The organism is Streptomyces sp. NPDC047079, assembly GCF_040643755.1.
In the GTDB taxonomy this organism is placed as follows: domain Bacteria; phylum Actinomycetota; class Actinomycetes; order Streptomycetales; family Streptomycetaceae; genus Streptomyces.
The window spans coordinates 190,407-240,431 of the sequence record NZ_JBEYUZ010000002.1 but is presented as its reverse complement, the minus strand read 5'-3'; the positions used below and the strand labels follow the sequence as shown (position 1 = coordinate 240,431).

45 protein-coding genes and 1 pseudogene (1 of these 46 cut by a window edge) are annotated in these 50,025 nt (G+C 71.2%); 26 read left to right on the top strand and 20 right to left on the bottom strand.

The genetic code is table 11. The features are described 5' to 3' along the window. Positions 1-497 precede the first annotated feature (497 nt). Both ABZ823_RS03605 and ABZ823_RS03600 read left to right on the top strand, forming a co-directional pair. A complete protein-coding gene (locus tag ABZ823_RS03605; RefSeq protein ID WP_361653249.1) occupies positions 498-1,175 on the top strand; it encodes an RNA polymerase sigma factor in 678 nt (225 codons plus the stop codon). Next, positions 1,175-2,200 carry a hypothetical protein gene (locus ABZ823_RS03600; RefSeq protein WP_361653247.1) on the top strand — a complete coding sequence of 342 codons (1,026 nt, stop codon included), beginning with the start codon at positions 1,175-1,177 and terminating at the stop codon, positions 2,198-2,200. Before ABZ823_RS03605 ends, ABZ823_RS03600 begins: the two co-directional genes overlap by 1 nt. A gap of 203 nt (positions 2,201-2,403) precedes the next feature. On the opposite strand, the gene ABZ823_RS03595 is transcribed toward ABZ823_RS03600, so the two are convergent. Next, positions 2,404-3,234, bottom strand: coding sequence for a L,D-transpeptidase family protein (locus ABZ823_RS03595; RefSeq protein WP_361653245.1), 831 nt, complete (start codon positions 3,232-3,234; stop codon positions 2,404-2,406). Between the two features lie 258 nt (positions 3,235-3,492). On the opposite strand from ABZ823_RS03595, the gene ABZ823_RS03590 reads away from it, so the two are divergent. From ABZ823_RS03590 to leuE, 3 genes are all read left to right on the top strand, one after another. Then, positions 3,493-5,073, top strand: a complete 1,581-nt coding sequence (locus ABZ823_RS03590; protein WP_361653243.1) for a methylmalonyl-CoA mutase family protein — start codon at positions 3,493-3,495, stop codon at positions 5,071-5,073. Between the two features lie 91 nt (positions 5,074-5,164). Continuing rightward, positions 5,165-5,740: a Uma2 family endonuclease gene (locus ABZ823_RS03585; RefSeq protein WP_361653241.1), complete on the top strand. Its 576-nt coding sequence runs from the start codon at positions 5,165-5,167 to the stop codon at positions 5,738-5,740. A 60-nt stretch (positions 5,741-5,800) separates the two neighbouring features. Next, positions 5,801-6,457 carry a leucine efflux protein LeuE gene (gene leuE, locus ABZ823_RS03580; RefSeq protein WP_361653239.1) on the top strand — a complete coding sequence of 219 codons (657 nt, stop codon included), beginning with the start codon at positions 5,801-5,803 and terminating at the stop codon, positions 6,455-6,457. Between the two features lie 40 nt (positions 6,458-6,497). Here leuE and ABZ823_RS03575 read toward each other — a convergent pair whose 3' ends face one another. The 3 genes from ABZ823_RS03575 to ABZ823_RS03565 form a co-directional block, all read right to left on the bottom strand. Further along, on the bottom strand, positions 6,498-7,670 hold the full coding sequence (locus tag ABZ823_RS03575) for an acyltransferase (RefSeq protein WP_361653237.1): 1,173 nt from the start codon (positions 7,668-7,670) through the stop codon (positions 6,498-6,500). Between the two features lie 186 nt (positions 7,671-7,856). Further along, positions 7,857-9,197, bottom strand: a complete 1,341-nt coding sequence (locus ABZ823_RS03570; protein WP_361653235.1) for a polysialyltransferase family glycosyltransferase — start codon at positions 9,195-9,197, stop codon at positions 7,857-7,859. Further along, the gene (locus ABZ823_RS03565; RefSeq protein WP_361653233.1) at positions 9,194-10,171 is read right to left on the bottom strand and encodes a glycosyltransferase family 2 protein; all 978 of its coding nucleotides are present in this window, start codon (positions 10,169-10,171) and stop codon (positions 9,194-9,196) included. The genes ABZ823_RS03570 and ABZ823_RS03565 overlap by 4 nt, the downstream gene beginning before the upstream one ends. A 198-nt stretch (positions 10,172-10,369) precedes the next feature. On the opposite strand from ABZ823_RS03565, the gene ABZ823_RS03560 reads away from it, so the two are divergent. From ABZ823_RS03560 to ABZ823_RS03545, 4 genes are read left to right on the top strand one after another with little or no spacing between them, the layout of a single operon-like run. Then, positions 10,370-11,713 (top strand): DUF6716 putative glycosyltransferase, encoded by a 1,344-nt coding sequence (locus ABZ823_RS03560; RefSeq protein WP_361653231.1) that lies wholly within the window; start codon positions 10,370-10,372, stop codon positions 11,711-11,713. 41 nt (positions 11,714-11,754) lie between these two features. Continuing rightward, positions 11,755-13,095: an N-acylneuraminate cytidylyltransferase gene (locus tag ABZ823_RS03555; RefSeq protein WP_361653229.1), complete on the top strand. Its 1,341-nt coding sequence runs from the start codon at positions 11,755-11,757 to the stop codon at positions 13,093-13,095. Between the two features lie 13 nt (positions 13,096-13,108). Further along, the gene (locus tag ABZ823_RS03550; protein WP_361653227.1) at positions 13,109-14,047 is read left to right on the top strand and encodes an N-acetylneuraminate synthase family protein; all 939 of its coding nucleotides are present in this window, start codon (positions 13,109-13,111) and stop codon (positions 14,045-14,047) included. Positions 14,048-14,073: 26 nt separating this feature from the next. Next, positions 14,074-15,327 carry a hypothetical protein gene (locus ABZ823_RS03545; RefSeq protein ID WP_361653225.1) on the top strand — a complete coding sequence of 418 codons (1,254 nt, stop codon included), beginning with the start codon at positions 14,074-14,076 and terminating at the stop codon, positions 15,325-15,327. 551 nt (positions 15,328-15,878) lie between these two features. Here ABZ823_RS03545 and ABZ823_RS03540 read toward each other — a convergent pair. Beyond that, positions 15,879-16,562 (bottom strand): methyltransferase domain-containing protein, encoded by a 684-nt coding sequence (locus ABZ823_RS03540; protein WP_361653223.1) that lies wholly within the window; start codon positions 16,560-16,562, stop codon positions 15,879-15,881. A gap of 461 nt (positions 16,563-17,023) precedes the next feature. Here ABZ823_RS03540 and ABZ823_RS03535 point away from each other — a divergent pair, with 461 nt between their 5' ends. From ABZ823_RS03535 to ABZ823_RS03490, 10 genes and pseudogenes are all read left to right on the top strand, one after another. Next, entirely contained in the window at positions 17,024-18,244 is a 1,221-nt protein-coding gene (locus tag ABZ823_RS03535; protein ID WP_361653665.1) for an amidohydrolase, read from the top strand. Positions 18,245-18,635: 391 nt separating this feature from the next. Then, positions 18,636-19,667 (top strand): BMP family ABC transporter substrate-binding protein, encoded by a 1,032-nt coding sequence (locus ABZ823_RS03530; protein WP_361653221.1) that lies wholly within the window; start codon positions 18,636-18,638, stop codon positions 19,665-19,667. Positions 19,668-20,287: 620 nt separating this feature from the next. Beyond that, the gene (locus tag ABZ823_RS03525) at positions 20,288-21,334 is read left to right on the top strand and encodes a BMP family ABC transporter substrate-binding protein (protein ID WP_361653219.1); all 1,047 of its coding nucleotides are present in this window, start codon (positions 20,288-20,290) and stop codon (positions 21,332-21,334) included. A gap of 116 nt (positions 21,335-21,450) precedes the next feature. Then, the gene (locus tag ABZ823_RS03520; protein WP_361653217.1) at positions 21,451-23,229 is read left to right on the top strand and encodes an ABC transporter ATP-binding protein; all 1,779 of its coding nucleotides are present in this window, start codon (positions 21,451-21,453) and stop codon (positions 23,227-23,229) included. Next, positions 23,226-24,356, top strand: coding sequence for an ABC transporter permease (locus tag ABZ823_RS03515; protein ID WP_361653215.1), 1,131 nt, complete (start codon positions 23,226-23,228; stop codon positions 24,354-24,356). The genes ABZ823_RS03520 and ABZ823_RS03515 overlap by 4 nt, the downstream gene beginning before the upstream one ends. Further along, positions 24,356-25,618 (top strand): ABC transporter permease, encoded by a 1,263-nt coding sequence (locus tag ABZ823_RS03510; protein ID WP_361653213.1) that lies wholly within the window; start codon positions 24,356-24,358, stop codon positions 25,616-25,618. The genes ABZ823_RS03515 and ABZ823_RS03510 overlap by 1 nt, the downstream gene beginning before the upstream one ends. After that, on the top strand, positions 25,615-26,016 hold the full coding sequence (locus ABZ823_RS03505) for a cytidine deaminase (protein WP_361653211.1): 402 nt from the start codon (positions 25,615-25,617) through the stop codon (positions 26,014-26,016). The genes ABZ823_RS03510 and ABZ823_RS03505 overlap by 4 nt, the downstream gene beginning before the upstream one ends. 94 nt (positions 26,017-26,110) lie before the next feature. Beyond that, positions 26,111-27,394: a thymidine phosphorylase gene (locus ABZ823_RS03500; RefSeq protein ID WP_361653209.1), complete on the top strand. Its 1,284-nt coding sequence runs from the start codon at positions 26,111-26,113 to the stop codon at positions 27,392-27,394. Positions 27,395-27,491: 97 nt separating this feature from the next. Continuing rightward, positions 27,492-28,075, top strand: a pseudogene (locus ABZ823_RS03495) (Uma2 family endonuclease). 68 nt (positions 28,076-28,143) lie between these two features. After that, the gene (locus ABZ823_RS03490; protein WP_361653207.1) at positions 28,144-28,530 is read left to right on the top strand and encodes an STAS domain-containing protein; all 387 of its coding nucleotides are present in this window, start codon (positions 28,144-28,146) and stop codon (positions 28,528-28,530) included. Here ABZ823_RS03490 and ABZ823_RS03485 read toward each other — a convergent pair. Together ABZ823_RS03485 and ABZ823_RS03480 are read right to left on the bottom strand one after the other, a co-directional pair. Beyond that, positions 28,423-29,430, bottom strand: a complete 1,008-nt coding sequence (locus ABZ823_RS03485) for a sigma-70 family RNA polymerase sigma factor (RefSeq protein WP_361653205.1) — start codon at positions 29,428-29,430, stop codon at positions 28,423-28,425. The two genes, ABZ823_RS03490 and ABZ823_RS03485, sit on opposite strands and share 108 nt — an antisense overlap. A gap of 149 nt (positions 29,431-29,579) precedes the next feature. Then, positions 29,580-30,851 (bottom strand): MFS transporter, encoded by a 1,272-nt coding sequence (locus ABZ823_RS03480; RefSeq protein WP_361653203.1) that lies wholly within the window; start codon positions 30,849-30,851, stop codon positions 29,580-29,582. Positions 30,852-30,913: 62 nt separating this feature from the next. Between ABZ823_RS03480 and ABZ823_RS03475 the strand changes: the two genes are divergently transcribed. After that, positions 30,914-31,876 carry a LysR substrate-binding domain-containing protein gene (locus ABZ823_RS03475; RefSeq protein WP_361653201.1) on the top strand — a complete coding sequence of 321 codons (963 nt, stop codon included), beginning with the start codon at positions 30,914-30,916 and terminating at the stop codon, positions 31,874-31,876. Positions 31,877-31,892: 16 nt separating this feature from the next. Here ABZ823_RS03475 and ABZ823_RS03470 read toward each other — a convergent pair whose 3' ends face one another. Then, positions 31,893-32,654: an alpha/beta hydrolase gene (locus tag ABZ823_RS03470; protein WP_361653199.1), complete on the bottom strand. Its 762-nt coding sequence runs from the start codon at positions 32,652-32,654 to the stop codon at positions 31,893-31,895. A gap of 113 nt (positions 32,655-32,767) precedes the next feature. On the opposite strand from ABZ823_RS03470, the gene ABZ823_RS03465 reads away from it, so the two are divergent. Next, a complete protein-coding gene (locus ABZ823_RS03465; protein ID WP_361653197.1) occupies positions 32,768-33,922 on the top strand; it encodes an adenosine deaminase in 1,155 nt (384 codons plus the stop codon). Between the two features lie 131 nt (positions 33,923-34,053). Then, positions 34,054-34,392, top strand: a complete 339-nt coding sequence (locus ABZ823_RS03460) for an ATP-binding protein (RefSeq protein ID WP_361653195.1) — start codon at positions 34,054-34,056, stop codon at positions 34,390-34,392. A gap of 99 nt (positions 34,393-34,491) precedes the next feature. Here ABZ823_RS03460 and ABZ823_RS03455 read toward each other — a convergent pair whose 3' ends face one another. The 5 genes from ABZ823_RS03455 to afsQ1 form a co-directional block, all read right to left on the bottom strand. Then, entirely contained in the window at positions 34,492-34,698 is a 207-nt protein-coding gene (locus tag ABZ823_RS03455) for a PspC domain-containing protein (protein ID WP_361653193.1), read from the bottom strand. Between the two features lie 145 nt (positions 34,699-34,843). Next, a complete protein-coding gene (locus ABZ823_RS03450; RefSeq protein ID WP_361653191.1) occupies positions 34,844-35,395 on the bottom strand; it encodes a VanZ family protein in 552 nt (183 codons plus the stop codon). Between the two features lie 100 nt (positions 35,396-35,495). Next, positions 35,496-36,110 (bottom strand): hypothetical protein, encoded by a 615-nt coding sequence (locus ABZ823_RS03445; RefSeq protein WP_361653189.1) that lies wholly within the window; start codon positions 36,108-36,110, stop codon positions 35,496-35,498. Then, a complete protein-coding gene (locus ABZ823_RS03440) occupies positions 36,107-37,669 on the bottom strand; it encodes a HAMP domain-containing sensor histidine kinase (RefSeq protein ID WP_361653187.1) in 1,563 nt (520 codons plus the stop codon). Before ABZ823_RS03440 ends, ABZ823_RS03445 begins: the two co-directional genes overlap by 4 nt. Further along, positions 37,666-38,343 (bottom strand): two-component system response regulator AfsQ1, encoded by a 678-nt coding sequence (gene afsQ1, locus ABZ823_RS03435; RefSeq protein ID WP_361653185.1) that lies wholly within the window; start codon positions 38,341-38,343, stop codon positions 37,666-37,668. Before afsQ1 ends, ABZ823_RS03440 begins: the two co-directional genes overlap by 4 nt. A gap of 261 nt (positions 38,344-38,604) precedes the next feature. Here afsQ1 and ABZ823_RS03430 point away from each other — a divergent pair, with 261 nt between their 5' ends. Further along, positions 38,605-39,381 carry a SigE family RNA polymerase sigma factor gene (locus ABZ823_RS03430; protein ID WP_361653183.1) on the top strand — a complete coding sequence of 259 codons (777 nt, stop codon included), beginning with the start codon at positions 38,605-38,607 and terminating at the stop codon, positions 39,379-39,381. Positions 39,382-39,647: 266 nt separating this feature from the next. On the opposite strand, the gene ABZ823_RS03425 is transcribed toward ABZ823_RS03430, so the two are convergent. Continuing rightward, positions 39,648-40,283, bottom strand: coding sequence for a uridine kinase (locus tag ABZ823_RS03425; protein ID WP_361653181.1), 636 nt, complete (start codon positions 40,281-40,283; stop codon positions 39,648-39,650). A 129-nt stretch (positions 40,284-40,412) separates the two neighbouring features. On the opposite strand from ABZ823_RS03425, the gene ABZ823_RS03420 reads away from it, so the two are divergent. Beyond that, entirely contained in the window at positions 40,413-40,814 is a 402-nt protein-coding gene (locus tag ABZ823_RS03420) for a hypothetical protein (RefSeq protein ID WP_361653179.1), read from the top strand. Positions 40,815-40,892: 78 nt separating this feature from the next. Here the strand turns inward: ABZ823_RS03420 and ABZ823_RS03415 are convergent, their stop codons facing one another. The 3 genes from ABZ823_RS03415 to deoC are packed head-to-tail and all read right to left on the bottom strand — an operon-like array spanning position 40,893 to position 44,218. Beyond that, the gene (locus ABZ823_RS03415; RefSeq protein ID WP_361653177.1) at positions 40,893-41,816 is read right to left on the bottom strand and encodes an aldehyde dehydrogenase family protein; all 924 of its coding nucleotides are present in this window, start codon (positions 41,814-41,816) and stop codon (positions 40,893-40,895) included. After that, positions 41,809-43,245: an aldehyde dehydrogenase family protein gene (locus ABZ823_RS03410; RefSeq protein ID WP_361653663.1), complete on the bottom strand. Its 1,437-nt coding sequence runs from the start codon at positions 43,243-43,245 to the stop codon at positions 41,809-41,811. Before ABZ823_RS03410 ends, ABZ823_RS03415 begins: the two co-directional genes overlap by 8 nt. A 16-nt stretch (positions 43,246-43,261) precedes the next feature. Further along, positions 43,262-44,218, bottom strand: coding sequence for a deoxyribose-phosphate aldolase (gene deoC, locus ABZ823_RS03405; RefSeq protein ID WP_361653661.1), 957 nt, complete (start codon positions 44,216-44,218; stop codon positions 43,262-43,264). Between the two features lie 113 nt (positions 44,219-44,331). Here deoC and ABZ823_RS03400 point away from each other — a divergent pair, with 113 nt between their 5' ends. Further along, on the top strand, positions 44,332-45,015 hold the full coding sequence (locus ABZ823_RS03400) for a PH domain-containing protein (protein ID WP_361653175.1): 684 nt from the start codon (positions 44,332-44,334) through the stop codon (positions 45,013-45,015). Between the two features lie 697 nt (positions 45,016-45,712). Here ABZ823_RS03400 and ABZ823_RS03395 read toward each other — a convergent pair. The 3 genes from ABZ823_RS03395 to ABZ823_RS03385 all read right to left on the bottom strand — a co-directional run bounded on the left by ABZ823_RS03395 (position 45,713) and on the right by ABZ823_RS03385 (position 49,157). Continuing rightward, on the bottom strand, positions 45,713-47,344 hold the full coding sequence (locus ABZ823_RS03395; protein ID WP_361653173.1) for a phospho-sugar mutase: 1,632 nt from the start codon (positions 47,342-47,344) through the stop codon (positions 45,713-45,715). A 267-nt stretch (positions 47,345-47,611) separates the two neighbouring features. Next, positions 47,612-48,436, bottom strand: coding sequence for a purine-nucleoside phosphorylase (locus ABZ823_RS03390; protein ID WP_361653171.1), 825 nt, complete (start codon positions 48,434-48,436; stop codon positions 47,612-47,614). Between the two features lie 283 nt (positions 48,437-48,719). Continuing rightward, positions 48,720-49,157, bottom strand: coding sequence for a gamma-glutamylcyclotransferase (locus ABZ823_RS03385; protein ID WP_361653169.1), 438 nt, complete (start codon positions 49,155-49,157; stop codon positions 48,720-48,722). 95 nt (positions 49,158-49,252) lie between these two features. On the opposite strand from ABZ823_RS03385, the gene ABZ823_RS03380 reads away from it, so the two are divergent. After that, on the top strand, positions 49,253-50,025 hold the 5' portion of the coding sequence (locus tag ABZ823_RS03380) for an NAD(P)H-quinone dehydrogenase (protein WP_361653167.1). Its footprint extends 676 nt past the window's final position; only the first 773 of its 1,449 coding nucleotides appear in the window; its start codon is at positions 49,253-49,255; the stop codon falls past the right edge of the window.

The following is a 50,025-nucleotide window of genomic DNA, read 5'->3' as shown; positions in this document are numbered from 1 at the left end:
AGAAGGCCGGCAAGGCGGCGAAGAAAGCGGCGAAACCCGCGAAGCCCCCGAAAGCCGCAAAGTCCCCCAAGTCGTCCAGGTCTTCCGGGCCCGACTAGCCCCGGAAGTCCCCCGGGAACCCCGCGCGCGGTATGAAGAAGTAGGGGTACGGTGCGCCGATGGCAACGACCGGGGCCGCCACCCCCCACAGGAGAGGCCCCGGCCGTCGCGCGGCACGGGCCGCGCGGCGGCCCGTACTCTCTACAGCGTCGTGGGTGCGTTTTCTGTCACACCTCGCCGCGTCACGGCTTGGTTGCGCCGCGTGCGGACATGGACGTGGAGCGGTTTCACGCCGTAACGTGCCGTTCGCGCCGACCACGGATGATCAGCAGAACAGGTGAGACCGACCGCCGCACATCACGGGCGGCCGCAGACCGCAACGAACGATGAGCGATCACGACAGCGAGAGCCCGGTCCGCGGGAGCGTGCGGGCTGAGGCGCACAGAGGGGCAGTTCGGGTGCTGGGGGACGACGCGGAGCTGACGGCCGCGGTGCTTGCGGCCCAGTCGGGGGACGAGACCGCGTTCCGGACGGTGTATCGCGCCGTGCACCCACGGCTGCTCGGATACGTGCGGACGCTGGTGGGCGACCCGGACGCCGAGGACGTCACCTCCGAGGCGTGGCTCCAGATCGCCCGCGACCTGGAGCGGTTCAGCGGCGATGCCGACCGGTTCCGCGGCTGGGCGGCCAGGATCGCCCGCAACCGCGCGCTCGACCACATACGGATGCGGGGGCGCCGCCCCGCTATCGGCGGGGACGAGACGGAACTGACCGGCAAGGCCGCCGAGTCGGACACGGCGGGGGAGGCCATGGAGGCCCTGGCCACCGGCCGCACTCTCTCCCTCATCGCCCAACTCCCTCAGGACCAGGCGGAGGCCGTGGTGCTGCGGGTGGTCGTGGGCCTCGACGCCAAGTCCGCCGCCGAGACGCTCGGCAAGCGCCCGGGGGCCGTCCGCACGGCGGCCCACCGGGGCCTCAAACGGCTCGCGGAGCTGATTGCCGACACCGGTCCGGAGGTGGATCCGGAATCGGCCGGAGGGCTCGGTGCCATGCCTCCCCAGCGGGCACCGCGCAGGCGCGCGGTGACTTCCGCCGGTGTGACGCATACGCGTTCGCGGACGCAGAGGAACATGTGATGGCCGACGAGCAGTACAGGTGGCTGGACAGTGACGCGGCGGAGCGTCTGCTGCGTGGAGAGCCGCTGGACGCCGTCGACGACGACGCCCGCGAAGGCGCCGCAACGCTTGCCGAAACCCTTGCCGCACTCGCCCCCACACTGCCGCCGACCAGCGAGGAACTGCCGGGCGAGGCCGCCGCGCTGGCCGCCTTCCGGGCCGCGCGCAGCGATGCGGAGCAGGCTCGGACGGAGCTCGGCCGGCCCGACCCCGCGCATGCCGCCCACTGGGGCGCCGACGCCGGGCTGGTCCGCCTCGGACGTTCCGCTGCAAACGGGCGGCGGGCCCGCTGGGCGCGCCCCCTGCGCTTCGGCCTGGCTGCCGTGGCCGCCGCCGGAATGATCGGCGGAGTCGCCGTCGCGGCCGGAACCGGAGTCCTGCCGACGCCCTTCGACAAGGAACCGGTACCCGCCGTGTCCGTGTCGGCCGCCACATCGCCGCGGCAGCCGCTGCTCACCCCGGCGCCCGGCACGACCGAGACCGGGGGGCCCGGTTCACCGACGCCGGAAGCCACCGCCGGACCGTCCCTACCGGGCGGTTCCCCGCACGACGAGGCGGGCGGCGTCTCCACCGCGACCCGCCCCGCCCGCCCCACCGGCGACCGCCCCGCCGGGCACACCCAGGACTGGTGGACCGGCGTGCGCTCCTCCTGCCGCGACGTGGCCGACGGCAGGGAACTGCGCGCGGACCGGCTGCGCGACCTGCGGGACGCGGCCGGCGGCAGCGGCCGGGTGAAGACTTTCTGCAAGATCGTGCTGGCCGGCGGCGAGGACCGCACGGTCAACGGCGACGAGCAGGGGTCCGGCAAGGACGGGAACGGCCCCGGCGGCGACGGCGAGGGCGGTGGCCCGGGCGGCGGTGACCAGGGCGGCGCCGGTGACGGGGAAGGCCACCACATACGGCCGGGCGGCAATGGTCTGGTTGCCGACCCGTTCGGCACTCCGCATCCCCAGGTGTCGGACCCGCTCTCGCCACACCCCGGCTGACCTGCGATTTCGTGTTTCTTTGAATTTTCTTCGATGTCGGTGTGACACTTTCGGCCGCTGAGGCGCAGTACTGAGTGAGCCGACTGGTCATCGGCCGTCGCACAGAGCCGGGGTTCCCCCCGTACCCACGGCTCGGTGCACCGGCGCGGGCGGGACACGTTCCCCCGGTCCCGCCCGCGCCCCACACTCTTCCGCCGGACCCCTCACCAGTGCACGACGACCTTGTCGCCGGTCCGCACCTGGGAGAACAGCGCCGCGATCGCCGCCTCGTCCCGTACGTTCACGCATCCGTGGGAGCCCCCGGCGTATCCCCGCGCCGCGAAGTCGTACGAGTAGTGCACCGCCTGGCCACCGCTGAAGAACATCGCGTACGGCATCGGCGCGTCGTAGAGCGTGGACACGTGGTGGCGCGACTTCCAGTAGATCCGGAACACACCCTCTCGGGTGGGGGTGTACTGCGTGCCGAACCGGACCGCCATCGTCGAGACCGTCCGTCCGTCGATCATCCAGCGCAGCGTCCGGCTCCTCTTGCTGATGCACAGCACCCGGCCCGTCATGCAGCGCGGGTCCGGCGCGGCGGCCGGCTGTCCGCCCATCAGATACAGCTCCCAGGTCTTGGGCTCATGTGTCATTCTCAGCAGCCGCTGCCAGGTGACCGGGTCGACCTCGCCCGCCCGCGGCAGCCCCCGCTTGCCCTGGAAGCCCCTCACGGCGTTCTCGGTGAGATCGTCGTACGTGCCCGTGGGGCCGTAGAAGAGCCAGTCGACCTGGCGTAGGCGGGCCTGGAGTTCGCGGACCTGAAGGCCCGAGTCCCCGCGCGCCCACGGGGCGGCGGACGAGGGCTTCGGGGCGGGAGCGGCGCCGTGGTCGCCGGGCCCGGAGGATGTGTGCGGGATCTCGATGTGCACCGGCGAACGGCGCTTGCCGTCGCCTCCGTTCGCTCCTACGGGGCCTGCCGTGCAGCCGGCGACCGCGGTGAGCAGGGCCGCCCCGGCCACTGCGGCGAACAACCGTCCGAAGCGCTCAGTACGCATGCCCGCTCCCCGTACACATGGCCACCCCTGTCGACGCACCGCTCTCCGGTGTCCCGCCGTGTCCCCGAGATGCTCCCCCTACGTGACCCCCGCCGAACCAAGGGGCATGGTTGTGAGCAAGGTCCCAGCCGACGGCTCTCCACCGGGCGCACGGCCGCCGCTACAGTCCGTGGCGAGGGCCGTCTGTACTGGCGAGTAACCGAAGCCAGGCCACCAAGCCGAGTATCGAAGCAACGAAGCAACGCGGAGGCACACACCATGGCGCGCGAGTCGGAGTCCGGACTGCCCATCGAGCCGGTGTACGGGCCGGATGCCCTTGAGGGCTGGGATCCGGCGGAGAGGCTGGGTGAGCCGGGGGCGTATCCGTTCACACGTGGCGTGTATCCGAGCATGTACACGGGCCGGCCGTGGACGATGCGTCAGTACGCGGGTTTCGGCACGGCGACGGAGTCGAACGCGCGGTACAAGCAGTTGATCGCGAACGGCACGATGGGGCTGTCGGTGGCGTTCGACCTGCCCACCCAGATGGGTCATGACTCCGATGCGCCGATCGCGCATGGTGAGGTCGGCAAGGTGGGTGTGGCGATCGACTCGGTGGATGACATGCGGGTGCTGTTCGGCGGGATTCCGCTGGACAGGGTCTCGACGTCGATGACGATCAATGCTCCGGCGGCGTTGCTGCTGCTGCTGTACCAACTGGTGGCGGAGGAGCAGGGGGTCGGTGCGGACCGGCTGACGGGCACGATCCAGAACGACGTGCTGAAGGAGTACATCGCACGTGGGACGTACATTTTCCCGCCCAAGCCGTCGCTGCGGCTGATCGCGGACATCTTCAAGTACTGCAAGGCCGAGATCCCGAAGTGGAACACGATTTCGATCTCGGGCTATCACATGGCGGAGGCGGGTGCGTCGCCGGCGCAGGAGATCGCGTTCACGCTGGCGGACGGGATCGAGTATGTGCGGACCGCGGTCGCGGCCGGGATGGACGTGGACGACTTCGCGCCGCGCCTGTCGTTCTTCTTCGTGGCGCGGACGACGATCCTGGAGGAGGTCGCCAAGTTCCGTGCGGCGCGGCGGATCTGGGCGCGGGTGATGCGGGAGGAGTTCGGGGCGAGGAATCCGAAGTCGATGATGCTGCGGTTCCACACCCAGACGGCCGGGGTGCAGCTGACGGCGCAGCAGCCGGAGGTGAATCTGGTCCGGGTCGCCGTGCAGGGGCTGGCGGCGGTGCTGGGCGGGACGCAGTCGCTGCACACGAACTCCTTCGACGAGGCGATCGCGCTGCCCACGGACAAGTCCGCGCGGCTGGCTCTGCGTACGCAGCAGGTTCTGGCGTATGAGACGGATGTGACGGCGACGGTGGATCCGTTCGCGGGTTCGTATGTGATCGAGAAGATGACGGACGAGGTGGAGGCGGCGGCGCTGGAGCTGATGGCGAAGGTCGAGGACCTGGGCGGCGCCGTCAACGCGATCGAGCACGGCTTCCAGAAGGCGGAGATCGAGCGCAACGCCTACCGCATCGCGCAGGAGACGGACGCGGGCGAGCGGGTCGTGGTGGGCGTCAACCGCTTCCAGCTGGATGAGGAGGAGCCCTACGAGCCGCTGCGCGTCGACCCCGCGATCGAGGCCCAGCAGGCCGAACGCCTGGCCAAGCTGCGCGCCGAGCGCGACCAGCAGGCCGTGGACACCGCGCTCGCGGACCTGAAGAAGGCCGCCCAGGGCGAGGACAACGTCCTCTACCCGATGAAGGACGCCCTCAAGGCCCGCGCCACCGTCGGCGAGGTCTGCAACGCCCTGCGCGAGGTCTGGGGGACCTACGTCCCCTCCGACGCCTTCTGATCTGGGCGATTCGTTCGAATGGGTGAACGGGGGCGGAGTCGGCCCGCCCCCGGTTACGCTCGTGAAGAGTGAGCCCCGAATGGAGGACGCCGTGGCTGTACTGCAACACGAGCTGACGTTGGGCGAGGCCGCCGACCTGCTCTCCCGTGCACTGCCTGGGCACCGCGTGGAGATTCTGCAGGGGAGGCTCACTGTGACACCGCCGCCGGACGGCTCGCATGCGCTGTCGTTGACGAAGCTCGGCAGGGCATTCGATCGGGCAGGGGTGGTCGAGGCGGGCCGGGAGTACGTTCAGGGCGTCGGCCTGTGGCTGCCCACGCTGCCTGAGGACTTCGCGATCCCCGACTTCTCCATCGTCGAGGAGGACTTCCGCGACGCCCACGTTACGAAGAACTGCTACGCACCCGACGTTTTCCGCCTGGTCGTCGAGGTGACGTCGTCGAACTGGTCCGACGACCTCGGCCCCAAGGTCGAGTGCTACGCCCAGGCAGGCATCCCGGCCTACCTCGTAGCGGACCGGAAGCACGACGTCGTGCTGCTCTACACCGACCCGGTCGACGGCAAGTACCCCGCCCCACAGAGCTTCAAGCGCGGCCAAAGTGTGCCCGTGCCCGAGACGGTCGGCGTTCGTGTCGAACTCTCCGTCGACACCCTCCTCGACGGCTGACCGTCTCGTCCCCCGGAACCCGGCATCGGAGTGTCGTACCCCCGTGTGACACTCCTTTCCATGTTCGGCGTCATCGATCTCCCCACCTATCTGGCAGGACTCGTCCTGATCGTGCTCCTGCCCGGGCCCAACTCCCTCTACGTCGTCTCCGTCGCCGCCCGGCGCGGTGTGCGCGCCGGCTACACCGCGGCGGCCGGGGTCTGGTGCGGGGACACCGTGCTGATGACGCTGTCCGCGGCCGGAGTCGCCTCGCTGCTCCAGGCGAACGCCGTGCTGTTCGGGATCGTGAAGTACGCCGGCGCCGGGTATCTGACGTGGCTGGCGATCGGGATGCTGCGCGCCGCGTGGGGGATGTGGCGCACCCGGCGGGAGGAGAGCGGGAAGGAGGTCCCGGCCGCGGAGGCCAAGGCAGCCGTGGAGCGGCCCTACCGGCGCGCTCTGGTGGTCAGCCTGTTCAACCCCAAGGCGATCCTCTTCTTCGTCGCCTTCTTCGTGCAGTTCGTCGACCCCGGGTACGCCTACCCGGCGCTCTCCTTCGTCGTCCTCGGCGCCTTCGCACAGCTCGCCAGCTTCCTCTACCTGACCGCGCTGATATTCAGCGGTACGCGCCTGGCGGCGGCCTTCCGCCGACGCAAGCGTCTGTCGGCGGGGGCCACCTCGGCCGCGGGGGCCCTCTTCCTGGGCTTCGCGGTGAAGCTGTCGCTGGCGAGCGCGTAGTCCTCCGGGCGGACGAGCACGGCCCGGTTCCGGGACCCGGTCAGACGGGCCGCGGCCGGTTCAGGGCCGCGCGGAGTTTCGGAGTGAGCCGCTCCTCCACGAACCGGTTGAGCAGCCAGGCCAGCAGCAGCATGGCGGCGACCGTCAGCAGGAACGTGCCGTAGGACGGGATCCCGAGCCCCTGGTGCAGGGCGTGGATGACGACCCAGCCCAGGTGTTCGTGGACGAGGTAGAACGGGTACGTCAGCGCGCCCGCGACCGTCAGCCAGCGCCAGTTCGCCCAGGCGAGCAGGCCCAGCCCGATCGCGGCGACGGCGAGGAAGCCCAGGGTGACCACCAGGACGATGCCGAAGGCGCTGCGGTAGGAGAAGCCGGGCGCGTGCGGGCCGTGCCACAGTCGCACCACCGCGTAGTGCTGGCCTATGAGCCAGCTCACGCCCACGATGCCCCATGCGTAGGCGTCGCGCCGGTCGCGGTGCACCAAGTACAGGCCGATGCCGCCGATGAAGAAGGGCGCGTACTCCGGCATCAGGACGAGGTTCAGCAGCGGCTCATGGGCGCCCTGCGCGATCGCCGCCGCCAGGGTCCAGCAGGCGCAGAACAGGATCACGCGGCGGCGGTTCGCCCCCGGCAGCACGATGCACAGGGCGAACAGGGCGTAGAACCGTATCTCCGCCCACAGGGTCCAGCAGACGCCGAGGACGCGGTCGACACCGAGCGGCTGCTGAAGCAGCGTCAGGTTCAGCAGCGCGTCGCTCGGCGAGACCGCCCGGTAGGCCACCACCGGCAGCGCGAACACCGCCGTCACCAGGATGATCGCGGCCCAGTACGCGGGCAGCAGCCGGGAGGCGCGGGAGGCGAAGAACGAGCGCAGGGGGCGCCCCCAGCCGCTCATGCAGATGACGAAACCGCTGATCACGAAGAACACCTGCACGCCCAGACAGCCGTAGGCGAAGAAGGAGTGCAGGGTGGGGAACTGGTGCCGGGGTGAGCTGCCCCAGGCCTGGGTGACCTCCCCGTCTCGGCCGCCGTAGTGGTAGGCCGCCACCATCAGCGCGGCCACCAGCCGCAGCCCGTCCAGGGCGCGCAGCCGGGATCCGCCGGAGCGGGGGCGTACGGGGGCGGCGGGCCCGGGGGGCACGTCGGCGGCGGGAGGCCGGGCCGGTATGCCCTGGACGGGGCTGGGGGCTATGGACTGGTCGGACGTGGTCATGCCGGACTCTCTCGGCGAGGCAGCAGATGGCGGACGTGCTGTCACGGGGTGGTACACGGCAGGCGCGCTGCGCCTACCCGGTGAGCTCCGGTCCATGACACCCGGGCGGAAACGTTCCTGTCGAGAAGGGGCGGTACGGCGCCCCCGTCCCGGCGAAGGGACGGGGGGACGGCGTGGCCGTGCACCTCAGCGCTTGGCGCCCGAGCCCCGGCGCAGCTCTCGGGCCCGGCGGGCGACCTTGCGGACGGTGGCGTTGCGCGGGATGAACGCGAGCTGGACGGGGATCCCGCCGGGCAGCGCCAGCGAGGTGAGCCGCCGCCGCTTGAAGTACCGCCAGGTGTGGGGGCCGAGATGCTTGGTCAGATAGCTCTCGGCCTCGGCGCGCAGACCCGGGTAGATCTTCGGCTGCATCGCGAAGCCCACGGCGCGCACGAGGGCGTTGAGCGCCTCGACGTCCATGCCCTGGCGCCGGCCGGTGACCGCCTTGTGGTCGGTCAGCTCGGGCAGCAGCGCGTCGACGACCGTGACCGGGACGCGGTTGCTGTTCTCGTACGGCGTGAGGCGCTCCAGGAGGGTCTCGGTGCCGATACGGGCGACCGGGAGGCCGTAGAGCGCGGAGGCGGTCAGCAGCGCGGTGGAGAAGCAGCCCACGACCAGCGCCGGACGCATGCGCTGGTAGAGGACCTCGGCGAGGACGGGGGTGTCGAGCACCGTCAGATCGGCGCCGAGCTTCTCCGCCTCCTTCTCCAGCATGCGCGACCAGCGGGCAGGGGCCGTGGGGTGCGGCTTGAACACCAGACGGGTGTGCCCGAGCGCGACGGCGCCCTTCAGCATCCGTACGTGGAGGTCCTCCTCCTCCTCGGCGGTCAGGATGCCGAGCGCGGAGAGGTACTGGCCGAGCAGCAGCGTCGGCGATTCCGGGGACGGCAGCCCGTCACCGGTGTTCTCCAGCTCGGTGAGGACCTTGGCGAACGCGTCCGTCGACACGATCTCCGGCTCGACCCCGAACTCGGTCAGCAGCAGCGGCTTCAGCCCCGGCACCAGGTCCAGGTGGAGCAGACGGTCGACGCGGGTGCCGACCAGCGGGTCGATCTTGTTGCGGGTGGGGCCGTAGCTCATCAGGCCGTCCGCGTACACCGTGACGGGCGCCCCGGTGAAGATCTGGCAGACGCCGAGCGCCGGGTTGACCTGGATCGACTCGACGGCCAGTTCGATGTCGTCGTCGCCGAGGTTCCAGGCGAGCCTGAGGTGCCGCTCCCACAGCGGGACGTCGTCCAGGCGCGGGGCCCAGCCGCCCGGGTGGAACGGGGAGATGGTCTCGTTCCAGGAGACGACGTCGTCGAAGCGGTCGCGCAGCTGCTCGAAGCCGGGCATCTCGTCCAGGCCGGGCGTTGTCTCGGGTGTCGCCGCGTTGTTGCAGACGAGGAGTATGCGCCGGTCTGCGGGTGTGAAGCAGTCGCTGTCGAGCGCCGCGGCCAGGGTCGCCGTGCCGTACAGCGTCGACGCCAGGAAGATCTGCGTCGTCACGCGGCCACCCCCGGGGAGACGGGGCGGCGGCGCAGCCGGCGCAGGCGCGAGGCCCGCTGGATGTCCATGGAGTCGAGGGCCTCCTCGAGTACGTCCTGCGGCATGCGCCGCAGGGCGACAGCACTCATCGACTTCAGTTTCCGTGCCACCGCCGGCTCGAACCTTTCGATGGATCCCAGATGATGGGAAATGATTGCGCAATATGTGCGAACGGCTTTGGGGAGGAGTTTATCCGCGTCCGGGTCCTCGGCCGTTTCGGCCACCACCTGGTCGAACGCACGAATGAAGTCCAGCTGGCGCACATCGCCGATCTGGGTGAGCGAGGAGGCGACACCGCGCCGGTAGAAGACGCCGAGCAGGCTCACCGTGGCGAAGGATTCCGCCTCCCGGTGCAGCTTCCAGATCCACGGCCGGTCCTCCGCCGTGCGCAGCCCGTCGGTGAAGTGGAGCAGACCGCGGTCGACGAGTCGGCGGTGGTAGACGCCCGCCCACGCGTACGCGTAGTCGACGGAGGTGGAGCGGTCGGCGGGCAGGATGGCGTCGCGCGGGTTCATCACGACACCGCGCCGGCCGTTGGGCACCCGGTGGATGGCGCGCGCCCGGGCGGTGCACTGGACATGGTCGGTGCGGATGAAGTCGCAGCCCAACTCCTCGATTGCCGAGACCAGTTGGGGGTAGTAGCCGGGGGCGAGCCAGTCGTCCCCGTCGAGGAACGTGAGGTACTCGCCGCGCGCCTTGTCGATCCCGGTGTTGCGCGCGGTGGCCAGCCCTCCGTTCTTCTCGTGGCGGACGTACACCGCGCCGGGCAGCTCGCGCTCGGCGCGCGCGAGGATGTCCGGCGTCTCGTCGCGCGAGCAGTCGTCGACGAGAATGAATTCGAAGTCCTCACGCGCGTTCGCACGCAGGCTCTTCAGGGTGTCTGGCGCGTATTGCTGCACGTTGTAGAACGGCACGATGACGGAGAGCTTGACCACCCCTGTGACGTTAGGCGGCGGCCCGGCATTCGTCTTGACCGGCGGCTTGATGTCAGGTGAACGACGCGTGGCGGAACAGTGAACCCAGCTGTTTCGTATGCGATTCGCGCCCCGATTCGCCATTCGGCGGTCTGCTGTTAACCCTTTGTTGGATTCCGGTTGGGCTGGGCATCGGAATCGCTTCCTAGCGTCTTCGACGTGCCAGCAAGTACCGCGAAGTCCCTTCGGGTCGCCGTCCTAGCCGATTCCGACAGCCGGTGGAAGTGGGGCGCGCTCACCGCGAGCCGTATCACACCGACGGAATTCACCGAATCCAGCGAATCGCCTGAAACGGTCGATTCGGACATTCGGCTTGACGGCTTCCTCCTGAGGGGCCGTGCCACCCCCACCGCCCGCCAGCTCGAAGAGGTCGGCGTCCGCGCGGACTCCCTCCGCGAGGTGACCGCCGTCGAATTCCTGCGCGAGATGACGAAGGAGAGCTACGACGTCCTCGTGCTCGCCCTCGTCGGCGGCGGTGTCCAGGCGATGCTGCACGGGCTCGCCCACGCCTGGCAGGGGCGCGCACGGCGCCCCGTGGTCGTCACCGGCTACGTCGGGGTCGTCTACGAGAAGCTCGCCGACGGCCTGCTGCTGCGGCACGGCGCGGACCTCGTGCTCGCCAACTCCCGCCAGGACGCCGAGCGTTTCCGGGCGGTGTACGAAGGGGTGGGCGCCGATGCCACGTCGGTCACCGAGGTGGCGCTGCCCTTCCTCGGGGGCGCCGCCTACGAGAAGAAGGACCCCTACACGGTCGTCTTCGCCGCACAGCCCTCCGTGCCCGAGAGCCGCAAGGACCGTGCCTACCTGCTGGACCGCCTGATCCGGCACGCGCGCCGGCACCCCGAGCGCGAGGTGCTGCTCAAGCTCCGCTCCAAGCCGGGCGAGCACACCACGCACATCGAGGAGCTGCCGTACCAGAAGCTGGCCCAGAAGGAGGAGCTGCCGGCCAACTTCCGCCTGGTGTACGGGAACATGGGCGAGGTACTCGACCACACGGACCTGCTGGTCACCGTCAGCTCGACGGCCGCCCTGGAGTCGCTGCACCGCCGTATCCCCACCGTCGTGCTCACCGACCTCGGGGTGCGGGAGGCGCTCGGCAACCACCACTTCGTGGGCTCGGGCTGCCTCGCCTCCTGGGACCAGCTCGACGCGGGGCACGAGCCCGTGCCGGACGCGGAGTGGGTGGCCCGGCAGGGCGTCGCCGCGGACGGGTCGTACGCGACCGCCTTCGACGAGGCGCGCCGGCGCATCACCGAGCTGCTCGCCGCCGGTGAACTCCCGCCCCTCGCGCCCTACTACACGCCCGTCACCGCGCCCGGCTATCTGCCCGGCGTCCTCGCCCGCCACCACCTCGCCCCGGACGGCAGCCCGCTGCCCGGCGCGCCCGCCGCCGACAAGGCGCCGAGCCCCGTGCGCCAGATCGTGCGCCGCGCCGCGCGCGGCGCCTACCGCCACGGAGTGCAGCGCGTGGCGCCCGTGATCCGACGGATGGGGGAGCTGTGAACGAGCGGATCCCACACCAAGGACTCCAAGGAGCTGAACCCATGTCCAACCCGGAAGCGGGACAGGCGGCGCCGGTGCGCCGCGTGCTCGCGGTGATTCCCGCCCGCGGCGGCTCCAAGGGTGTGCCCGCGAAGAACCTCGCCCCGGTCGGCGGTGTCCCGCTGGTCGCCCGCGCGGTCCGCGAGTGCCGGGCCTCCCGGCTCGTCACCGACGTCGTGGTCTCCACCGACGACCAGGCGATCGCCGCCGCCGCCCGCGAGGCCGGTGCCGAGGTCGTGCTGCGTCCCGCCGCCATCGCCGGCGACACCGCCACCTCCGAGGACGCGGTCCTGCACGCCATGGACGCCCACGAGGCGCTGCACGGCTCGCCCGTGGACGTGGTGCTGCTGGTCCAGTGCACCAGCCCCTTCCTCGTCCGTGAGGACATCGACGGGGTGGCCGCCGCGGTCGTCGAGAACGGCGCGGACACGGCGCTGACCGTGGCCCCCTTCCACGGCTTCATCTGGCGCGACGCGGCCGACGAGCCCGCCCCCGTCATCGGCTCCCAGCGCTCCGGCGAGGCGGGCGAGGCGACCTGGGCGTCCCCCCGGCCGAAGCCCGCGGGAGGGGCCACCAGGGTCGCCGACTCCACGGCCACCGACGGCGGCTACGGCGTCAACCACGACAAGTCCTTCCGGCCGCGCCGCCAGGACCGGCCCCAGGACCTCCTGGAGACCGGTGCCGCGTACGCGATGGACGCGGCCGGGCTGCGCGAGCACCGGCACCGCTTCTTCGGCCGCACCGAACTCGTGCGCACCGACCCGGCCCGCGTGCTGGAGATCGACGACCCCCACGACCTGGCCCGCGCCCGCGCCCTCGCGCCGCTCTTCGACGCGCACCGGCCCGGTTCGCTCCCGACCCGCGCCGACATCGACGCGGTCGTACTCGACTTCGACGGCACCCAGACCGACGACAGGGTGCTGATCGACTCCGACGGACGCGAGTTCGTCTCCGTGCACCGCGGGGACGGCCTCGGCATCGCCGCGCTGCGTCGCAGCGGCCTGACGATGCTGATCCTGTCCACGGAGCAGAACCCGGTCGTCGCCGCACGGGCCCGGAAGCTCAAGATCCCGGTCCTGCACGGCATCGACCGGAAGGACCTCGCACTGAAGCAGTGGTGCGAGGAGCAGGGCATCGCGCCTGAGCGCGTGCTCTACGTCGGCAACGACGTCAACGACCTCCCGTGCTTCGCCCTCGTCGGCTGGCCCGTGGCGGTCGCGAGCGCCCACGACGTCGTGCGCGGCGCCGCACGCGCGGTCACCACCGTCCCGGGCGGTGACGGCGCGATCCGAGAGATCGCCAGCTGGATCCTCGGCCCCTCTCTCGACTCCCTCGACAAGTAAGGAATCACCTGCCATGAGCAGCAACTCCCGTCTGCGCACGTTCGGTACCCGTGAGGTCGGCCCGGGCAAGCCCGTCTACGTCTGCGGCGAGATCGGCATCAACCACAACGGTGAGCTGGAGAACGCCTTCAAGCTGATCGACGTGGCCGCCGAGGCCGGCTGTGACGCCGTCAAGTTCCAGAAGCGCACCCCCGAGATCTGCACCCCGCGCGACCAGTGGGACATCGAGCGCGACACCCCCTGGGGCCGGATGACCTACATCGACTACCGCCACCGCGTGGAGTTCGGTGAGGACGAGTACCGTCAGATCGACGAGTACTGCAAGGAGAAGGGCATCGACTGGTTCGCGTCCCCGTGGGACACCGAGGCCGTCGCCTTCCTCGAGAAGTTCGACGTCCCGGCCCACAAGGTCGCCTCCGCGTCCCTCACCGACGACGAGCTGCTGAAGGCGCTGCGCGCCACCGGCCGCGCGATCATCCTCTCCACGGGCATGTCGACCCCGAAGCAGATCCGCCACGCGGTCGAGGTCCTCGGCTCCGACAACATCCTGCTCTGCCACGCGACGTCGACGTACCCGGCGAAGGCCGAGGAGCTCAACCTCCGCGTCATCAACACGCTGGAGAAGGAGTACCCGAACGTCCCGATCGGCTACTCCGGCCACGAGACGGGCCTGCAGACCACCCTCGCCGCGGTCGCGCTCGGGGCGACCTTCGTCGAGCGTCACATCACCCTCGACCGCGCCATGTGGGGCTCGGACCAGGCCGCTTCGGTGGAGCCGCAGGGTCTTCAGCGCCTGGTCCGCGACATCCGCACCATCGAGGCGTCCCTCGGCGACGGCGTGAAGAAGGTCTACGACTCGGAGCTCGGCCCGATGAAGAAGCTGCGCCGCGTCGCCGGCGTGGTCGCCGAGGCGGAGATCGCCGCGGCCGCCGGCGAGCCGGTTTCGGTCTGAGCACCTTACGGGACGGTCGTACGCCGATGAGCCCCCGCGCCGGATCCGCCGGCCAGCACACGCTCGCCTTCGTCGAGAGCCCGGTCCAGCTCCTGAACGTCCTGGAGTGGGCACACGCACACGCGCTCCGTACGAAGGAGAGCGGTGCGCCCGAGCGCGGGGCGGCGATCCCCGCGCAGGGCGGCCCGCGGCCCGGCGCGGGGCGCACGTCGGCGAACGGCCCGGGGTCGGCCGGCGCGCAGGGCACCGCGCCCGGCGGGTCCGGCGCCCGGCCCCCCGGCCGTACGGCGCGCGCGGGGCTCACTCTCGTGGTGCTGTCGCCCACCGACCCGATGACCCGCGGACAGCTGCGCCGCATGGCGGAACTGGCCCGCGACGAGGGATACGAGGTCCGCTGGGAGGAGGCGCGGGGCGGCACGACCGCGCCTTTCCGGACGGTCGGTGGCCTCGCCCCGCTGCTGCGCAGGGCGCACCGCGTCGTGATGGGGGACCCCTTCTCCCGCTACGTCCAGCTGCTGCTGACCATCACCCGGGCCCGTGAACTCGTGGTGGTGGACGACGGCACGGCGACCATGGAGTTCGTCGCCCAGCTCGCCCGCGGCGAGCGTCTGGTGCGCTGGCACCGCAAGGGCGGCCGTCCGGGCGCCCGTGACCTGCTCTTCGCGCCGGTGTCGGCGTCGGCGCGGCGCCGGCTGACGCCGAGCACACAGCGCGCGGTGGAGGTCTTCTCGTCGATGCCGATCGACGAGACCCCGGCCGGGGTGACGGTCACCGCGAACGACTTCGCCTGGACCCGGGCCCGCTTCGGCCCGCCGCGCCTGACCAAGGGCGCGGACCTGGTGGGCACCTCCCTGGTCGAGACGGGCGTGGTGGACGGCGAGCGCTATCTGGAGGCGGTCCGCGCCCTGGCCGCCGCGCACGGCGCACGGCGCTACTTCGCCCACCGCCGCGAAAGCACGGAGAAACTCCACCAGTTGGCGACCGAGACGGGCCTGGAGGTGGTCCGCCCGGAGCTCCCCCTGGAACTGATCGCCCGTCGCGGCCCCATCGGCCGTACGATCCTCAGCTTCCCCTCGACGGTCGTACACACCCTCCCCCTGGCGCTCGTCGGCACGGAGGTGCGCGTCGCGGTGTGCGACATCGACCCGGCATGGCTGACGCACGGGGCCTCGCCGCGGGCGCAGGGCTTCCTCTCGGGCGTGACCGGGACGGCGCGGGACGTGGACCGGCTGTCGGCGATGGGCCCGGCGGATTCCCCGCGTTCGGCGAGGTGGGCGTAGGAACGAGCCGTACAACGGCTCCGTCAACCCGGCCCGGCACGCCGAGCTCGGCGGCCTGGAGGAGACGGGCCTCGACCTCTCGACGCCCGCCGCGCCCGGCCTGAAGGCCACCCCCGGCGACGCGAGCCTCAAGCTGAACTGGACCGCCCCGGCCGCCACCGGCCTCCCGGTCACCGACTACCGCGTCACGCTGACCGGTTCGGACGGCGCCGTCGTGGCCGTCAAGGACGTCCCGGTCCCGGGTCATCGCCACCGGCACGCTGAGCGGCGGCAAGGTGACCGTCACCCTGCCCAGGCTGAGCCGCGGCAGGCACACCATGCACGCCTTCTACACCGGCTCCTCGACGGTGTACTCGAAGGCCGGCGCGAACTTCACCATCAAGTCCACCTGACCCCGCCCCACCGGGGAGACCGTCACGGCCGCTTGGGCTGACCGGTGGACGGCGGGCCGTGCGGGGGGCCGCTTCGGCCGACCGGCGGACGGCTGGCGACGTGGCGGACGGTTCGGCGGACGGCTGGCGACGTGGCGGGCGGTTCGGCGGACCGGCGGTCTATGCGGGGGGCCGCCTCTGCTGACCGGCCGACGGCTTGCGCGCCAGCAGGAACACCCGGTCGCGCTTGCCGTCCTCGTCCGGGTCCAGGAGCGTACGCGCGTGGACCAGCAGACCGGCCTCCGCCAGCCGCCCGATGACCGTGTCCGGGGCGTGCCAGTAGTCGTCCAGCTCGATGTCGTGCCCGAACCGTTCGGTGAGGTGGGTGCGGTCGTCCGTACCCGCCCGGAAGCCCAGCAGGACCTGGCCGCCGGGCACGAGGATCCGCTGGAACTCGGTGAACACCGGCAGCAGGTGCTCCGTCGGCACATGGCCGACCACATCGAGCGCGGCGATGCCGCCCAGCGTCTCCGGCGGCAGATCCAGGGCCGTCACGGTCCCGACGTGGAACCGCAGCTCCGGGTGGGTGCGGCGGGCCAGGGCCACCATGCGCGGGGACAGGTCGACGCCGAACACGGGGACACCCAGGGCGTCCAGCCGCGCCGTGACATGGCCAAGGCCGCAGCCGAGGTCGGCGACGGGCGCGGGACCGTTCTCCCGGACCAGATCCGCGAAGGCCGTCACCAGGGCGCGGTCCAGGGGCCGGGTCGCCAGGCCGTCGGGCACACGGGCGGCGTAGTCGGGGGCCATGGCGTCGTACGACGCCCGGGCGGTGCGCAGGAAATCCGGTTCCTCGGCGTTCACGCTGACGCACGCTACCCACTGGGGCGGGCGCGCCGGGGGTTGCTTCCCAGGGTTCATCCGCTCGTCACCGGGGCGGGAGACGGCGGCGCGGCGGGGTACCCGTAGGAGGTGGCCCGGCGGTGTGCCGGAGGGAGGAGAGGACGGCGTGATACCCCTGGCGGAGGGAACGGACGGGGCTCCCCGAGCGTTTCCCCGCGGGACGCTCCGACACGCGAGCGATCCCGGTCAGGGATCACCGGGCGCCGTCGGCGGCGCCGGGACGGCTCTCCGGTCACCCCGGCGGACCCGTTCTCGGCCTCCTCCACGATCCCGTCGTCCCGAAAGACGGGCGAGTGTACCCATCGTCCCAGCCGGCTATGCGGCGTGCGGCCAGTTTTTCTTCCCCTGACGGACTGAAGTTTTGTTGATCGTGGAGAGAGACGCCGCCCGATCGCCCTACCCTTCAAAGGGTGAACCAATTGATGTCCCGAGAGTCCGAGGCCGATCACCCCGGGGACAGTGTGCTCCCCGGCACCCTGCCCGAGTTGCTGCGGGCCGAGCTCGTGGCCTTCCGCCGCGACCTGCACATGCACCCGGAACTCGGCAACCAGGAGTTCCGCACCACCGCCGCGATCAAGGCCCGCCTGGAGCAGGCAGGGCTCGCGCCGCGTGTGCTCCCCGCCGGCACCGGGCTCATCTGTGACATCGGCGACCCGGACGGCGTACGCCCGATCCTCGCGCTGCGCGGAGACATCGACGCGCTGCCCATCCCCGACACCAAGACCGACTGCGCCTACCGGTCCACCGTGCCCGACCGCGCCCACGCCTGCGGGCACGACGTTCACACCACGGTCGTGCTCGGGGCCGGACTCGTCCTCGCCGAGCTGCACCGGCAGGGCAAACTGCCGCGGCCGGTGCGGCTGATCTTCCAGGCCGCCGAGGAGGTCCTCCCGGGCGGTGCCACCGACGCGATCGCGTCCGGCGCGCTCGACGGGGTCGGACGGATCATCGCCGTGCACTGTGACCCGAGGGTCGACGCGGGGCGCATCGGGCTGCGACACGGTCCCATCACCTCCGCCTGCGACCGGCTGGAAGTCACCCTCGCCGGCGCGGGCGGCCACACCGCGCGCCCCCACCTCACCACCGACCTCGTCACGGCCGTCGCGCGCGTCGCGACCGATGTGCCGTTCCTGGTCGCCCGCCGCGTCGACGCGCGCAGCGGGCTCTCCGTCACCTGGGGCAGGATCGAGTCCGGGCACGCCTGCAACGTCATTCCGCAGCACGCCGAACTCGCCGGGACCGTGCGCTGCCTGGACCTCGAGACCTGGCGGCACGCGCCCGACGTCGTCCACGCGTCGATCGACGAGATCGCGAACCTGTACCGGGCGAAGTCCGAGATCAACTACGTGCGCGGAGTGCCGCCGGTCGTCAACGACATGGCCGTCACCGAACTCCTGCACGACGCCATGGCCGCACGCCGCGGTGTCCACTCCGTCGAGGACACCCAACAGAGCCTCGGCGGCGAGGACTTCTCCTGGTACCTGGAGCATGTGCCCGGCGCCATGGCCCGCCTCGGTGTGCGCCCGCCGGGCGAGCGGACCGTCCGCGACCTCCACCAGGGCGACTTCGACGTGGACGAGCACGCGATCACGGTGGGGGTGGAGCTGTTCACGGCGGCCGCGCTGCTGGACGCCGAACGCTAGGCCGGAGCGCTGGACGCGCAGCGCTGGGCCGGAGCGCTGGACGCGCAGCGCTGGGCCGGAGCGCTGGGTCGGAATGCCGGGCCGGAGCGCCGGGAGGACGGGCTCGCGCGGGGGCTTCCCGATGGCCGAAAGGGGCGCCCCGGTTCGCCCCCTTCGTCCGCTTGCGTGACCCGTCCGTAACGGACGGTGCGGAAACGTAACCCGATGTCGGCACGAATCGATAACGGCCGGGAGGAATCCCGTTCCCCTCCCCTTCTACGCGCGTTACTGTGCGCCGAAATCGCTGCGGTGGCGGCGCATTGGGGAAGCGGACCGGCGACGGTGCCGTGGGGACGAAGGGGTGCTTGCTGTGCGTCTGATCTCTCGGAGGACGAGGTTCTCCCAAGCTGCGGTGGCCGTCGCGGTCGTCGCCCTCGCGGCCGCCGGGTGCGGCAAGTCCAGCACCGACTCCTCGAACGGCTCGGGCAAGAACTCGTCCGGCTACTCGGGCAAGGGCATAGGCCTGGCCTACGACATCGGCGGCAAGGGCGACCAGTCCTTCAACGACGCCGCGTTCGCCGGTTTCGAGAAGGCCGAGAAGGAGTTCAAGATCGGCGGCCGGGACATCGAGCCGCAGGACGGCGAGTCCAGCGCCGACAAGGTGCAGCGCCTGGAGCAGCTCGCCAAGGCCGGCTACAACCCGATCATCGGGGTCGGCTTCGTCTACGCGCCCGCCGTCAAGGAGGTCGCGGCCAAGTACCCGAAGATCACCTTCGGCATCATCGACGACGACACGGTCAAGGCGAGCAACGTCGCCGACCTGGTCTTCCACGAGGAGCAGTCCTCGTACCTGGCCGGTGTCGCCGCGGCGAAGGCGACCAAGAAGAACCACATCGGGTTCATCGGCGGCGTCGACATCCCTCTCATCCACAAGTTCCAGGCGGGCTTCGTCCAGGGCGCCAAGTCCGTCAACCCCAAGATCAAGATCGAGTCGCAGTTCCTGACCCAGACCCCCCAGGAGGGCGGCTTCTCCAGCCCCGACAAGGGGAAGGACGCGGCCAACGGCCAGATCGAGGCGGGCGCCGACGTCATCTACCACGCCGCCGGTCTGTCCGGTCAGGGCGTGATCCAGGCCGCCGCCGACCACAAGGTGTGGGCGATCGGCGTCGACTCCGACCAGTACCAGCAGAGCGCCCTGGCCAAGTACAAGGACTACGTCCTCGGCTCGGCCCTGAAGAACGTCGGCGGCGCCGTGTACGACCTGACCAAGTCGGTCGTCGACGGCAAGCCGCTGAGCGGCGAGCAGCGGGGCGACCTCAAGTCGGGTGGCGTGGGCTTCGCCGACTCCAACCCGAAGTACCAGGCCATGAAGGACGTCGTCACGGCGGTCGACAAGGCCAAGCAGGACATCATCGACGGCAAGGTCACCGTCAACGCACAGTGACGCCATCTCTTCGGCCGACTCCGGCGCGCCTCGGCCGGGAGCACTGAGCGCCGTCGGCACCTCCGCCCCGCCGGACCTCATCCGGCGGGGCGGAGCGCTGCGCGGGGCGGGACACGGGTGCGGGCGAGCGGCCTGCGGTCCGCCGGGGCGTCCGGGCGTGCCTCGGTCCGCCGGGCCGTCCGGGTGCGCGCCGCCGCGCCGCCGCCCCGCCGGGCCGTCCCAATGCGGTCCGCCGCGCCGCCAGGTGCCCCGCCCCCCGGTCCGGCCGCCGGCGCGCCGGGACCCGTGGCAGACGCACGCTGGGAAGGGGGGCTGGCGACCGGCGAACCCGATGCCCGTCCGCCGCGTCGCGGGAGCCCTGATCGCCTCCGAGCCAGGGGTCACATCGGCCTCTTCATTCCCCCCTCTCACGTTCACACCAGGAGCCCCACCACTCCCCCAGATGCCGCTTCTCCTTGCCACTCGCAAGCGCCGCACCGCGCTCCGTAACTTGCCCCTGTGTCTGTGGCCACATCTCGATAACGGACCGGACAGAAGGGGTTTTCCGTATGGTCTACGCGCGTTACGCTGCCGCGGAACCAGCGCCTGGTATGGGCGCTTGCACAAAGGAGTCTCGTTCCATGCGCCGGGTGTCCCGTATCGCCGTTGCCGGGGTTGCGACCGCAGCCCTCGCCGTCACCGTATCCGCCTGCGGCAGTTCGTCCACCGAGTCGGCCGGTGGCGGCAAGAGCAAGGGCATCGGCCTCGCCTACGACGTCGGCGGCAAGGGCGACCAGTCCTTCAACGACGCTGCCTACGCGGGTCTCCAGAAGGCCGAGAAGGAGTTCGGTGTCGGCGGCCGTGACGTCGAGCCGCAGGACAACGAGTCCGACGCCGACAAGGTGCAGCGCCTGGAGACGCTGGCCAAGTCCGGCTACAACCCGGTGATCGGCGTCGGCTTCGCCTACGCCCCCGCCGTCAACGCCGCCGCCGCCAAGTACCCGAACGTCACCTTCGGCATCATCGACGACAGCACCGTCCAGAAGAAGAACGTGGCCGACATGGTCTTCCACGAGGAGGAGTCCTCCTACCTCGCCGGTGTCACCGCCGCCAAGGTGACCAAGAAGAACCACATCGGCTTCATCGGCGGCGTGGACGTCCCGCTCATCCACAAGTTTGAGGCGGGCTTCGTCCAGGGCGCCAAGTCGGTCAACCCGAAGATCAAGGTCGAGTCGCAGTTCCTGACGCAGACGGCGCAGGAGGGCGGCTTCTCCAGCCCCGACAAGGGCGAGAACGCCGCTAACGGTCAGATCGACGCCGGCGCGGACGTCCTCTACCACGCGGCCGGTCTGTCCGGCCAGGGTGTCATCAAGGCCGCCGCCACGCACAAGGTGTGGGCGATCGGCGTCGACTCCGACCAGTACAGCCAGGGCGCTCTGGCGTCGTACAAGAGCTACATCCTCACCTCGGCGCTCAAGAACGTCTCCGGTTCGGTGTACGAGCTCGCCAAGTCCGTCATCAAGGACAAGAAGCCGCTGACCGGTGAGGTCCGCGGCAGCCTCGCCAACGGTGGCGTCGGTCTCGCCGACTCCAACCCGGTGTTCAAGAACAACGCCGACCTCCAGGCCGCCCTGAAGAAGGCCGAGCAGGGCATCAAGGACGGCTCGATCAAGGTCAAGACCTCCTGACCAGAGGTCACGGGCCGACCGGAAGCATGGCAAAAAAAGCGCTGTAATGGCAGCGTTACGGTCACGGAACGGGGCGCGGGAAGGATGACCGACTCGCGCCCCGTTCGCGCGGCAGAATGCTCGGAACGGATCGACAGCGATCAGGTCCCGGCACTATTCAAAGCAGGGGCGCTACGCGCGTAGAGTGGCCCCTTTCCCAAGGAGAGTGCGCCATCGACGCGTCCAGCAGCCCTCCGCTCACCGCACCGTCGACGACCGCGGTCGAGCTGGCGGCGATCACCAAGCGATTCCCCGGTGTCGTCGCCAACCACGACATCCACCTCACGGTCCGCAAGGGCACCGTGCACGCCCTCGTCGGCGAGAACGGCGCCGGCAAGTCGACACTGATGAAGATCCTCTACGGCATGCAGAAGCCGGACGAGGGCACCATCACCATCGATGGCGAGCAGGTGACCTTCAACAGCCCCGCCGACGCCATCGCGCGCGGCATCGGCATGGTCCATCAGCACTTCATGCTCGCCGACAACCTCACGGTCCTGGAGAACGTGGTCCTCGGCAGCGAGAAGCTGTACGGCATCGGCAGCGGCGCCCGCAGGAAGATCAAGGAGATCTCCGAGCGGTACGGTCTCGGCGTACGCCCCGACGCCCTGGTCGAGGACCTCGGTGTCGCCGACCGCCAGCGCGTGGAGATCCTCAAGGTCCTCTACCGCGGCGCCAAGACCCTCATCCTCGACGAGCCGACCGCCGTGCTCGTCCCGCAGGAGGTCGAGGCGCTCTTCGACAACCTGCGCGAGCTGAAGTCCGAGGGCCTGTCCGTCATCTTCATCTCCCACAAGCTGGGCGAGGTCCTGTCGGTCGCCGACGACATCACGGTCATCAGGCGCGGCACGACGGTCGGCACCGCCGTGCCCTCCGAGACGACCCCGCGCCAGCTCGCCGAGCTGATGGTCGGCAGCGAGCTGCCCGTCCCGGAGACCGCCGAGTCGACCGTGACGGACCGCCCGGTGATCGAGGTCAGGGGTCTCACCGTGCACGCGCGCGGCGGCGCCTCGCTCGGTGAGCTGGCCGAGCCCGCCTCCACCGGTCTGCTCACCGAGCAGACGGCCGAGGGCGCGGCGGGAGTGCGCCGCGTCCTCGACGACGTCACCTTCACCATCCACGCCGGTGAGGTCATGGGCATCGCCGGCGTCGAGGGCAACGGCCAGACCGAGCTGATCGACGCGCTGATCGGCCTCAAGAACGCCGACTCCGGTTCCATCGCCTTCCTCGGCGAGGACATCACGGCCTGGCCCACCCGCAAGCGCCGCGAGCAGGGCGTCGGCTACATCCCCGAGGACCGCCACCGCCACGGTCTCCTCCTCGAGGCTCCCCTGTGGGAGAACCGCATCCTCGGCCACGTCACCGAGCGCCCCAACGCCAAGGGCTTCTGGCTCGACCCCAAGGGCGCCCAGGAGGACACCCGGCGGATCGTCAAGGAGTACGACGTCCGCACACCCGGCATCGACGTCACCGCCGCCTCCCTCTCCGGAGGCAACCAGCAGAAGCTGATCGTGGGCCGCGAGATGAGCCATGCCCCCAAGTTCCTGATCGCCGCCCACCCCACCCGCGGCGTGGACGTCGGTGCGCAGGCGCAGATCTGGGACCAGATCCGCGTGGCCCGCCGCGAGGGCCTGGCCGTACTGCTGATCTCCGCCGACCTGGACGAGCTGATCGGTCTCTCCGACACCCTGCGGGTGATATACAACGGCCGGCTGGTCGCCGACGCCGACCCCGCCACCATCACCCCGGAGGAACTGGGCTCGGCCATGACGGGTGCCGCGTCCGGTCACCTGGAACACGTAGAAAACGCCACAGAAGGCGACGCAGACGCCGGTCCGGAGGACGACGCCCGATGAAGAAGTTCGACAAGGAGCGGCTGCTCCTCGCCGTGGCCGGTCCGGTCATCGCGCTCGTCTCGGCGATTGTGCTGACCTCGGTCGTGCTGGTCGCCTCCGGCAAGAACCCGTTCGAGCCCTACCGGCTGATGCTGGAGCAGATCGGGTTCTCCGACGTCCAGGTGCTGATCGTCAACCAGGCGTCGCTGTACTACATCGCCGCGCTCGCGGTGGCCCTCGGCTTCCGTATGAACCTGTTCAACATCGGTGTCGACGGTCAGTACCGCCTCGCCGCGGTGATGACCGCGGTCGTCGGCGCGCACCTCGCGCTGCCGTCGTTCCTTCAGGTCCCGATGCTCATGCTGGTGGCCATGTTCACCGGCGCCTTCTGGGCCGGCATCGCGGGCGTGCTGAAGGTCACCCGCGGTGTGAGCGAGGTCGTCGCGACGATCATGCTCAACGCGATCGCCACCAGCCTCATCGTCTACGTCACCCAGGCCGACGTCTGGGGTGTGCAGGTCGGCAACAACATGACGACCGGCATCATGAAGAAGTCCGGCTGGATTCCCGGCATCGACCTCGGCGCCGGGGCCGGCGAGGTCTACGGCCTGGTCTTCCTCGCCGTCCTCGCGGGCGTCCTGTACTGGCTCGTCCTCAACCGCACCCGGTTCGGCTTCGACCTGCGGGCCTCCGGCGCCTCCGAGACCGCTGCCGCTGCCTCCGGTGTCGACGCCAAGAGGATGGTCCTCACCGCGATGCTCATCTCCGGCGCGGTCGCGGGCCTGTCCGGCCTGCCGCTGCTGCTCGGCGACGCCCACACCTACAGCCTGAGCTTCCCGACCGGCCTCGGCTTCACCGCCATCGGCATCGCCCTGCTGGGCCGCAACCACCCGGGCGGCATCGCCCTCGCCGCCCTGCTGTGGGCCTTCCTCGACAAGGCCTCCCCGGCCCTCGACTACGCGACCCCGGTGGCGTACGAGAAGGAGATCGCCACGATCATGCAGGGCCTGATCGTCTTCGCGGTCGTCATCTCGTACGAGGCCGTACGCCAGTGGGGCCTGCGACGCCAGCAGAAGAAGGTCGGTGCGGAACTCGCCGCCGCGGCCAACGGCAACAACAACGCGCACAAGAAGGAGGTGGCTGCCTGATGACCACCGCGACCGTCGCCAAGCCGAAGGCGCAGCAGCCCGGCAAGGGCAGCCGCCGTCTCTCGCTCCCGGTACTCCTGCTGATCATCGCGGGCGTGCTGGTCCTCGCCTCGATCGTCCGGCTGATCAGCGGTGCGGACGGCATCACCTCGACCGGCCAGATGTCCACGGCGCTGCGTCTGGCCGTCCCGATCGGGCTCGCGGGCCTCGGCGGCCTGTGGGCCGAGCGTTCCGGTGTCGTCAACATCGGCCTCGAGGGCATGATGATCCTCGGCACCTGGTTCGGCGCCTGGGCCGGCTACCAGTGGGGCCCCTGGACCGGTGTCGTCTTCGGCATCATCGGCGGTGCCCTCGGCGCCCTCCTGCACGCCATCGCCACCGTCACCTTCAACGTGAACCACATCGTCTCCGGTGTGGCGATCAACATCCTGGCCCTCGGCACCACCCGCTACCTGTCGAAGTTCACCTTCGAGAACGCGCCGCAGGGCTCCTCCAAGCAGTCCCCGCCCATCGACTCGCTCGGCACCTTCGACATCCCGGGCCTGTCGAGCTGGCTGGACACGCTCAACCAGAAGCACTGGTTCCTGGTCTCCGACATCGCGGGCCTGATCGGCGGCCTGGTCACCGACCTGTCGCCGCTCACCGTCATCGCGGTGGCCCTCGTCCCGTTCACCTGGTGGGTGCTGTGGCGCACCGCCTTCGGTCTGCGCCTGCGCTCCTGCGGCGAGAACCCGGTGGCCGCGGAGTCGCTCGGCGTCAACGTCTACAAGTACAAGTACATCGCCGTGATCATCTCGGGTGGCTTCGCGGGTCTCGGCGGCGCGTTCCTGTCGATCGTCGCGTCCAACGTGTACCTGGACGGCCAGACCGCCGGCCGCGGCTACATCGGTCTCGCCGCGATGATCTTCGGTAACTGGATGCCGGGCGGACTCGCCCTCGGCGCGGGCCTGTTCGGCTACACCGACAGCCTGAACCTGCGCGGCGGCACCACCAACGTGCACGCTCTGATCCTGCTGCTCGGGATCCTGGTGGTCTTCGGCGCGGCCTACCTCGCGTGGCGGAAGCGGTACGTCCCCGCGCTGATCACCGCCGTGGTCGCGGCACTGCTCTTCGTCTGGTACTCCAGCACGAACGAGGTTCCCGCCCAGCTCGTGACCGCGACCCCGTACATCGTCACCCTGCTGGTGCTCTCGCTTTCCGCGCAGAGCCTGCGGATGCCGAAGGCGGACGGTCTGCCCTACCGGAAGGGACAGGGCAAGTGACGGCGCCCGCCACGGTCGACTGGGCGGCCCTGCGCGAGGAGGCGCGCAGGGCGATGGCCCGCGCGTACGCCCCATACTCGGGCTACCCGGTCGGGGTCGCGGCCCTGGTCGACGACGGACGCGTCGTCACCGGCTGCAACGTCGAGAACGCCTCCTACGGTCTCGGCCTGTGCGCCGAGTGCGGTCTCGTCTCGCACCTGCAGAACACCGGCGGCGGCCGGCTGACGCACTTCACCTGCGTCGACGGCGACGGGGACATCCTCGTGCCGTGTGGCCGCTGCCGCCAGCTGCTCTACGAGTTCGGCGGCCCGGATCTGCTGCTGGAAACCCCGGCGGGGATCCTGCCGCTGTCGGAGATGCTGCCCCAGGCGTTCGGCCCGGACCATCTCACCAAGTAACCCGGACCATCTCACCAAGTAACTCCGTGCGGCCCCCCGAGTCGACCTTCATGGCTCAGGGGGCCGCACACCTTCGGACCTTCGGAAGGAAGCCATGGCCATGGACGCCATCTCCGTCATCCGCACCAAGCGGGACCGCGGTGAGCTGAGCGACGAGCAGATCGACTGGGTCATCGACGCGTACACGCGGGGCGAGGTCGCCGACGAGCAGATGTCCGCGCTCGCGATGGCCATCCTGCTCAATGGCATGAACCGCCGTGAGATCGCCCGCTGGACCGCCGCGATGATCGCCTCCGGCGAGCGGATGAACTTCTCGTCCCTGTCCCGCCCGACGGCCGACAAGCACTCGACCGGCGGCGTCGGCGACAAGATCACCCTCCCGCTGGCGCCACTGGTGGCCGCCTGCGGAGCGGCGGTCCCGCAGCTGTCGGGCCGCGGCCTCGGCCACACCGGCGGCACCCTGGACAAGCTGGAGTCGATCCCCGGCTGGCGCGCCCTGCTGTCGAACGAGCAGATGCTGCACGTTCTGGACACGACGGGTGCGGTGATCTGCGCGGCGGGCGACGGCCTCGCACCCGCCGACAAGAAGCTCTACGCACTGCGTGACGTCACGGGCACCGTCGAGGCGATCCCGCTGATCGCCTCCTCCATCATGTCGAAGAAGATCGCCGAGGGTACGGGCTCGCTGGTCCTGGATGTGAAGGTCGGCTCGGGCGCCTTCATGAAGACGATCGAGGACGCGCGGGAACTGGCATCCACGATGGTGGGTCTCGGCACCGATCACGGTGTGAAGACGGTGGCGCTGCTGACGGACATGTCCACCCCCCTCGGCCTGACGGCGGGCAACGCGCTGGAGGTCCGCGAGTCGGTGGAGGTCCTGGCGGGCGGCGGCCCCTCCGACGTGGTGGAGCTGACCATCGCCCTGGCCCGCGAGATGCTGGACGCGGCGGGTGTGAAGGACGCGGACCCGGCGAAGGCGCTGGCCGACGGCTCGGCGATGGACGTCTGGCGGCGGATGATCGCCGCCCAGGGAGGCGACCCGGACGCGTCGCTGCCGACGTCGAAGGAGCAGCACGTGGTGAAGGCCCCGTCGTCGGGTGTCCTGACCCGCCTGGACGCCTACGACATCGGCGTCGCCGCCTGGCGCCTCGGCGCGGGCCGCGCCCGCAAGGAGGACCCGGTGCAGGCTGCGGCCGGCGTCGAGATGCACGCCAAGCCGGGCGACACGGTGACGGAGGGCCAGCCGCTGCTGACCCTGCACACGGACACCCCCGAGCGGTTCGCGTACGCGCTCGAGGCGATCGAGGGCTCCTACGGCGTCGCGGCACCGGGCACGGAGTTCACGGCGTCTCCGGTAGTGCTGGAACGTATCGCCTGACCTGCGGTTTCCTCATTCGGGTGAACGGGATCGGTGGACCTGCGCCGGTCCCGTTCGGCATGCTGGTATCGGTGACGTACCGATAGGAGACACCGCCATGAGGGCACTCACCGTGAGCCAGGACCCCGACCAGAACTGGGACGACCTCGTCCGGTTCTGGGAGGAGATGGAGTGGCCCGAGGGCAGCAAGGTGGAGATCATCGAAGGGGTCGTCACCGTGTCACCCGCTCCCGCGTACGGCCATAACGTCATCGCCGCGCGTATCCACCGCCGCCTGCTTTCCGTGATCCCGGAGGAGTGGGAGGTCTTCCAGACACTGGCGATTGCCGTGCCGTCACGCCTAGGCATGCTCATCCCCGACATCGTGGTGGCCCCAGTGCAGGAGGACGTGGAAACGGACACCCATATTCCGGCCGCCTGGCCGAACTCGTCGCCGAGGTGACCTCCAAGTCCAACGCCCGCCACGACCGCGTCAGCAAACCGGCTGCCTATGCGACCGCCGGTATCTCGCTGTACCTCCTCGTCGACCGCTGGGCACCCGACGTACCCACGGCGACGCTCTACGGCGAGCCGAAGGGGGACGTCTACCGGGTTCTGTCCGCCGTCAAGTCCGGCGACACCATCACCCTGCCCGCCCCCTTCGACCTCACCATCGACACCAGCCAGTTCCCCGCCGACTAGGGGGCGTGTTTCGAAAGCCCCGTCGTCGGCCCCCCGGATGACTTGCCCACGCCGCGATCCCCCGCCCGATGACTTCGGGGTGTCGCGGCCGTCTACCGAACGTGGACGCGACAACACCCGCTGTGCTGTATCTGCCCGCCTCCCTCGGCCGTGACGAGACCCCGGCGCTGTGCGCGGACGTGCGGGCGCTGCTTGTGTCCGGTGGGGCGGAGGTCGTGGTGTGCGACGCGTCCGGGCTGGGCCCACCGGCACTCGCGACCGTCGACGCGCTCGCCCGGCTCCAGCTCGCCGCACGGCGTGCCGGGGGCCGCATCCGGCTGCGCCACCCGGCCCCCGCCCTGCGCGCGCTAATCGATCTGACCGGCCTCCCCTTCGAGCTGGAGGGGCAGGCCGAACAGCGGGAACCAGCGCTGGGTGTCGAGGAAGCAGTGGAACCCGGAGATCCTGCCGTCTGACATCTCCAGGACCTGGACCGCCCAGGCCGTGAAACCGCCGGTGTCCGGGTCCGGCTTGTACTGGGCGAAGCCCGGCAGTCCGTTGACCGCGACCGGCACCAGATGGGAGCCCGCGCAGGCGGAGCCGAGCGTGGTCATGAAACCGGTGATGTCCGCCGTGCCGCGCAGCCACAGGTCGAACGGCGGCATCGTCATCACCGCGTCCTCGTGCAGCAGGGTCGTCAGCGCCGTCATGTCGTACCCCTCGAAGGCCGCCACATAGCGCTCCAGGAGTTTCTGCTGCTCCGCGTCCAGGGGGTCCGAGACGGCGGCGTCGGCCCCCTCGCCCGCCCGCTCCGTCAGCGTCGCACGCGCCCGCTGCAGCGCGCTGTTGACCGAGGCGACCGAGGTGCCGAGCAGCTCGGCGACCTCGCTCGCCCGCCAGGCCAGCACCTCGCGCAGGATGAGCACCGCGCGCTGCTTGGCGGGCAGCTGCTGCAAAGCCGCCATGAAGGCCAGGCGGACCGACTCCTTGGCGACCGCCGCCTCCGCCGGGTCGTCGGTCGTCGGCAGGACGCGCGCGTCGGGCATCGGCTCCAGCCACGTGCTGTCCGGGCGCGGGGAGAGGGCGGCCTGCGCGAGGGGCGTGGACTCGGTCAGGTCCATCGGGCGGGCGCGCCGGTTGCCGGCGCTCATCATGTCCAGGCACACGTTCGTCGCGATCCGGTACAGCCAGGAGCGGAGCGAGGAGCGGCCCTCGAACTTCTCGTAGCTCCGCCAGGCGCGGACCATCGTTTCCTGGACCGCGTCCTCGGCCTCGAAGGAGGAGCCGAGCATGCGGTAGCAGTATCCCGTCAGCTCGGTCCTGTGCTTCTCCAGCCGGACGTCGAGGTCCTCCACCGTCGCCGTACCGTCACCCATGGTCCACCCACCCAGCGGCCGTCCCTGTCGCGCTCCGTCGCGCCCCAGCACTCCGGAAGCTACTCCAGCCCACTGACAACGGCCCCGAAGCGCACGAAAGCGCAGCTCAGGAGCTCGGACCCGGCCTCGGGGAGCAGGCTCCGGCTTCCTCAGACCGCCGCGAGCCGCCGCTCGGTGCGGGCCGCCCGTGATCCGAACACCGTGATCGTCACGACGCCGAGCACCGCCAGGACGCCCATGCCCATCGTCCCGGGCCAGCCGCCCGCGTGGAACGCCATCGCGCCGACGGTGCTGCCCGTGCTGGAGCCGATGTAGTAGGACGACTGGTACAGCGCGGACGCCTGGGCACGACCCCGTTTCGCCGTGTGGCTGACCGCCGCCGACGCCACCGCGTGGCCCGCGAAGAAGCCCGCCGTGATCAGGACCAGACCCAGAAGGACCAGCGGGAGCGAGGGCGCCAGGGACAGGAGCAGACCCGCCGTCGTGGTGGCGGCCCCCAGGTAGAGCGCCCCGCGGCGACCGAGTCGGCTCACCAGCCGGCCCGACGTCGACGCCGACACGGTACCCACCAGGTACACCAGGAAGATCGAGCCGATGATGCCCTGCGGCAGCCCGAACGGCTCCTCCGTCAGGCGGTAGCCGATCACGGTGTAGACGCCGCCGAACACCACCATGAACAGCGCGCCGATCGCGTAGAGCCGGCACAGCAGCGGGTTGGCCAGATGGTCGCGGACCGTGCGGGCCAGCACCCGCAGGCGCAGCGACCCCGGCGTGAAGTGGCTTGGCGCAGGCAGCAGCAGACGGAAGGCGACCGCGCACGCCACGGCGATCACCCCGATCGTGCCGACGGAGACCCGCCAGCCCCACTCCTGCGCGACCCAGCCGGTGATGACCCGGCCGCTCATCCCGCCCACGCTGTTACCGGCCACGAACAGGCCGATCGCCGTGACCAGGGCCTTGGGGCTGACCTCCTCGGCCAGGTAGGCGGTCGCCGACGCGGGCAGCCCGGCCAGTGCCGCGCCCTGGACGGCGCGCAGCGCGATCAGCGCACCGAGTGACGGGGCGAAGGGGACCAGCAGCCCGACCGTCACCGCCACGGCCAGCGAGGCCGTCATCAGCGTCCGCCGTCCGAACCGCTCCGAGAGCGCGCTCATGGGGAGGACGAACAGCGCCAGTCCGCCCGTGGCGCCCGACACCGTCCAGCTCGCCGCGCTCGCCGTCGCCCCGAAGTCGTGGGAGACGAGGGGCAGCAGGGCCTGCGTGGAGTAGAGGAGGGCGAAGGTCGCGACCCCGGCGAGGAACAGGGCGAGGCTCATGCGGCGGTAGCCGGGGCCACCCGGGCTCAGACGGGAGTCGGCGGCGGGGGTGGGCGCGGGATCGGCGCCCACGGTGGTGGACGCCCCGGTATCGGCGGCAGGCATACCTCGAACGTACGGACCCGCTCTTCATCCGTCCAATGCACAGAAACCCCATAATCGTTCCCATGGTGCATCAGCAGAGGTCGACCGCTCGCCTGTCACCGTCCAGTGACACAAGTGACGTAGAAGACATCGTCGCGCTGCTCGCGCCACGCTTGGCGCACTTCGCCGGGGTCGCCCGGACCGAGCACGTCACGCGTGCCGCGCAGGAGATGCAGGTCCCCCAGTCCACCCTGTCGCGCGCGCTCGTCCGTCTCGAGCAGGACCTCGGCGTCGAGCTGTTCGCCCGGCGCGGGCGCACGCTCGCCCTCACCCCCGCCGGCCGCACCTTCCTCGTGTCCGTCGAGCGGGCTCTCGCGGAGATCGAACGGGCCGTCGAGGAGGTCCGCGCGGACGCCGACCCGGCCACCGGCAAGGTCGCCTTCGGCTTTCTGCACACGATGGGCGCCGAGACCGTGCCCGGCCTGCTGCACGCCTTTCGCGCCGACCATCCGCGGGTGCGCTTCAGCCTTGTGCAGAACTACGGCGAGGCGATGCTGGAGAAGCTGCGCGCCGGGGAGCTGGATCTGTGTCTGACCTCCCCTGTGCCCGACGCCCCCGATCTGGTCGCCCGTCGTCTCGACGAGCAGAAGCTGCGGCTCGTCGTCCCCGCCGACCACCGGCTCGCGGGCCGTCGGCGCATCCGGCTCGCCGAGGCCGCGGACGAGACCTTCGTGACCCTGGAACCCGGCTACGGGCTGCGCCGCATCACCGACGACCTGTGCCGCGAGGTGGGGTTCAAGCCGCGCGTCGCCTTCGAGGGCGAGGAGGCCGAGACCCTGCGGGGTCTCGTCGCGGCGGGGCTGGGTGTCGCGCTGCTGCCGCCGCCGGCGGTGCCGCGGCCGGGGGTCGTCGAGCTGACGGTCACGGCGCCCCGGGCGGTGCGGGAGATCGGTGTCGCGTGGCTGGAGGGGCACGTCGACACGCCACCGGTGGCGGCCTTCAAGAGGTTCCTGCTGTCGAGGAGAGGGCGGCTGCTGCACCACTGAGCCGCGGCCGGCGTCCTCATCTGCGCAACGACCGGCCGAACCCCGCCGCCAGCGGCATCCGCAGCCCCAGGGGCGGGGGAGCCGCGAGCGCGTCCTCCACCGGACGGGACAAAGGCCGCCCGAAGAGTGTGCCCATCACGAAGTCCTCGGCCAGCGCGTGTACTTCGGAGCGGTACTGGTGCAACCCGTGCCCGTCCGCGTGCACCTCGAAGCGGCAGATGTCGCGGTTGGCCTTCTTCGCGCGTGCCGCGAGCCGGAAGGACAGCTCGGGGTCCGTGCGCTCGTCGTTCGTGCCGTGCACGATCAGCACCCGCCGCCCGACGAGCTGTTTCACCGGTTCGGGCGAGGCGGCCACGTCGTCCTCCGGCAGCCAAGGGGACAGTGCCAGCGCGGAGTTGACGGCCGGGTGCCCGGCCGCGTGGAGCGCCGCCCGGCCGCCCATGCCCATCCCGACCAGACACACCGGTACGTCCCCATGGCGTCGTACGACCTCGTCGGCGGCCCACGCGGCGTCCTGCGCCGGGTGCGCCTCGCTGCCGTTCCAGCCGCGGTAGCGGTAGTGCACCACATGGGTGACCAGGCCCTCGCCATGACCGGCCCGGGCCAGGCGACGGCCGAGCCCGAGGACGGAGGCGGTGGCGAGCAGGGCGAAGGGTCTGCGGGCGGAGACCTCGTCGCCGCCCGGGAGCAGCAGCACCGCGCCGCTCACTGTCGTCGGCTCCGGGCCGAGCGCCCTCCCCAGCCGTGCCCTGCGAACCGGCGTCGCTTGGTGTGCCATGACAGAACAGTGTCAGAAGCGACGGTGTACGCGACCCGTCCTGGGGGTCACCTTTGCGTATCGACGTGCGGCCCCACCCCACGCTCTACGCGCGTAGGCGTTATGGTGCGGAAATGACGAGCCAGCACCAGAACACCCCGAGCTGGGATCAGATCCGCCGGGCGCCCAAGGTCCTGCTGCACGACCATCTCGACGGGGGCCTGCGCCCCGGCACGATCGTCGAACTCGCCCGGGAGACGGGCTATGCGCACCTGCCCGAGACCGACCCGGACAAGCTCGGTGTCTGGTTTCGCGAGGCCGCCGACTCCGGCTCCCTGGAGCGGTATCTGGAGACCTTCTCGCACACCGTCGGGGTGATGCAGACCCGGGACGCGCTGGTGCGGGTGGCGGCCGAGTGCGCCGAGGACCTCGCCGAGGACGGGGTCGTCTACGCGGAGGTGCGCTACGCGCCCGAGCAGCATCTGGAGGGCGGGCTGACCCTCGAAGAGGTCGTCGAGGCGGTCAACGAGGGCTTCCGGGAGGGCGAGCGGCGGGCGAAGGGGAACGGCCACCGCATCCGCGTCGGCGCCCTGCTCACCGCCATGCGCCACGCGGCCCGCTCCCTGGAGATCGCCGAACTGGCCAACCGCTACCGCGACCTGGGTGTGGTGGGCTTCGACATCGCCGGCGCCGAGGCCGGTTACCCGCCCACCCGGCACCTCGACGCCTTCGAGTACCTCAAGCGGGAGAACAACCACTTCACCATTCACGCCGGGGAGGCCTTCGGACTGCCGTCCATCTGGCAGGCGTTGCAGTGGTGCGGCGCCGACCGGCTCGGGCACGGGGTGCGCATCATCGACGACATCCGGCTCCTCGAGGACGGCTCGGTGAAGCTCGGGCGCCTCGCCTCGTACGTACGCGACAAGCGCATCCCGCTGGAGATGTGCCCCAGCTCCAACCTCCAGACCGGCGCCGCCGACTCGTACGCCGACCATCCCATCGGGCTGCTGCGGCGGCTGCATTTCCGTGCCACGGTGAACACGGACAACCGTCTGATGTCGGGGACGAGCATGAGCCGGGAATTCGAGCACCTGGTCGGGGCTTTCGGTTACACGCTCGACGACATCCAGTGGTTCTCGGTCAATGCTATGAAGTCAGCATTCATTCCTTTCGATGAACGACTGGCCATGATCAATGACGTCATCAAGCCCGGCTATGCCGAGTTGAAGTCCGAATGGCTGTTCCGGCAGACGGCCTCCACCAGCGCTTTTACGGACACCGAGGGCTGACGAGGTCCCTTTCCCGGCGGCCGGGAAACAACGATCCGGCTCCACGGAGGCGTTTGCGGAGCCCGCTTCACCGTGCTTACGGTTCCGGGACCGCTCACATCCCCGTCATCGGATCCAAGGACGCATTCATCATGAAGCAGTCTGCTGCCACAACCCTCGGGGTCGCCGCCCTCGGTGCCGTCTTCGCCGCCGCGGGCGCGGGCGTCGCGAGCGCGGCCCCGGCCGTGCCGGACATCGCCGGGCCGGACACCGCGACCCAGGCGCTGCCGCTGGGCAACGCCACCGGGGCGCTTCCCGGCGCCGGTGAGGTGCTCGGGCAGGGGCAGCGTGCCCTCGGCACCGCGGTGCCCGCCGTGGGGAAGGCCACGGCCGACGGGCCGGCCGCGCCGGTCGGCGGACTGCTCGGCGGCCTGCCCGTCAAGACGCTGCCCCTGCACGGCCTGCCGCTGAACGGCATCCCGCTGGCCTGACACGGCCTCGACCCAGACGCCGATGGGCGCCCCCGACTCGATCGGGGGCGCCCATCGGCGTCATGGCGTCACGGAGTCCGGCGGACGGACCGCGTCCTTTCACCAGGCCGTGCGGGCCCCCGCCTTGTCCTCCGACGGGAACAGGATCCACAGGGCTATGTAGAGCAGGAACTGCGGGCCCGGGAGCAGGCACGACAGCAGGAAGATCACCCGCATCGTGGTCGCGGAGGTGCCGAAGCGCCGTGCCAGCGCTGCGCACACTCCGCCGATCATCCGTCCGTGCGTGGGGCGGGAAAGGGCGGTCATGGTGGCTCCTTCGCGAACCGTGGCAGGAAGCGGCTCCCGGCGGCTGCCGGGACATCCGGTCGGCGTCCAAGTCCTGGGGCGGTGTCGATGCCCTCGACTTCCGACGTGTTCCACGCTACGAGGACGAAGCGGGAGAAGCGTCACTCTAAGGGGCTATTCCGACCCTGGGGATCGTCGGGGTCCGACCCTGAGCCGTCTCCTCCCGCGGGTGGGCGTCCCCCCGCCGCGACGCGGCCCGGCGGCGGAGCAGGGCCCGGGCCGCGGGCACGACCAGCACATGGGCCAGTGCCACCCCGGCGGTGTTCAGCAGGATCGAGTCGATGTCGGCGACCTGGCCGGGCACCCCGGTCTGCACCAGTTCGATCCCCAGCGAGATCAAGGTGCCTGAGGCGACCGTACGGGCCATCGAGGCGAGCGGCGAGACGGCGAGCCTGCCGCCCGCCATCGGCAGCAGCACCCCGAGCGGCGCGAGCAGCGCGAGCCCCTCGCCGATACGGCGGGCGGCCTCCGGCCAGCCCAGCGCCAGATCGGCTCTGACACCGGCCAGCGGATGCAGATTGGCGGGCCTCACCCAGGGCACGTCCAGCGGGCGCATGGTGATCCAGGCGACGAGGGCCAGATGCGCGACGAGGAGGACACCCCCAGCCACACGGATGCGGATCACGGCGCTGCCGCCGTCTGAGCCTTGACGCTGCACGCTCCCCTAGACGCCACGCCCGGCGGGATCGGTTCCCCTTCCACCCAGGTGCCCGTCCGCTGCCCGGCGCCCCGGCCGTCGTCGGCGCATTCCCCGCGGCTCAGCCGCCGGGAACCTCCGTCGACGGTGGTGCCACGGTGCCCGGGCGGGAGCGCACCTCGGCCGTGCACTCGTAGCGGCGCAGCGGTTGTCGGTCCGGGCCGCCCAGCACGACGGTGCCGTCGTCGGCGGTGGTCGCCTCCGAGTCGGCGAAGGTACAGACGATCTGGGCGAGGCCGTACGAGGTGAGGTCCTCCGGGCGGGTGCTCAGCCGGAAGGTGTCCCCCGGGTCCGTGCCGCGCGGACCGCCGACCTTGATCCCACCGGGGACGTCCGTCACGTATCCCGCCTGCTTCTCCGCGGACGAGGGCTTCTCGGTGAGCTGGTCGAGCAGCCCCTGCGCGACCAGCACCCGGCGCGCCGCCTCCGCGGCGCCGTCCGGGATGCGCACCAGACGGTCGACCGTCACCAGCTGTGACGCGCACAGCAGGAACACCTGGACCGGTATGCCACGGCCCGCCCGCGTCGAGGGTTCGGTGCCGGACAGGGCGCACGGCACCCGGGACGGCGCGGGGCCGAAGTCCGTCGGCACCTGGGTGGCGCGGATGCCGCAGCCGGTCAGCAGCGTGGCCAGCACCGCGGTCGCCAGCCAGGGGCGTCCGCCTCGTATGTTCATCGGGCGCTCCCCTTGGTGGCCTTCCCGTTCCGCTTCTCCTCCTCGACCAGCGGTGACGCGTCGCGCGGCAGGCGCAGCGTGAACACCGCCCCGCCGTCAGGGGAGTTGGCGGCGGTGATCTCGCCGCCGTGGATGTGCGCGTTCTCCATCGCGATGGACAGGCCGAGGCCGCTGCCCTCGGAGCGCGGCCGCGAGGCGCTGGCCTTGTAGAAGCGGTCGAAGACGTGCGGCAGGACGTCCTCCGGGATGCCGGGACCGTGGTCCCGCACCCTGACGAGCAGCTCCTCGCCCTCCTCGCGCACGGACACCCGCACCGGCGAACCTCCGTGCTTGAGCGCGTTGCCGATCAGGTTCGCCAGGATCACGTCGAGCCGGCGCGGGTCGAGTCGGGCCATGATGCCCCGCTCGGCGTCCAGTTCGACGGCGTCCAGCCAGGCGCGGGCGTCGATGCACGCGGTGATCTGGTCGGCGATATCCACGTTGTCCAGGACCAGCCGGGCCGTGCCGGCGTCGAAGCGGGTGACCTCCATCAGGTTCTCGACGAGGTCGTTCAGCCTCCGGGTCTCACTGACCACGAGCCGTACGGCCGGCTCGATCATCGGGTCGATGCCACCCGTCTCGGCGTCCAGTTCCTCTTCCAGGACCTCGGTGACGGCCGTGATCGCCGTGAGCGGCGTACGCAGCTCGTGGGACATGTCGGCGACGAAACGCCGGGAGGCCTCGTCGCGGGCGCTCATGTCCGCGACGGTCTTCTCCAGGGACTCGGCGGCACGGTTGAACGTCCGTGAGAGCTCGGCGAGTTCGTCGGTGCCGGACACCCGCAGCCGGGTGTCGAGCTTGCCCTCGCCCAGGCGCCGGGCCGCGATGCCGAGGCGGTGCACCGGCTTCAGCACGGTCGTGGCGGCGGCCTGCGCGAGCAGCGCCGAGCCGACCAGCGCGAGACCGGTGGCGATACCCAGCGACCAGGCCAGCGAGTTGAGGTCCTTCGCCTCCGGCTCCAGGGACTTGAGCATGTAGCCCGTCGGGCCGCCGCCTATCACCTTGGCGCCGCCCACCAGGTACGGCTTGTCGTCCTCGACGATGCGCTGCCAGTACAGGTGGTAGGCGTCCTTGCCGCCCGACGACTCCTGCTGCTTGTCCACCGCCTTCCGCAGCGACCCGGGCACGTCCTCCAGCGTGAAGGTGTCGAGGTCGGAGTTGCCGGTCACGGTCGTGCCGTGCTCGTCCTGCGCGACCAGCAGCACGCTGAAGCGCTGGCTGCTGTTCGCCATCTGCCCGGCGGTGTACTGCAACTGGTCCCGCGTGGGGTGCGCCGGCAGCGATGTCGCCCGGTTCTGCATCTCCTGCTGGAAGTCGCGCAGCACGGCGTCCTGGGTGCGGGTGAGCACGGCCTCGCGGTTGAGCCAGTACGCGATGCCGGAGGCCGACACCGCCGCGGTCAGCGCGACGAGCCCGAACACCACGACCAGACGCAGTCTGAGGCTGGTGAAGCGCAGGCGTGACTGCACCGCCCTGCGTGCGGCGGCCCAGCCGCCAAGTCGCCTGTGCGGATCGGTCACTGAGGAACGTCCAGCCGGTAACCGACGCCACGGACGGTACGGATCAGCGTGGGGGACGACGGCACGTCCTCGACCTTGGCGCGCAACCGCTGCACACACGCGTCGACGAGCCGGGAGTCGCCCAGGTAGTCGTGCTCCCACACCAGGCGCAGCAACTGCTGCCGGGACAGGGCCTGCCCGGGCCGCCGGCTCAGCTCCAGGAGCAGCCGCAGCTCCGTCGGCGTCAGCTGCAGGTCCTCGCCGTTCTTGGTGACCGTCATCGCCGACCGGTCGATGACGAGGCTGCCGAAGGTCGCCGAGTCGCTGGCCTCCCGCTCGCCGCGCCGCAGCACGGCCCGGATCCGGGCGTCGAGGACCCGCCCCTGCACGGGCTTGACGACATAGTCGTCGGCGCCGGACTCCAGCCCGACCACCACGTCGATGTCGTCGCTGCGCGCGGTCAGCAGGATGATCGGCAGCTGGTCGGTGCGCCGGATGCGCCGGCACACCTCGAAACCGTCGATGCCGGGCAGCATGACGTCCAGCACGATCAGATCCGGCCGCTGTTCGCGCAGCAGCTTCAGGCCGTCCTCTCCGGTGGCAGCGGTGGCCACACGGTGTCCCTGGCGCGTCAGTGAGAGCTCCAGGGCCGTTCGGATGGCGTCGTCGTCCTCGATCAGCAACAGGGAAGGCACGGGGGCCATTCTGGCCCATACCCCGGCTGTCTATCGACTGCCGAGGCGCCCCGGCCCTCCCGACCGTCCGGGACGCCGGACGCGGTAACGGCCGCGTAACCGTACGACTCTTCTCCGTGATGACCCTGTGTCACTGCCGCGGGCAGCCCCTGTGACAGCTCTGTGACAGTCGGCGGACACGGCCATGAAGTCGCCCGGGCAAGCTTTTCGACACAAGCAAGGCCGCACGGAAGACCGGGAATCCACGACGGGGGGCGCACGATGAACACGCTGCACAGCACCACTACGAGCGCAGTTGTCACGCGTCTTCACGACGTCACCCGGAACACCGAGAAGTCCGGCGTCGCAGGGGGCGCCTCCCTGCTCGAGCGGAGTCGCGAGCTCGGGGGAGGGCGGGGGTGCGCTCGCGGTGCCGGGCGTCAGCACACCGCATATATGACGGTGGTTGACGCGCACACGGGGGAAGCTCACGGGGGAGCCGCGTACGGGGAGGCATCGGGGGAGCGTCGCTCGGTGACGGAGGCGGAGTTCACCGCCTACGTCGAAGAGCGCCGCGCCTCCCTGTACGCAACCGCCTACCACCTGACCGGCGACCGCTTCGAGGCCGAGGACCTGTTGCAGAGCGCACTGTTCTCGACGTACCGGGCCTGGGACCGGATCAGTGACAAGGCCGCGGTGGGGGGCTATCTGCGGCGGACGATGACCAATCTGCACATCAGCGCGTGGCGCCGCCGCAAGCTGAACGAGTACCCGACCGAGGAGTTGCCGGAGACCGCCGGCGACACGGACGCGATGCGCGGCACCGAACTGCGCGCCGTCCTGTGGCAGGCGCTCGCCCGGCTGCCCGAACTCCAGCGCACCATGCTGGTCCTGCGCTACTACGAGGGCCGCACGGACCCGGAGATCGCGGAGATCCTCGACATCAGTGTCGGCACGGTGAAGTCCAGCATCTGGCGGTCGCTCCGCCGGCTGCGCGACGACGAGGTCCTGAGCTTCGGCCGTGACCAGGAGGAGTCCTTCGGCGAGTTGGTCGCCTGAGGGACGGGGGGCACGGGGGAACACCACCGCCGGCGATACGGGGGAGTGCCGCCGCGCGGGAGTGGGGGGAGGTACCACGGGGGAGGTACGGGGGAGCAGTACCACGGGGGAAGCACCACCACGGGGGACACGCGGGGGTGCGGGGGAGAGCGGGACTGGAGGGCCGGGGGGTCCGTCCAGTCCCGCTTTTCGTCGCCCTGCCGCCTGTCCTGCCACGGGCTCGGCCGGGGCGCGAGCACGCCCCTGCCCCGGTCGGCCGACCGGCCTCAGGCCGCGGCCCTGGCCGGTACGGGCCGGCCCACGGCCGCCGAGGCGAGCCGGCTCAGCGCCTCGTCCCGGTCGCAGGGATAGGCGCCGAGAGCCGTCTGACGGGCCACGATCGACCGCTCGGCGCGCATCAGCCGCCAGCCGCGGCGCAGCAGGAACGGGACCGACTTGCGGCCCTCCTGGAGGTCGCGCACAAAACGGCGCCGGAACGTGGTCAGGGCCCCGCGCGTCAGGCACAGCGCGTCGGCGAGCAGGCCCAGTTCGCGGCAGCGCGCCACGATCTCCGCGGCGAAGATGCCCTCCGCGATGAACACCGGCGCACCGTCGATGTCCAGCGTCTCCTCGCCCGTGCGTGCGCTCAGTGCGATGTCGTACACGGGCACCGTCGTACGGCCCGTGGCGCACAGTTCGGCGAGGGCCTCGACCGCGACCTGCGCGTCCCACGACTGCGGATGGTCCCAGTCGATGTCGGAACTGCCCTCCACCACAGGCAGCGTCGGGTCGTCGCCCTCCTTGTAGAAGTCGTCGAGCCGCAGGACGGGAAGCCCGGAGCGGGCGGCGACGAGGGACTTGCCGGAGCCGGAGGGGCCGCACAGCAGCACGACGCGGGCGGTGACCGGAGGATGAGGACTCACGAGACACCAGTCTGACGCATTCCGTACACCGTGCGGACCCCGCGGGTCGGCGTTTGGAGCACAGATCACACCTCAACTACCCTGCGTACCGACATCATTACTCTCCGCAGTGAAAAGGTGGCAGCAGCCATGGCACGACACGCCTCCCCCAAGAACCCCACCGCTCGGCGCGCCCTCGTCCTCATCGCGACCGCGGGCGCCGCGCTGGGGGCGGGCTCGGCCGCGGCGTCGGCGGACAGCGCCCCGGTCCTCGACGTGATGCGCACCCGGCCCGTGTCGCTCGACCAGGCAGGGCGGCAGCAGGGTCTGCCGGAGCTGACCGGAGTCGTGGGACGGGTCACCGAGCCGCTCTCCGACCTCAAGCCCAACCCGCTGGCGGGCACGGCCGTCGACCCGCTGGACAACGGCGTCGCCACGCAGATCGCCGACTTCAAGCCGCTGTCGTCGCAGACCCTGACCCGGCCGGTGGTCCAGGCGCAGTCGCTCGGCAGCGTTCCCGTGGTCGGCCAGGTGCTGCGCGGGGCGCGCTGACCGCCCACGAGGGCGGTCCATGACCAAAGAGCCGTGCCTCCCCCGGACGGCGGGGAGGCACGGCTCGGCTGTCGCGGTCTAGTACGACGAGCCCGACGCGCCCAGCGACCCCGTCGGGTGCCAGACCGTCTTCGTCTCCAGGAAGGCCGTCAGGCGGTCGATGCCCGGAGTCTCGAAGTAATCCACAGGCTGTGGACGCAGTGCGCGCTTCAGATTGTCCGCCGCCGCGATCTCCAGTTCCTTCGCCAGGTCCTCGCCGGCGCCCGCGAGGTCGATCGCGTTGACGTCCTGGTGCGCGGCGAGCGGCGCGGCGATCTCCGCCGTACGGCCGGAGAGGACGTTGACGACCCCGCCGGGCAGATCGGACGTGGCCACCACCTCGCCGAGAGAGAGCGCAGGCAGCGGCGCCTTCTCGCTCGCGATCACGACAGCCGTGTTGCCGGTGGCGATCACCGGGGCGATCACCGAGACCAGGCCGAGGAAGGACGACTCCTGCGGGGCCACGACGGCGACAACACCGGTCGGCTCCGGGGTCGAGAGGTTGAAGTACGGGCCCGCGACCGGGTTGCCGCCCCCGACCACCTGAGCGATCTTGTCGGTCCAGCCGGCGTACCAGACCCAGCGGTCGATCGCCGCGTCCACGACCGCACCGGCCTTCCCCTTGGACAGGCCCTCGGCGTCGGCCACCTCGCGCACGAACTGCTCGCGCCGGCCCTCCAGCATCTCGGCGATGCGGTAGAGGATCTGGCCCCGGTTGTACGCGGTCGCCCCGGACCACGGGCCGAACGCCTTGCGGGCGGCCACGACGGCGTCACGGGCGTCCTTGCGGGAGGACTGCGGAGCGTTGGCCAGCCAGTTGCCCTTGGAGTCCGTCACCTCGTACACCCGGCCGCTTTCGGAACGCGGGAACTTCCCGCCGACGTACAGCTTGTAGGTCTTGAAGACCGACAGCCGCTGCTCGACCTTCTCGGTCTTCTCGGTCTTCTCCGTCTTCTCAGACATCGAGGTACGCCTCCAGGCCGTGGCGGCCGCCCTCGCGGCCGAAGCCCGACTCCTTGTAACCGCCGAACGGCGAGGTCGGGTCGAACTTGTTGAACGTGTTGGACCAGACGACACCGGCGCGCAGCTTGTTCGCGACGGCCAGGATCCGGGAGCCCTTCTCCGTCCAGATGCCCGCCGACAGGCCGTACGGGGTGTTGTTGGCCTTGGCGACGGCCTCGTCCGGGGTGCGGAAGGTGAGCACGGAGAGCACCGGGCCGAAGATCTCGTCGCGGGCGACGGTGTGCGCCTGGGTGACGTTGGTGAAGAGCGTCGGGGCGAACCAGTAGCCGGAGGAGGGCAGTTCGCAGGCCGGGGACCAGCGCTCGGCGCCCTCCGCCTCGCCCTGCTCGGCGAGCGCGGTGATCCGGGCGAGCTGCTCGGCGGAGTTGATCGCGCCGATGTCGGTGTTCTTGTCGAGGGGGTCGCCGAGGCGGAGGGTCGACAGACGGCGCTTGAGGGAGTCCAGCAGCTCGTCGTGGATCGACTCCTGCACCAGCAGGCGCGAGCCCGCGCAGCAGACCTGGCCCTGGTTGAAGAAGATGCCGTTCACGATGCCCTCGACGGCCTGGTCGATCGGCGCGTCGTCGAAGACGATGTTGGCGCCCTTGCCGCCCAGTTCCAGGGTGAGCTTCTTGCGGGTTCCGGCCACCGTGCGGGCGATCTCCTTGCCCACGGCCGTGGAACCGGTGAAGGCCACCTTGTTCACGTCCGGGTGGGCGACGAGCGCGGCGCCCGTGTCGCCGTAGCCCGGAAGGATGTTGACGACACCCTTCGGCAGGCCCGACTGGCGGCAGATGTCCGCGAAGAACAAGGCCGACAGAGGGGTGGTCTCGGCGGGCTTGAGTACCACCGTGTTGCCGGTCGCGAGCGCCGGGGCGATCTTCCAGGCCAGCATCAGCAGCGGGAAGTTCCAGGGGATGACCTGGCCCGCGACGCCCAGCGGCCTCGGGCTCCGGCCGAAACCGGCGTGCTCCAGCTTGTCGGCCCAGCCCGCGTAGTAGAAGAAGTGCGCGGCGACCAGGGGGAGGTCCGTGTCGCGGGTCTCCCTGATCGGCTTGCCGTTGTCCAGCGTCTCCAGGACGGCCAGCTCCCGGCTGCGCTCCTGGATGATGCGGGCGATGCGGAACAGGTACTTGGCGCGCTCGGAGCCGGGCAGCGCCGACCACTTCTCGAACGCCTTGCGGGCAGCCCTGACCGCGCGGTCGACGTCGGCCTGCCCTGCCTGGGCGACCTCGGAGAGGACCTCCTCGGTGGACGGGCTGACCGTCTTGAAGACCTTGCCGTCGGCCGCCTCGGTGAACTCACCGTCGATGAACAGGCCGTAGGAGGGCGCGATGTCGACGACCGAGCGGGACTCGGGCGCCGGTGCGTACTCGAATGCGGATGACACGTTTTCCATGGGGTCTTCAGTCCACCGTCACGTAGTCGGGGCCGGAGTAGCGGCCGGTGGCGAGCTTCTGACGCTGCATCAGCAGGTCGTTCAGAAGCGAGGAGGCGCCGAAGCGGAACCAGTGGTTGTCCAGCCAGTCGGCGCCGACGGTCTCGTTGACGAGGACCAGGAACTTGATCGCGTCCTTGCTGGTACGGATGCCGCCGGCGGGCTTCACCCCGACCTGGACTCCGGTCTGCGCGCGGAAGTCGCGGACGGCCTCCAGCATCAGGAGGGTGTTGGCCGGGGTCGCGTTGACGGCGACCTTGCCGGTCGAGGTCTTGATGAAGTCGGCGCCCGCCAGCATGCCGAGCCAGCTGGCCCGCCGGATGTTGTCGTACGTGGACAGCTCGCCCGTCTCGAAGATGACCTTCAGCCGGGCGCTCGTCCCGCAGGCCTCCTTCACGGCGACGATCTCGTCGTACACCTTCAGGTACCTGCCCGCGAGGAACGCCCCTCGGTCGATGACCATGTCGATCTCGTCGGCGCCCGCGGCCACGGCCTCGCGCACATCGGCCAGCTTCACCTCGAGCGCGGCGCGGCCCGCGGGGAAGGCGGTGGCGACGGACGCGACCTTCACGCCGGAGCCCGCGACGGCCTCCTTGGCGACGGCCACCATGTCGGGGTAGACGCAGACGGCCGCGGTCGCGGGGGCCGTACGGTCCGTGGGGTCGGGGCGGACCGCCTTGGCGCCGAGCGCCCGGACCTTGCCCGGGGTGTCCGCGCCTTCCAGCGTCGTCAGGTCGACCATCGAGATGGCGAGGTCGATGGCGTACGCCTTCGCGGTGGTCTTGATGGAACGGGTGCCGAGCGAGGCGGCGCGCGCCTCCAGGCCGACCGGGTCGACGCCGGGCAGCCCGTGCAGGAAGCGGCGCAGCGTGCTGTCGGACGCGGTGACGTCACTGAGAGCAGATGCAGGTGCAGAGGTGGGCATGGTCACCAGACGAGCATATCTACGCGCGTAGCGGCTGTACACCCCCGGTCCTCGTTCGCTGCTTTCGACACCACGTACGAGTTTCCACGCGGGCGTCGGGCAGAATCGGGGCCATGACGACCCCTGACCGCCGGCCGCCCGCGCCGGACCCCTCGGCACCCGAGTCCCGGGACCGGGTCTACCGGTCGCCCGCCGGTCTCGCGGCCGGCGTGCTGCTGCTCGGCATCACGCTCTGGCTCGGCATCGACGCGCTGGCCCGGGGTCACGACCGTACCCCCTGGCTGGCGCTGGCCGGCATGCTGCTGGTGATCCCGCTGGTCACGGCCTTCACCCTGCGCCCGGCCGTCTACGCCAACGAGGACCGGCTGCGCATCCGCAACCCCTTCCGGGTCATCACGCTCCCCTGGGGCTCGGTCGCCTCGCTCCGCTCCGGCTACTCCAACGAGGTCGTCGCCGCGTCCGGGACCAAGTACCAGCTGTGGGCGGTGCCGGTGTCGCTGCGGGCGCGCAAGAAGGCGGCCCGGCAGACGGCGAAGCAGGCCGCCGGGGACCGCCGGGGCGACGCGCTCGGCGTGCGGCGCGGCGGAGCCCCCGGGGGTCCCGCACCCGACCTCGTGCCGAGCGGGCCCGCGCGCGCCCACACCGACAAGATCGTGGAGGACCTGCGCGAGCTGGCCGAGACCCACCAGAAGTCCGAGCGCGCCCAGGGCGAGCCGACCGTCCGCTGGGCCTACGAGGTGATCGCCCCGGCGGTGGCCGGCGCGGTACTGCTGGCGATCCTGCTGGCGACGGGCTGATCTCGCCGGCGGCGTGCTCGCCGGACGTCGCCTGTCCGGCTGGCCGGACGGATGCGCCCACCGTCCGGGCCGCCATGTCCCTCCCTCTCGGCCGCCCGCGGCGATCGACCTCGACGGGGAGGGCCGGTTCGGCCGGCGGCTGGTGGCGCCCGACGGCCGCTCGGTCGCCGTCCCGGTCGTCTCCGAGGACACGCACGCACGCTGTCGCGCCGCCTTCACCACGCTCTGCGAGCGTCACTCGGACATGGCGGGCGGCATCCAGCACAGAACCGAGGGTGGGGGCTGGGTGTGGTTGCTCTACAGAGCGCCCGGCCCGAGCCGTCGAGCGACGCCCCGACGTGCCCCGGTGCAACGGCGTCACCCACACCCACCGAGTCCTCCGAGCCCACGCCGTGCGACACCGCGTGCCCGGCCCCCGAGGAGACGGCGACGCCCGAGGCCACCGTCACGCCCATCGGCTGAGGGGGGCGGGGCAAGCGGAACGGCCGGACACGGGACCGCCCTGTCGGGCGACCCGTGTCCGGCCCAATGGCGCCCGCACAGGGGGGTGGCGGGACGCATGGCGTCGACCGGATCCCACTGGGGGGTTTCGGGGACGTGTCCGACACCGGTTGGAGCAGTTCGCGCCGGACGAGGCGACCGAGGTGCGTGCGCGGCCCCAAAACCGGGTGAAGGGGCCGTTCGGCGACTCGGCGGTTCAGATCCCCGCAGCCGCCGCAAGATCCCGCTTGACGGCGCCGAGCAGTTCCGCGGCCTTGGCCCGCGCGGCGCCGAGCTCCTCCCGGGAGCCGACCGGCACGACGACCTCCAGGTAGCACTTGAGCTTGGGCTCGGTGCCGCTCGGCCGGACGATGACCCGCGCACCGTCGAGGACGTACCGCAGCCCGTCGGTCGGCGGGAGCGACGGCGTGCCCCGCGTCAGGTCCTCGGCCTTCGTCACCGCCAGCCCGCCGAGCCGTACCGGCGGCTGCTCGCGCAGGCGCCGCATCGCGTCGGCGATGACCGTCAGGTCCTCGACGCGCACCGAGAGCTGGTCCGTGGCGTGCAGCCCGTGCTCGACGGCGATGTCGTCGAGCAGGTCGAGGAGGGTGCGGCCCTCGGCCTTCAGCACGGAGGCCAGCTCGGTGACCAGGAGCGCGGCCGTGATGCCGTCCTTGTCGCGGACGCCGTCGGGGTCCACGCAGTAGCCGAGCGCCTCCTCGTAGCCGTAGCGCAGGCCGTCCACGCGGGCGATCCACTTGAAGCCCGTGAGGGTCTCCTCGTACGGCAGGCCCGCCTTCTCGGCGATACGGCCGAGGAGTGAGGAGGAGACGATCGACTCGGCGAAGGTGCCGGTGACGCCGCGGCGGACCAGGTGGGTGGCGAGCAGGGCGCCCACCTCGTCGCCGCGCAGCATGCGCCAGTCGGCGCCGTCCTTGACGGCGACGGCGCAGCGGTCGGCGTCGGGGTCGTTGGCGATCACGAGGTCGGGGTCCGTCTCGCGGGCCCTCGCGAAGGCGAGGTCCATGGCGCCGGGCTCTTCCGGATTGGGGAAGGCGACGGTCGGGAAGTCCGGGTCGGGGTCGGCCTGCTCGGCGACCAGCACCGGGGCGGGGAAACCGGCCCGGTCGAACGCGGCGAGGAGGACGTCCTTGCCGACGCCGTGCATCGCCGTGTAGACCGTGCGGGCGGTGCGCGGGGAGCCGGGGGAGAGAACGGCGTCCGTACGGGCCAGGTAGGCGTCCAGGACGCTGTCGTCCAGGACCTCCCAGCCGGAGTCGGGGCGGGGCACCGCGGTGAGCGTGGTGACCGCGTCGATCTCGGCCGCGATCTCCGCGTCGGCCGGGGGCACGATCTGGGAACCGTCGCCGAGGTAGACCTTGTAGCCGTTGTCGCGCGGTGGGTTGTGGCTGGCGGTGACCTCCACGCCGGCGACCGCGCCGAGGTGCCTGATGGCGAAGGCGAGGACGGGAGTGGGCAGAGGGCGGGGGAGGACGGCCGCGCGCAGGCCCGCGCCCGTCATCACGGCCGCGGTGTCCCGGGCGAAGTCGGCGGACTTGTGGCGGGCGTCGTAGCCGATGACCACGAGGCCGTCGCCCCGGCCCTTGGACTCGAGGTACGCGGCGAGGCCCGCGGCGGCGCGGATGACCACCGAGCGGTTCATGCGCATGGGGCCGGCGCCCAGCTCGCCGCGGAGTCCGGCGGTACCGAACTGGAGGGTGCCGTCGAAGCGCGCGGCGAGCTCGGCGCGGTCCCCGGCGTCGATCAGCTTGGCGAGTTCCTCACGGGTTTCCGCGTCGGGGTCTTCGGCCAGCCACGCCTGGGCCCGTGCGATGAGTTCGTCGTGCACGTCGGGTCAACCTCTCGTTGTGTGTCTCTTGTGGTGGCATCGCCCGCTGCGGCCGGTGGGAAACGCGGCGGGGAGCCGGCGGCGTTCCGGCCGGTGCGGACGGACGCCCCCGCCCGGTGGGCCGCCGCCGGGCCGGCGGCAGGGCGGCGCGGTGTGGCGCATCGTCTTCGCGCTATGGCCGGCACCACTCGGAGCGGCACCACTCGAGCCGAGACCATGCGGGCCGGTGGTGCCTTGCCGTAGGGGGCCGGTGGTGTCGGTGGTGCCTTACAGGCGGTGCAGCACCTGGGCGAGCAGGGCGCCCATGCGCGTGGCGCTGTCGCGACCCGCCTGGAGGACCTCCTCGTGGTTCAGCGGCTCGCCCGTCATACCGGCGGCCAGGTTCGTGACCAGGGAGATGCCCAGGACCTCGGCTCCCGCCTCGCGCGCGGCGATCGCCTCGAGAACCGTGGACATGCCCACCAGGTCCGCGCCGATGACGCGGGCCATGCGGATCTCCGCCGGGGTCTCGTAGTGCGGGCCGGTGAACTGCGCGTAGACGCCCTCCTCGAGGGAGGGGTCGACCTCCTTGCACAGGGCGCGCAGGCGCGGCGAGTACAGGTCCGTCAGGTCGACGAAGTTGGCGCCCACGATCGGGGAGGTCGCCGTCAGGTTGATGTGGTCGCTGATCAGCACCGGCTGTCCGGGACGCATGGTGTCGCGCAGGCCGCCGCAGCCGTTGGTGAGGACCACGGTCTTGGCGCCGGCGGCGACGGCGGTCCGCACACCGTGCGCGACGGCGGCCACGCCGCGGCCCTCGTAGTAGTGCGTGCGGCCGAGGAAGACCAGGGCGCGCTTGTCGCCGATCAGGTACGAGCGGACCTTGCCGCCGTGGCCCTCGACGGCCGGGGGCGGGAAGCCGGGCAGCTCGGTGACCGGGAACTCGGCCTCGGCCTCGCCGAGGGCGTCGACGGCCGGCGCCCAGCCGGAGCCCATCACGAGGGCGACGTCGTGGGTCTCGGCGCCCGTCAGCTCGCGCAGACGCGCGGCGGCGGTGTCGGCGGCGGCGTAGGGGTCGCCCTGGATGTCGTCCGGAAGAAGAGATGCGTTCACGCGCAAGAGCCTAGCCGCTCCCGGCCTACGCGCGTAGATGACGGAGCTCACGACTGTGCGATCGTTGTCTTGTCGTTTCCGACGAACACTGCGACGACCGTGACGCGACGCACATCGCGAGGACCGTGACGCGACGAATACCGCGGGGACCGTGACGCGACGAACGCAGCGACGACCGCGACGAAGCGTGACCGTGGCCGTGACGACGCGTGACGGAGAGCGGCGCCCGCGCCGGGGAGCTGCGCGCGGCGGCTCCCGCTCGGCCGGGCATGTGCGGACCCCGTCAGCAGGGCCGCTTGCGCAGCTCCATCACATAGTCGTGGGGTGCCCCGGCAGACTCCGCCGCGTCCGCGACCTCGCCCAGGTAGCGGGCCGAGGGAAGGCCGCCCTCGTAGGAGTTGAGGACGTAAGTCCAGGCCGTCTCCTCACCCTCCAGCGTGTGCACGCGGACCCGCAGGCGGCGGTATATGTCGAGGCCCACGCCCTCCCAGCGGTCCATGGACTCCTCGTCCATGGGCGCGATGTCGTACAGAGCGACGAAGACCTGTGACATCGGGTCCTCGACGATCGTCGCCAGGGCGCCCTCCCAGCCCATGTGCTCGCCCCCGAAGGTCAGCCGCCAGCCGTTGAGCCAGCCGGTGGCGCGCATCGGCGAGTGGGGTGCGCGGCGGGTCATCAGCCGCGCGTCGAGGTTGCCGGCGTACGCGGCGTAGAGCGACATGGAGACGAGGGTACGGCAGCGCCCCGGCGGCCTCTTCTGTAACAGAACCACCAGCGGCCGCCCCCGGAGGAGACGCATCCCGAACGTGCGGGACAATGGGGTACGTGACTCGGATCGTGATCATCGGTGGCGGACCCGGCGGATACGAAGCGGCTCTGGTGGCCGCTCAGCTCGGCGCGGAGGTGACCGTCGTCGACTGCGACGGTCTGGGCGGGGCGTCGGTGCTCACCGACTGCGTACCGTCGAAGACGCTCATCGCGACGGCCGAGGTGATGACCACCTTCGACTCCTCCTACGAGGAGCTCGGCATCATCGTGGCCGACGACACCCCGCCCCTGGAGCAGGCCGCCCGTGTCGTCGGGGTCGACCTCGGGAAGGTCAACCGACGGGTGAAGCGTCTCGCGCTCGCCCAGTCCCACGACATCACCGCGTCCGTCACGCGCGCCGGCGCCCGCGTCATGCGCGGACGTGGCCGGCTCGAGGGCATGCAGGCCCTGGACGGGTCGCGCAAGGTCGTCGTCCGGGCCGCGGACGGCAGCGAGGAGACCCTCACCGCCGACGCCGTGCTCATCGCCACCGGCGGTCACCCGCGTGAGCTGCCCGACGCCCGGCCGGACGGGGAGCGGATCCTCAACTGGACCCAGGTCTACGACCTCGAAGAGCTGCCCGAGGAGCTCATCGTCGTCGGGTCCGGTGTCACCGGTGCCGAGTTCGCCGGCGCCTACCAGGCCCTCGGCTCCAAGGTCACCCTCGTCTCCTCGCGCGACCGTGTGCTGCCCGGCGAGGACCCCGACGCCGCGGCCGTCCTCGAGGACGTCTTCCGCCGCCGCGGCATGAACGTCATGGCCCGTTCGCGCGCGCAGTCCGC

Bases quoted from the DNA above. Each gene is read 5' to 3' on its own strand.
- ABZ823_RS03600 (WP_361653247.1), top strand. From the start codon at position 1,175: ATGGCCGACGAGCAGTACAGGTGGCTGGACAGTGACGCGGCGGAGCGT.
- ABZ823_RS03595 (WP_361653245.1), bottom strand. From the start codon at position 3,234: ATGCGTACTGAGCGCTTCGGACGGTTGTTCGCCGCAGTGGCCGGGGCG.
- ABZ823_RS03590 (WP_361653243.1), top strand. From the start codon at position 3,493: ATGGCGCGCGAGTCGGAGTCCGGACTGCCCATCGAGCCGGTGTACGGG.
- leuE (WP_361653239.1), top strand. From the start codon at position 5,801: ATGTTCGGCGTCATCGATCTCCCCACCTATCTGGCAGGACTCGTCCTG.
- ABZ823_RS03575 (WP_361653237.1), bottom strand. From the start codon at position 7,670: ATGACCACGTCCGACCAGTCCATAGCCCCCAGCCCCGTCCAGGGCATA.
- ABZ823_RS03555 (WP_361653229.1), top strand. From the start codon at position 11,755: ATGTCCAACCCGGAAGCGGGACAGGCGGCGCCGGTGCGCCGCGTGCTC.
- ABZ823_RS03550 (WP_361653227.1), top strand. From the start codon at position 13,109: ATGAGCAGCAACTCCCGTCTGCGCACGTTCGGTACCCGTGAGGTCGGC.
- ABZ823_RS03545 (WP_361653225.1), top strand. From the start codon at position 14,074: ATGAGCCCCCGCGCCGGATCCGCCGGCCAGCACACGCTCGCCTTCGTC.
- ABZ823_RS03535 (WP_361653665.1), top strand. From the start codon at position 17,024: ATGTCCCGAGAGTCCGAGGCCGATCACCCCGGGGACAGTGTGCTCCCC.
- ABZ823_RS03525 (WP_361653219.1), top strand. From the start codon at position 20,288: ATGCGCCGGGTGTCCCGTATCGCCGTTGCCGGGGTTGCGACCGCAGCC.
- ABZ823_RS03520 (WP_361653217.1), top strand. From the start codon at position 21,451: ATGCTCGGAACGGATCGACAGCGATCAGGTCCCGGCACTATTCAAAGC.
- ABZ823_RS03515 (WP_361653215.1), top strand. From the start codon at position 23,226: ATGAAGAAGTTCGACAAGGAGCGGCTGCTCCTCGCCGTGGCCGGTCCG.
- ABZ823_RS03510 (WP_361653213.1), top strand. From the start codon at position 24,356: ATGACCACCGCGACCGTCGCCAAGCCGAAGGCGCAGCAGCCCGGCAAG.
- ABZ823_RS03500 (WP_361653209.1), top strand. From the start codon at position 26,111: ATGGCCATGGACGCCATCTCCGTCATCCGCACCAAGCGGGACCGCGGT.
- ABZ823_RS03490 (WP_361653207.1), top strand. From the start codon at position 28,144: ATGACTTCGGGGTGTCGCGGCCGTCTACCGAACGTGGACGCGACAACA.
- ABZ823_RS03485 (WP_361653205.1), bottom strand. From the start codon at position 29,430: ATGGGTGACGGTACGGCGACGGTGGAGGACCTCGACGTCCGGCTGGAG.
- ABZ823_RS03480 (WP_361653203.1), bottom strand. From the start codon at position 30,851: ATGCCTGCCGCCGATACCGGGGCGTCCACCACCGTGGGCGCCGATCCC.
- ABZ823_RS03475 (WP_361653201.1), top strand. From the start codon at position 30,914: ATGGTGCATCAGCAGAGGTCGACCGCTCGCCTGTCACCGTCCAGTGAC.
- ABZ823_RS03470 (WP_361653199.1), bottom strand. From the start codon at position 32,654: ATGGCACACCAAGCGACGCCGGTTCGCAGGGCACGGCTGGGGAGGGCG.
- ABZ823_RS03465 (WP_361653197.1), top strand. From the start codon at position 32,768: ATGACGAGCCAGCACCAGAACACCCCGAGCTGGGATCAGATCCGCCGG.
- ABZ823_RS03460 (WP_361653195.1), top strand. From the start codon at position 34,054: ATGAAGCAGTCTGCTGCCACAACCCTCGGGGTCGCCGCCCTCGGTGCC.
- ABZ823_RS03455 (WP_361653193.1), bottom strand. From the start codon at position 34,698: ATGACCGCCCTTTCCCGCCCCACGCACGGACGGATGATCGGCGGAGTG.
- ABZ823_RS03445 (WP_361653189.1), bottom strand. From the start codon at position 36,110: ATGAACATACGAGGCGGACGCCCCTGGCTGGCGACCGCGGTGCTGGCC.
- ABZ823_RS03430 (WP_361653183.1), top strand. From the start codon at position 38,605: ATGAACACGCTGCACAGCACCACTACGAGCGCAGTTGTCACGCGTCTT.
- ABZ823_RS03420 (WP_361653179.1), top strand. From the start codon at position 40,413: ATGGCACGACACGCCTCCCCCAAGAACCCCACCGCTCGGCGCGCCCTC.
- ABZ823_RS03415 (WP_361653177.1), bottom strand. From the start codon at position 41,816: ATGTCTGAGAAGACGGAGAAGACCGAGAAGACCGAGAAGGTCGAGCAG.
- deoC (WP_361653661.1), bottom strand. From the start codon at position 44,218: ATGCCCACCTCTGCACCTGCATCTGCTCTCAGTGACGTCACCGCGTCC.
- ABZ823_RS03400 (WP_361653175.1), top strand. From the start codon at position 44,332: ATGACGACCCCTGACCGCCGGCCGCCCGCGCCGGACCCCTCGGCACCC.
- ABZ823_RS03385 (WP_361653169.1), bottom strand. From the start codon at position 49,157: ATGTCGCTCTACGCCGCGTACGCCGGCAACCTCGACGCGCGGCTGATG.